The sequence below is a fragment of the Comamonas koreensis genome (assembly GCF_021026195.1).
GTDB lineage: Bacteria > Pseudomonadota > Gammaproteobacteria > Burkholderiales > Burkholderiaceae_C > Comamonas > Comamonas koreensis.
Genome location: NZ_JAJNCT010000007.1, coordinates 1 through 54,234, shown reverse-complemented (window position 1 = coordinate 54,234; position 54,234 = coordinate 1). Strand labels below are relative to the sequence as shown.

At 62.2% G+C, this 54,234-nt stretch carries 58 protein-coding genes, 1 tRNA gene, 2 pseudogenes and 1 riboswitch; of the genes and pseudogenes, 30 read left to right on the top strand and 31 right to left on the bottom strand.

The window, feature by feature from the left end; genetic code table 11:
* Positions 1-112: 112 nt before the first annotated feature.
* The gene (locus LPW39_RS07340) at positions 113-1,234 is read left to right on the top strand and encodes a VWA domain-containing protein (protein WP_230773203.1); all 1,122 of its coding nucleotides are present in this window, start codon (positions 113-115) and stop codon (positions 1,232-1,234) included.
* 75 nt (positions 1,235-1,309) lie between these two features.
* On the opposite strand, the gene LPW39_RS07335 is transcribed toward LPW39_RS07340, so the two are convergent.
* Entirely contained in the window at positions 1,310-2,044 is a 735-nt protein-coding gene (locus LPW39_RS07335; RefSeq protein WP_021027627.1) for an aspartate/glutamate racemase family protein, read from the bottom strand.
* 15 nt (positions 2,045-2,059) lie between these two features.
* Positions 2,060-3,592, bottom strand: coding sequence for an NCS1 family nucleobase:cation symporter-1 (locus tag LPW39_RS07330; protein WP_230773011.1), 1,533 nt, complete (start codon positions 3,590-3,592; stop codon positions 2,060-2,062).
* Between the two features lie 418 nt (positions 3,593-4,010).
* Positions 4,011-4,176: riboswitch (yybP-ykoY riboswitch) on the top strand.
* 19 nt (positions 4,177-4,195) lie between these two features.
* Here LPW39_RS07330 and mntP point away from each other — a divergent pair.
* The 3 genes from mntP (at position 4,196) to LPW39_RS07315 (ending at position 7,087) form a co-directional block, all read left to right on the top strand.
* Positions 4,196-4,765 (top strand): manganese efflux pump MntP, encoded by a 570-nt coding sequence (gene mntP, locus LPW39_RS07325; protein ID WP_230773010.1) that lies wholly within the window; start codon positions 4,196-4,198, stop codon positions 4,763-4,765.
* A 442-nt stretch (positions 4,766-5,207) separates the two neighbouring features.
* Positions 5,208-6,203, top strand: a complete 996-nt coding sequence (locus LPW39_RS07320; protein ID WP_230773009.1) for a DUF808 domain-containing protein — start codon at positions 5,208-5,210, stop codon at positions 6,201-6,203.
* A 272-nt stretch (positions 6,204-6,475) separates the two neighbouring features.
* Positions 6,476-7,087 (top strand): OmpW/AlkL family protein, encoded by a 612-nt coding sequence (locus tag LPW39_RS07315; protein WP_230773008.1) that lies wholly within the window; start codon positions 6,476-6,478, stop codon positions 7,085-7,087.
* Between the two features lie 98 nt (positions 7,088-7,185).
* On the opposite strand, the gene LPW39_RS07310 is transcribed toward LPW39_RS07315, so the two are convergent.
* Both LPW39_RS07310 and LPW39_RS07305 read right to left on the bottom strand, forming a co-directional pair.
* Positions 7,186-8,469 carry an O-acetylhomoserine aminocarboxypropyltransferase/cysteine synthase family protein gene (locus LPW39_RS07310; protein ID WP_230773004.1) on the bottom strand — a complete coding sequence of 428 codons (1,284 nt, stop codon included), beginning with the start codon at positions 8,467-8,469 and terminating at the stop codon, positions 7,186-7,188.
* Positions 8,470-8,566: 97 nt separating this feature from the next.
* Positions 8,567-9,676, bottom strand: a complete 1,110-nt coding sequence (locus LPW39_RS07305) for a YeiH family protein (protein ID WP_230773002.1) — start codon at positions 9,674-9,676, stop codon at positions 8,567-8,569.
* A gap of 168 nt (positions 9,677-9,844) precedes the next feature.
* On the opposite strand from LPW39_RS07305, the gene LPW39_RS07300 reads away from it, so the two are divergent.
* Complete coding sequence (locus tag LPW39_RS07300; protein WP_230773000.1) at positions 9,845-10,744, top strand: LysR family transcriptional regulator; 900 nt, start codon at positions 9,845-9,847, stop codon at positions 10,742-10,744.
* Between the two features lie 7 nt (positions 10,745-10,751).
* On the opposite strand, the gene LPW39_RS07295 is transcribed toward LPW39_RS07300, so the two are convergent.
* The 7 genes from LPW39_RS07295 to cyoA all read right to left on the bottom strand — a co-directional run bounded on the left by LPW39_RS07295 (position 10,752) and on the right by cyoA (position 17,659).
* Entirely contained in the window at positions 10,752-11,294 is a 543-nt protein-coding gene (locus LPW39_RS07295; protein WP_230772998.1) for a response regulator transcription factor, read from the bottom strand.
* A complete protein-coding gene (locus tag LPW39_RS07290; protein WP_230772997.1) occupies positions 11,257-12,615 on the bottom strand; it encodes an ATP-binding protein in 1,359 nt (452 codons plus the stop codon). The genes LPW39_RS07295 and LPW39_RS07290 overlap by 38 nt, the downstream gene beginning before the upstream one ends.
* An 81-nt stretch (positions 12,616-12,696) precedes the next feature.
* Entirely contained in the window at positions 12,697-13,452 is a 756-nt protein-coding gene (locus tag LPW39_RS07285) for an SURF1 family protein (protein WP_230772996.1), read from the bottom strand.
* A gap of 69 nt (positions 13,453-13,521) precedes the next feature.
* Entirely contained in the window at positions 13,522-13,953 is a 432-nt protein-coding gene (cyoD, locus tag LPW39_RS07280; protein WP_230772995.1) for a cytochrome o ubiquinol oxidase subunit IV, read from the bottom strand.
* The gene (gene cyoC / locus LPW39_RS07275) at positions 13,954-14,577 is read right to left on the bottom strand and encodes a cytochrome o ubiquinol oxidase subunit III (RefSeq protein WP_230772994.1); all 624 of its coding nucleotides are present in this window, start codon (positions 14,575-14,577) and stop codon (positions 13,954-13,956) included. It lies immediately after the preceding gene.
* Positions 14,570-16,573 (bottom strand): cytochrome o ubiquinol oxidase subunit I, encoded by a 2,004-nt coding sequence (gene cyoB, locus LPW39_RS07270; protein WP_269075784.1) that lies wholly within the window; start codon positions 16,571-16,573, stop codon positions 14,570-14,572. Before cyoB ends, cyoC begins: the two co-directional genes overlap by 8 nt.
* 30 nt (positions 16,574-16,603) lie before the next feature.
* A complete protein-coding gene (gene cyoA / locus LPW39_RS07265) occupies positions 16,604-17,659 on the bottom strand; it encodes a ubiquinol oxidase subunit II (RefSeq protein WP_230772993.1) in 1,056 nt (351 codons plus the stop codon).
* Positions 17,660-17,846: 187 nt separating this feature from the next.
* Between cyoA and LPW39_RS07260 the strand changes: the two genes are divergently transcribed.
* The gene (locus tag LPW39_RS07260) at positions 17,847-19,199 is read left to right on the top strand and encodes an MFS transporter (RefSeq protein ID WP_230772992.1); all 1,353 of its coding nucleotides are present in this window, start codon (positions 17,847-17,849) and stop codon (positions 19,197-19,199) included.
* Positions 19,200-19,334: 135 nt separating this feature from the next.
* Here the strand turns inward: LPW39_RS07260 and LPW39_RS07255 are convergent, their stop codons facing one another.
* Entirely contained in the window at positions 19,335-21,338 is a 2,004-nt protein-coding gene (locus LPW39_RS07255) for a peptidase U32 family protein (RefSeq protein WP_230772991.1), read from the bottom strand.
* 93 nt (positions 21,339-21,431) lie between these two features.
* Entirely contained in the window at positions 21,432-22,160 is a 729-nt protein-coding gene (locus LPW39_RS07250; protein ID WP_230772990.1) for an NUDIX hydrolase, read from the bottom strand.
* Between the two features lie 200 nt (positions 22,161-22,360).
* Here LPW39_RS07250 and LPW39_RS07245 point away from each other — a divergent pair, with 200 nt between their 5' ends.
* The 7 genes from LPW39_RS07245 to LPW39_RS07215 are packed head-to-tail and all read left to right on the top strand — an operon-like array spanning position 22,361 to position 28,124.
* A complete protein-coding gene (locus tag LPW39_RS07245) occupies positions 22,361-22,897 on the top strand; it encodes an RNA 2'-phosphotransferase (protein WP_230773197.1) in 537 nt (178 codons plus the stop codon).
* Positions 22,894-23,508, top strand: a complete 615-nt coding sequence (locus LPW39_RS07240) for an HAD family hydrolase (RefSeq protein ID WP_230772989.1) — start codon at positions 22,894-22,896, stop codon at positions 23,506-23,508. Before LPW39_RS07245 ends, LPW39_RS07240 begins: the two co-directional genes overlap by 4 nt.
* A gap of 15 nt (positions 23,509-23,523) precedes the next feature.
* Positions 23,524-24,099: an NADAR family protein gene (locus LPW39_RS07235; RefSeq protein WP_230772988.1), complete on the top strand. Its 576-nt coding sequence runs from the start codon at positions 23,524-23,526 to the stop codon at positions 24,097-24,099.
* Positions 24,099-25,034 carry an ADP-ribosylglycohydrolase family protein gene (locus LPW39_RS07230; protein ID WP_230772987.1) on the top strand — a complete coding sequence of 312 codons (936 nt, stop codon included), beginning with the start codon at positions 24,099-24,101 and terminating at the stop codon, positions 25,032-25,034. The genes LPW39_RS07235 and LPW39_RS07230 overlap by 1 nt, the downstream gene beginning before the upstream one ends.
* A 33-nt stretch (positions 25,035-25,067) precedes the next feature.
* Positions 25,068-25,313, top strand: a complete 246-nt coding sequence (locus tag LPW39_RS07225) for a hypothetical protein (RefSeq protein ID WP_230772986.1) — start codon at positions 25,068-25,070, stop codon at positions 25,311-25,313.
* Between the two features lie 5 nt (positions 25,314-25,318).
* Positions 25,319-26,824, top strand: a complete 1,506-nt coding sequence (gene tadA, locus LPW39_RS07220) for a tRNA adenosine(34) deaminase TadA (protein ID WP_230772985.1) — start codon at positions 25,319-25,321, stop codon at positions 26,822-26,824.
* Positions 26,825-26,882: 58 nt separating this feature from the next.
* Positions 26,883-28,124, top strand: coding sequence for a PLP-dependent transferase (locus LPW39_RS07215; RefSeq protein ID WP_230772984.1), 1,242 nt, complete (start codon positions 26,883-26,885; stop codon positions 28,122-28,124).
* Positions 28,125-28,175: 51 nt separating this feature from the next.
* Here the strand turns inward: LPW39_RS07215 and LPW39_RS07210 are convergent, their stop codons facing one another.
* Positions 28,176-28,790, bottom strand: coding sequence for an arylesterase (locus tag LPW39_RS07210; protein ID WP_407928805.1), 615 nt, complete (start codon positions 28,788-28,790; stop codon positions 28,176-28,178).
* A gap of 76 nt (positions 28,791-28,866) precedes the next feature.
* Between LPW39_RS07210 and LPW39_RS07205 the strand changes: the two genes are divergently transcribed.
* The 5 genes from LPW39_RS07205 to LPW39_RS07185 all read left to right on the top strand — a co-directional run bounded on the left by LPW39_RS07205 (position 28,867) and on the right by LPW39_RS07185 (position 33,556).
* Positions 28,867-29,580, top strand: coding sequence for an ABC transporter ATP-binding protein (locus LPW39_RS07205; protein WP_230772983.1), 714 nt, complete (start codon positions 28,867-28,869; stop codon positions 29,578-29,580).
* A 290-nt stretch (positions 29,581-29,870) separates the two neighbouring features.
* A complete protein-coding gene (locus LPW39_RS07200) occupies positions 29,871-30,467 on the top strand; it encodes a phosphatase PAP2 family protein (RefSeq protein ID WP_230772982.1) in 597 nt (198 codons plus the stop codon).
* A 3-nt stretch (positions 30,468-30,470) separates the two neighbouring features.
* Positions 30,471-32,096 carry an ArnT family glycosyltransferase gene (locus LPW39_RS07195; RefSeq protein ID WP_230772981.1) on the top strand — a complete coding sequence of 542 codons (1,626 nt, stop codon included), beginning with the start codon at positions 30,471-30,473 and terminating at the stop codon, positions 32,094-32,096.
* 113 nt (positions 32,097-32,209) lie between these two features.
* Complete coding sequence (locus LPW39_RS07190; protein ID WP_230772980.1) at positions 32,210-32,767, top strand: NADPH-dependent FMN reductase; 558 nt, start codon at positions 32,210-32,212, stop codon at positions 32,765-32,767.
* A 126-nt stretch (positions 32,768-32,893) separates the two neighbouring features.
* Positions 32,894-33,556, top strand: coding sequence for an alpha/beta hydrolase (locus tag LPW39_RS07185; protein WP_230772979.1), 663 nt, complete (start codon positions 32,894-32,896; stop codon positions 33,554-33,556).
* A 9-nt stretch (positions 33,557-33,565) separates the two neighbouring features.
* Here LPW39_RS07185 and LPW39_RS07180 read toward each other — a convergent pair whose 3' ends face one another.
* From LPW39_RS07180 to LPW39_RS07160, 5 genes are all read right to left on the bottom strand, one after another.
* A complete protein-coding gene (locus tag LPW39_RS07180) occupies positions 33,566-34,390 on the bottom strand; it encodes a M90 family metallopeptidase (RefSeq protein WP_230772978.1) in 825 nt (274 codons plus the stop codon).
* A 4-nt stretch (positions 34,391-34,394) separates the two neighbouring features.
* The gene (locus LPW39_RS07175; RefSeq protein ID WP_230772977.1) at positions 34,395-35,255 is read right to left on the bottom strand and encodes a UDP-2,3-diacylglucosamine diphosphatase; all 861 of its coding nucleotides are present in this window, start codon (positions 35,253-35,255) and stop codon (positions 34,395-34,397) included.
* 17 nt (positions 35,256-35,272) lie between these two features.
* On the bottom strand, positions 35,273-35,779 hold the full coding sequence (locus tag LPW39_RS07170) for a peptidylprolyl isomerase (RefSeq protein ID WP_182345356.1): 507 nt from the start codon (positions 35,777-35,779) through the stop codon (positions 35,273-35,275).
* Between the two features lie 68 nt (positions 35,780-35,847).
* Positions 35,848-36,375: a peptidylprolyl isomerase gene (locus LPW39_RS07165; protein WP_021026743.1), complete on the bottom strand. Its 528-nt coding sequence runs from the start codon at positions 36,373-36,375 to the stop codon at positions 35,848-35,850.
* Between the two features lie 208 nt (positions 36,376-36,583).
* Positions 36,584-37,186, bottom strand: coding sequence for a tetratricopeptide repeat protein (locus LPW39_RS07160; RefSeq protein WP_230772976.1), 603 nt, complete (start codon positions 37,184-37,186; stop codon positions 36,584-36,586).
* A gap of 282 nt (positions 37,187-37,468) precedes the next feature.
* Between LPW39_RS07160 and cysS the strand changes: the two genes are divergently transcribed.
* The 6 genes from cysS (at position 37,469) to LPW39_RS07130 (ending at position 43,148) form a co-directional block, all read left to right on the top strand.
* Positions 37,469-38,854: a cysteine--tRNA ligase gene (gene cysS, locus LPW39_RS07155; RefSeq protein WP_230772975.1), complete on the top strand. Its 1,386-nt coding sequence runs from the start codon at positions 37,469-37,471 to the stop codon at positions 38,852-38,854.
* Between the two features lie 57 nt (positions 38,855-38,911).
* Positions 38,912-39,562, top strand: a complete 651-nt coding sequence (locus tag LPW39_RS07150) for a DNA-3-methyladenine glycosylase family protein (RefSeq protein ID WP_230772974.1) — start codon at positions 38,912-38,914, stop codon at positions 39,560-39,562.
* Positions 39,563-39,639: 77 nt separating this feature from the next.
* A complete protein-coding gene (locus tag LPW39_RS07145; RefSeq protein WP_116925082.1) occupies positions 39,640-40,614 on the top strand; it encodes an acetyl-CoA carboxylase carboxyltransferase subunit alpha in 975 nt (324 codons plus the stop codon).
* A gap of 86 nt (positions 40,615-40,700) precedes the next feature.
* Positions 40,701-41,672, top strand: coding sequence for a tRNA lysidine(34) synthetase TilS (tilS, locus tag LPW39_RS07140; protein ID WP_230772973.1), 972 nt, complete (start codon positions 40,701-40,703; stop codon positions 41,670-41,672).
* A 77-nt stretch (positions 41,673-41,749) separates the two neighbouring features.
* A complete protein-coding gene (locus LPW39_RS07135) occupies positions 41,750-43,030 on the top strand; it encodes an aspartate kinase (RefSeq protein ID WP_230772972.1) in 1,281 nt (426 codons plus the stop codon).
* A 25-nt stretch (positions 43,031-43,055) separates the two neighbouring features.
* Positions 43,056-43,148 (top strand) — tRNA-Ser (locus tag LPW39_RS07130).
* A gap of 84 nt (positions 43,149-43,232) precedes the next feature.
* On the opposite strand, the gene LPW39_RS07125 is transcribed toward LPW39_RS07130, so the two are convergent.
* The 7 genes and pseudogenes from LPW39_RS07125 to LPW39_RS23575 all read right to left on the bottom strand — a co-directional run bounded on the left by LPW39_RS07125 (position 43,233) and on the right by LPW39_RS23575 (position 47,973).
* Positions 43,233-44,009, bottom strand: coding sequence for a tyrosine-type recombinase/integrase (locus LPW39_RS07125; protein ID WP_230773191.1), 777 nt, complete (start codon positions 44,007-44,009; stop codon positions 43,233-43,235).
* Between the two features lie 291 nt (positions 44,010-44,300).
* Positions 44,301-44,444 (bottom strand): annotated as a pseudogene (locus LPW39_RS07120) (Arm DNA-binding domain-containing protein); the annotation flags it as partial.
* Positions 44,445-44,604: 160 nt separating this feature from the next.
* The gene (locus LPW39_RS07115) at positions 44,605-45,009 is read right to left on the bottom strand and encodes a hypothetical protein (RefSeq protein WP_230772971.1); all 405 of its coding nucleotides are present in this window, start codon (positions 45,007-45,009) and stop codon (positions 44,605-44,607) included.
* Positions 45,010-45,314: 305 nt separating this feature from the next.
* A complete protein-coding gene (locus tag LPW39_RS07110; RefSeq protein ID WP_230772970.1) occupies positions 45,315-46,121 on the bottom strand; it encodes a hypothetical protein in 807 nt (268 codons plus the stop codon).
* Positions 46,118-46,915, bottom strand: coding sequence for a hypothetical protein (locus tag LPW39_RS07105; protein ID WP_230772969.1), 798 nt, complete (start codon positions 46,913-46,915; stop codon positions 46,118-46,120). Before LPW39_RS07105 ends, LPW39_RS07110 begins: the two co-directional genes overlap by 4 nt.
* Positions 46,916-46,993: 78 nt before the next feature.
* Positions 46,994-47,809 carry a BRO-N domain-containing protein gene (locus tag LPW39_RS07100; RefSeq protein ID WP_230772968.1) on the bottom strand — a complete coding sequence of 272 codons (816 nt, stop codon included), beginning with the start codon at positions 47,807-47,809 and terminating at the stop codon, positions 46,994-46,996.
* Positions 47,806-47,973 carry an Arc family DNA-binding protein gene (locus tag LPW39_RS23575; protein WP_407928804.1) on the bottom strand — a complete coding sequence of 56 codons (168 nt, stop codon included), beginning with the start codon at positions 47,971-47,973 and terminating at the stop codon, positions 47,806-47,808. Before LPW39_RS23575 ends, LPW39_RS07100 begins: the two co-directional genes overlap by 4 nt.
* An 88-nt stretch (positions 47,974-48,061) precedes the next feature.
* Between LPW39_RS23575 and LPW39_RS07095 the strand changes: the two genes are divergently transcribed.
* Positions 48,062-48,502, top strand: a complete 441-nt coding sequence (locus LPW39_RS07095) for an Arc family DNA-binding protein (protein ID WP_230772967.1) — start codon at positions 48,062-48,064, stop codon at positions 48,500-48,502.
* Between the two features lie 22 nt (positions 48,503-48,524).
* Here the strand turns inward: LPW39_RS07095 and LPW39_RS07090 are convergent, their stop codons facing one another.
* From LPW39_RS07090 to LPW39_RS07075, 4 genes are all read right to left on the bottom strand, one after another.
* A complete protein-coding gene (locus tag LPW39_RS07090; protein WP_230772966.1) occupies positions 48,525-49,124 on the bottom strand; it encodes a hypothetical protein in 600 nt (199 codons plus the stop codon).
* The gene (locus tag LPW39_RS07085) at positions 49,121-49,402 is read right to left on the bottom strand and encodes a hypothetical protein (RefSeq protein ID WP_230772965.1); all 282 of its coding nucleotides are present in this window, start codon (positions 49,400-49,402) and stop codon (positions 49,121-49,123) included. Before LPW39_RS07085 ends, LPW39_RS07090 begins: the two co-directional genes overlap by 4 nt.
* Before the next feature lie 33 nt (positions 49,403-49,435).
* Entirely contained in the window at positions 49,436-49,573 is a 138-nt protein-coding gene (locus tag LPW39_RS07080) for a hypothetical protein (protein ID WP_230772964.1), read from the bottom strand.
* Between the two features lie 1,197 nt (positions 49,574-50,770).
* Complete coding sequence (locus LPW39_RS07075; protein WP_230772963.1) at positions 50,771-51,442, bottom strand: S24 family peptidase; 672 nt, start codon at positions 51,440-51,442, stop codon at positions 50,771-50,773.
* 77 nt (positions 51,443-51,519) lie between these two features.
* Between LPW39_RS07075 and LPW39_RS07070 the strand changes: the two genes are divergently transcribed.
* Positions 51,520-51,765, top strand: a complete 246-nt coding sequence (locus tag LPW39_RS07070) for a transcriptional regulator (RefSeq protein ID WP_230772962.1) — start codon at positions 51,520-51,522, stop codon at positions 51,763-51,765.
* Here the strand turns inward: LPW39_RS07070 and LPW39_RS07065 are convergent.
* The gene (locus LPW39_RS07065; RefSeq protein WP_230772961.1) at positions 51,762-51,980 is read right to left on the bottom strand and encodes a hypothetical protein; all 219 of its coding nucleotides are present in this window, start codon (positions 51,978-51,980) and stop codon (positions 51,762-51,764) included. The two genes, LPW39_RS07070 and LPW39_RS07065, sit on opposite strands and share 4 nt — an antisense overlap.
* A 69-nt stretch (positions 51,981-52,049) precedes the next feature.
* Between LPW39_RS07065 and LPW39_RS07060 the strand changes: the two genes are divergently transcribed.
* The 4 genes and pseudogenes from LPW39_RS07060 to LPW39_RS07045 form a co-directional block, all read left to right on the top strand.
* Positions 52,050-52,565: a hypothetical protein gene (locus LPW39_RS07060; protein WP_230772960.1), complete on the top strand. Its 516-nt coding sequence runs from the start codon at positions 52,050-52,052 to the stop codon at positions 52,563-52,565.
* A 100-nt stretch (positions 52,566-52,665) separates the two neighbouring features.
* Positions 52,666-52,857 carry a hypothetical protein gene (locus LPW39_RS07055; RefSeq protein WP_230772959.1) on the top strand — a complete coding sequence of 64 codons (192 nt, stop codon included), beginning with the start codon at positions 52,666-52,668 and terminating at the stop codon, positions 52,855-52,857.
* A 2-nt stretch (positions 52,858-52,859) separates the two neighbouring features.
* Positions 52,860-53,825, top strand: a complete 966-nt coding sequence (locus LPW39_RS07050; protein ID WP_230772958.1) for a hypothetical protein — start codon at positions 52,860-52,862, stop codon at positions 53,823-53,825.
* Positions 53,822-54,234: pseudogene (locus LPW39_RS07045) on the top strand (hypothetical protein); the annotation flags it as partial. The gene LPW39_RS07050 and the pseudogene LPW39_RS07045, both read left to right, overlap by 4 nt.

The window sequence follows — 54,234 nt, the reverse complement described above, 5'->3', positions numbered from 1 at the left end:
GATGACGAATGCCACCCATCCCGCGCCAGGCACGGCGCAAGACGATAGCCAAACCCTGGCAGCCGACGCGGCAGAGGCGCTGCAGCCGACCACCCGCTTGCAGCGCTGGCGCATGGTGCTGGGCAGCCCGGCCGATGCCAGCTGCGGGACCGTGGGCGGGCGCCTGCAGGAGATGGACCAGGCGCTGGCCGCGCTCTACGAGGGCGACAGCCAGCTCGGTTCGCGCAAGGGCGGCCGGGGCAATTCTTCGCCGTCGGTGTCGCGCTGGCTGGGCGATATCCGCAAGTACTTTCCCAGCCAGGTGGTGCAGGTGATGCAGCGCGACGCGATGGAACGCCTGCAGCTGCGCGAGTTGCTGCTGCAGCCCGAGATGCTGGAGAACGTGCAGCCCGATGTGCACCTGGTGGCCAACCTGATTTCGCTGGACTCGGTCATCCCGCAAAACACCAAGGCCACCGCGCGCCTGGTGGTGCGCAAGGTGGTGGACGAGCTGATGAAAAAGCTCGAAGAGCCGATGCGCAGCGCCGTGGCCGGCGCGCTGGACCGCAGCCAGCGCAACCGCCGCCCGCGCCATGCCGAGATCGACTGGAACCGCACAATACGCGCCAACCTGCGCCACTGGCAGCCCGAATACAAGACCATCGTCCCCGAAACCTTGATCGGCTACGGTCGCAAGGCGCGCCGCCCGCAGCGCGAGGTGATTCTGTGCATCGACCAAAGCGGCTCCATGGCCAACTCGGTGGTCTATTCCAGCATCTTTGGTGCGGTCATGGCCAGCCTGCCTGCGGTCGCCACCAAGCTGGTGGTGTTTGACACGGCCGTGGTGGACTTGACGGAAAAGCTCGACGACCCGGTCGATGTGCTGTTTGGCGTGCAGCTGGGCGGCGGCACCGACATCAATGGTGCCGTGGGCTACTGCCAGAGCCTGATCAGCGAACCGCGCAACACCATCCTGGTGCTGATCTCGGACCTGTACGAGGGGGGAGTGGAGTCAGGCCTGCTGCGCCGCGCCAATGAGCTGGTGGAATCGGGCGTGCAGTTCATCACCTTGCTGGCGCTGAGCGACGAAGGCGCCCCTGCCTACGATGCTGCACTGGCCGCCAAACTGGCCGCCTTGGGCGTGCCGTCCTTTGCCTGCACGCCCGATGCCTTCCCGCAGCTGATGGCCGCTGCGATCCGCCGCGATGATGTGGCTGCCTGGGCGGCGACCCAGGGCTTCAAGACCAGCCAATAACGGCCAGCAGCGGCCAGAAAAAAGCCCTGCGGAGCAGGGCGGTTGGAGTAAACAGGGATGGGTGGTTGAAGACGTTCAGCGGCCCAGCGAATCGGGCAGCGGAAAGCCGGTAATCCGCTTGGCGCGCGGCGGTGCATAGGTGCGCACCTTGGAGGTCTTGAGGCCCAGGCGCACCAGCGATTCGGCGATCGTCACTGCGGCGGCCACGCCATCGACCACGGGCACGCCGGTGCGGCTGCGTACCTTGTCTTCGAGCTCGGCCATGCCGCCGCAGCCCAGGCAGATGACTTCGGCATGGTCCTCTTCAACAGCCTTGGCGGCCTGCTGCACGATGGCATCGACCGCGCGCTCGGGCTGGCTCTCCAGCTCCAGCACGGCCATGCCGCTGGCGCGCACCGAGGCGCAGCGCGCATCCAGCCCGGCCAGCTTGAGCCGGTCTTCGATCAGCGGCACGGCCCGGTCCAGGGTGGTGACCACGGCGTATTTGTGGCCCAGGAACATGGCGGTCGATGCCGCTGCCTCGGTGATGTCCACCACCGGCACCTCCAGCAGCTCTTGCAGGCCTTCGCGGCCATGCTCGCCGTAGCCGGCCTGGATGACGGCATCAAAGGGCTGGTCATAGCGCATCACCGCATCCATCACACCGACAGCGCAGAGGTAGCTCTCAAAATTGCCCTCCACCGATTCGGCGCCAAAGCGCGGGGTGAGGGCGACGATCTCGGTGCCCGGAGCGGCGGCCCGGCGCGCCTGGGCGCCGATGGCCTCGGTCATGCTCTCGGTGGTGTTGACGTTCACGATCAGAATGCGCATGCAAAAAACTCCGTCTCAATGTTGGGCATGGTTCACGGCAATGGCCTCGCCGTCCTGGTCTTCATAGTGCTGGCCCTTGGGGGTCAGCAGCCAGTAGAACAGGCCGCCGAGCCCGGCTGCAATGAACCACGAGAAATGGGACACCGACTCCAGCGCCGGCAGAAAGGCGAACAGCAGCGCAATCAGCGCCGAGGGCACTAGGGCCTGGATGGCGCGGCGGTTGACACCGTTTTGGTAATGGTAAGGGCCACGGTGGTCATCGCTGTACAGCGCAGGCACATGCACGCGCTCCTTGCGGATCAGCCAGTAGTCGGCCATCACGATGCCGAACAGTGGGCCCAGGAAGGAGCCCAGGCCACCGAGGAAATACAGGATCACCAGCGGCGAATCGTAGAGGTTCCAGGGCAGGATCACAAAGCCCAGGATGGCGCTGACCAGCGCGGCGCGGCGGAAGTTGAGCTGGCGCGGCAGCAGGTTGGCCAGGGCCAGCGCGGGGGCGACAAAGTTGGCCATCAGGTTGACGGCGATGGTCAGAATCAGCAGCGACAGGCTGGCCAGGATCAGCAGTGGCTTGTTGGGGATCTTTTCGACGATGTCGGTGGGGCTCAGGATCAGGGTGCCATCGATGGCCAGTTGGCCGCCGGTCAGCACGACGACGATCAGGCCGAAGATCAGCATGTTGATGGGGATGCCCCAGAAGTTGCCCTTGACCACGGCGCTGCGCGAGGTGGCGCCCCGGGTGAAGTCACAGAAATTGAGCACAAAGGTGCCGTAGATGGCGACCCACAGCGAGGCCGCACCCATGATCTGCACCCACATCGCCCCACCGGTGCTGGGCTGGGGCGCCGTCCACTGGATCCTGCCGCCCGAGCTGTACAGCACCCAGCCGGCCAGCGCGATGAAGGTCACCAGAATCACCGGGCCTGCAAAGGCCTCGTACTTGCGGATGCTCTCCATGCCCCAGCAGGCAATCATCGTCTGCACCACCCACAGCAGGCTGAAGCTGATCCAGCCCAGCACCGGCAGGCCCAGCACATGGTGCGCGAGCAGCGCCTGCAGGCTGGGGAAGAGGGTGATCAGCAGCACATCGAGCACCTTGGAGGCCAAGTAGGTCTGGATGCCGAACCAGGCAATCGCGACACCGCCCCGGATCAGCGCCGGGATCTGCGCGCCCCGGGTGCCAAAGCTGATGCGGCTCATCACCGGAAAAGGTACGCCGGTCTTGGGGCCCATGAAGCCCGACAAGGTCAGCAGCACAAACAGCAGGCCGGCGCCCATCATCAGCGCCGTCAGAATCTGCCAGCCGCCCAGGCCCAGCGCAAACAGGCCGATGGCAAAGGCGTAGTTGCCCAGGCTGTGCACATCATTGGCCCAGAGCGTGAACAGGCTGTAGGCGCCCCAGGACCGGCTGTCTTTTTTGGTGGGAGCCAGGTCCTTGTTGTAGAGCGAGGGGCATACACCGGCGGGCAAATCGGTGGTGGCTGCGGGCCGCTGCTGGGCGGGGTTGAAGGCTAAGCCTGCGTTCTGGGCTGCTGCAAGATCGGTCATTGACATCCTTGGATCGGGCGCATCCAGGTGCGCCTTAGTAACGGCCTGGCGGCCAGCATTGTCTCGTCATGTGCGCGGGTCCATGCATGGCATGTGCAGCAGCAAAGCGGGGCCTCAATGGCTATGCTTTGTGTGCACATATGCATACATTAAGTGTATACAAAGCGTCCAAAAATGAACTAGGGCCAACCCTGGGGTGCGCGCCACGGCTGTTGCGTGGGAGACGCGCCGGCCGCCGCTGTCAGAGGGCGCCCTGGCACCGCGCGTGTACATCAGCTTGCGCTTGTTTCGGCCTGTAGCTGTCTCTGGGCTGCCGTGCCAATGCTGTGCAAGAGATGGAAATACGATCTATTTCTAAAGAGCTTGGCCCCTTTGGGGCCATGCGCCCCGAAGCGCTGCGCAAGGTTTAGACTGCGGTCTCCCTTGGGGAGTAGCCTGCTTCCGCGCTGGAAGCGTCTGCGTCAACATACTCAGCATTTCGCATGCTGTGGCGCAGACATCCGTTCTTCGGTTGGCGAGACCATCGGCATGCCAGCACGACCTCGGTCGGGCAGTGGTGGCATGCCGCTGTGCTCATGCCCGACTGTCCTAGAAGAACCTCCGATGAACGCTGCTTCCATTTCCCTGTTGGCGCTTGCCATGTCTACCGATGCCTTTGCCGCGGCGATTGGCAAAGGCTCTGCCCTTGTCAAACCCCGTTGGTCCGAGGCGCTGCGCACCGGCCTGATCTTTGGTGTCATTGAGGCCATCACGCCGCTGGTGGGCTGGGCGCTGGGCTATGCCGCTGCCGATTATGTGAAGGCCTGGGACCACTGGATTGCCTTTGTGCTGCTGCTGGTGCTGGGTGGCCGCATGGTGCTGGGTGCTTTCAAAAGCGCCGATGAGCCCGAGATGGGCCGCCCGGCGCGCCATGGCTTCTGGCTGCTGGTCGCCACCGGCTTTGCCACCAGCATCGATGCAATGGCGGTGGGCGTGGGCCTGGCTTTCCTGGATGTGAACATCACCGTGGTGGCGCTGAGCATTGGCTTTGCGACCTTTGCGATGGTGACCTTGGGGGTGATGGTCGGGCGCGTGCTGGGCCATATCACCGGCCGCTGGGCAGAGGCGGTAGGCGGTGTCGTGCTGATCGCGATTGGCTCGCTGATCCTGTACGAGCACATGGTGGCGGCATAAATGCAAGCCGTCTGCGGTTGCCACGGCAGAGGGCTTTGGTGTGCGGCCCTGTAGGAGGACTGCACCAGACAAAACAAAGCCCCGCAGAGCGGGGCTAAAGTGAGAGAGATCAGTGCGCTTGCAACTGTTGCGGCTGCCGGGTTTTCAGTTCTGGCTCAACCGCTGGCAAGCTGCGCTGGTATCAGAAGCGGGCAGGAGCACGCTTACGGTCACGTTCGTCTTCAGGCCAAATTGCAAACACTTCAGTCATTTCAGTCCTTTCACCTTTCTGGTGTAGATGGGTGTACAACGGGCCGCGCGCTGAAGTGGTTGACAAGGCCTGCATAAAGTTTTGTGAACAACCTCCAACAAAACGTAGAAATCACCGTTTTACGGGGCTTGAGACGGCATTGCATTGTGAAATCGCTATGATTTGCCACCGAATTTAGACAGGGAGTGCGTAATGGCTGGTGCTGGTTTATTGATGTTGCTCGATGATATTGCGACCTTGCTTGACGATGTGGCGCTGATGACCAAGACGGCTGCGGGCAAGAGCACGGCCATCCTGGACGATGTGGCCACGCAGACCAAGGTGGCGGTGCAAAAGACGGCGGGGGTGCTGGGCGATGACCTGGCGCTGAATGCCGAGCAGGTGACGGGCGTCAAGGCCAACCGGGAGTTGCCGGTGGTCTGGGCGGTGGCCAAGGGCTCACTGAAGAACAAGGCCATTCTGGTGCCGGCAGCGTTGCTGATCAGTGCTTTTGCGCCCTGGCTGATCACGCCGCTGTTGATGATTGGCGGCGCTTTCCTGTGTTTTGAGGGGGTGGAGAAGGTGCTGAGCCTGTTCCACAAGCCCAAGCACACCCATGACGCCGTCAAGGAGTCAGAGCAGGCCGCACAAATGGGTGTGGCCCCTTCGTCGGTCAAGGCCGCCAACGAGAAGAACATGGACCCGGTGGCCTATGAAAAGGCCAAGGTGGCGGGTGCCGTGCGTACCGATTTCATTCTGTCGGCCGAGATCATGGCTATAGCGCTGGGCACCGTCGCCAGCAAGCCGATTGCCGAGCAGTTTGCGGTGCTGGTCGCTGTGGCGCTGGCGATCACCGTGTTTGTCTACGGCCTGGTGGCCGGCATTGTGCGCATGGACGACGTGGGCATGTGGCTGATGCGCAAGACCAGTGCCGCCGCAAAGGCGTTTGGCCGGGGCCTGATTGCGTTTACGCCTTGGCTGATGCGTGGTTTGTCGATTGTGGGTACGGCTGCGATGTTCATGGTGGGCGGCAGCTTGCTGGTGCACGGCATCGGCCCGATCGAGCACTGGCTGCAGAGCACCGTGACCCCGATGGGCGGCGTGGTGGCCCTGCTGGCGCCCACCCTGGTGCACGTGGTCGTCGGCGCGGCCATTGGCGGCCTGGTGGTGCTGGCGGTGGAGGCCTGGCACAAGTTGCGCGGGCACTGATCAGCAGCAGCGCTGCATCCTGGGGATGCGGCTGCAGTAAAGACCTCAAGGCGGCATCGCAACAGCGGGCCGCCTTTTTTCATGGCTTGTTTTGTCTCGTTGATCTGGGTCAGGGCCGCCTGGCACGCAGAGGAAGAAGATGCAGGGCATGGACAGCAGGCAGATCTGCCACCCACCTATCCGGCGCTTGGTGCTGGCCGGGCATGCAGATGCAGGCTTGTTTCAGCTACTTTTCAATCCATGCGAGCAAGATCGCAGCGAGGGCAATGATGATGAAAAAAATGATGTTGGCAGCGGCGGCTGTATGTGCAATGGCGTCGGGCGCCGCGATGGCGCAGGAGGCGCAAAGCCCCTGGCAAGTGCGTTTGCGTGCAGTGCACCTGGATAGCGCCAACAAGGACTCCACCGGCCTGGGTCTGTCGATCAATGACAAGACCATTCCCGAAGTGGATGTGACCTACTTCTTCACGCCCAATATCGCGGCCGAGCTGGTGCTGACCTACCCGCAAAAGCACGACCTGCGCTCCGATGGCGCCAAGATCGGCACGCTCAAGCACTTGCCGCCCAGCCTGCTGGCGCAGTACCACTTCACCAACATGGGTGCGTTCAAGCCCTATCTGGGCGCTGGTGTGAACTACACGCGCTTCTCGAACGTGAACTTCGCACCGGCTGTTGAGGCCGCGCTCGATCCATCGATCAAGAAGAACAGCTTTGGCGCCGCACTGCAGATCGGCTTTGACTACATGCTCGACAAGAACTGGTCGATCAACGTGGATGTGAAGAAGGTCTACATCAAGACCGATGTGCGCTCGGCGGGCACCAAGGTGGGGACCTTCAAGGTCGATCCTTGGCTGCTGGGTGTCGGTGTGGGCTACCGCTTCTAAACAGGTCCTCATGCCCGCTCCTGGTGATCCAGGAGCCACAGAGCACTGTGTTTGAGCCGCTTGTTGAAAGCGGCTCTTTTTTTGCGTGCGACGGCCCCTCAGACCTTGGCCAGCGCCTGCTCCAGATCGGCTAGCAGGTCATCGACATGCTCAATGCCGACGGACAGGCGCACCATGCCTTCGCTGACGCCGGCCTTCTCCAGCTCGCCACTGTCGAGCTGGCGGTGGGTGGTCGAGGCCGGGTGCGTGGCCAGTGATTTGGCATCGCCAATATTGACCAGGCGCGTGAACAGCTGCAAAGCATCCAGAAAGCGGGCGCCAGCGGCACGGCCTTGGCCATCGGCGGCCTTAAGGCTGAACGACAAAATACCCGAGGCGCGGCCGCCCGATTGCTTTTGCAGGATGGCATGGTCCGGGTGATCAGGCAGGCCCGCATAGCGCACCCAGGCCACCTTGGGGTGCTTTTGCAGGGTCTCGGCAATCTTCTGGCTGTTCTCGCAAATGCGGTCCATGCGCAGCGCCAGGGTCTCAATGCCTTGCAGGATCTGGAAGGCGTTGTGCGGCGAGATGGCCGCGCCCATATTGCGCAGTGGCACCACGCGCGCGCGGCCGATGTAGGCTGCTGGGCCAAGCGCTTCGGTGTAGACGACGCCGTGGTAGCTCACATCAGGCTCGTTGAGGCGCTTGAAGCGCGCCTTGTGCTCCGCCCAGGGGAACTTGCCGCTATCGACAATCGCACCGCCGACGCTGGTGCCATGGCCGCCGAGGTACTTGGTGAGCGAGTGCACGACGATATCGGCACCATGCTCGATAGGGCGCAGCAGGTAGGGTGAGGGCACGGTGTTGTCCACGATCAGCGGCACGCCGTGGCGGTGGGCCACATCGGCCAGCGCGCGGATGTCGGTCACATTGCCCAAGGGGTTGCCGATGGACTCGATGAACACAGCCTTGGTCCTGTCGTCGATCAAGGCGCCAAAGCTGGCCGGGTCGCGCGGATCGGCAAAGCGGACCTCGATGCCTTGCTGCGGAAAGGTGTGGGCAAACAGGTTGTAGGTGCCGCCATACAAGGTGCTGGCCGAGACGATGTTGTCGCCCGCTTCGGCCAGCGTCTGGATGGCGGCGGTGATCGCCGCCATGCCCGATGCCAGCGCCAGTGCAGCAATGCCGCCCTCCAGCGCTGCCACGCGCTTTTCCAGCACATCGGTGGTCGGGTTCATGATGCGGGTGTAGATATTGCCCGGCACCTTCAGGTCAAACAGGTCCGCGCCATGCTGCGCGCTGTCAAAGGCGTAGGCCACCGTTTGGTAGATGGGCACGGCCGCAGCCTTGGTGGTCGGGTCGGGCGAATAGCCTGCGTGAACGGCCAATGTCTCGATGCGCATGGTATTGGAATCCTTTTTGTTAGCGGAAAGATGCCTGCCCGTTGTAGCAGTTTTGCGCGGCAGACCAACGATTTTTTGGGTATGAGCTTATGAGGCCTCAGAGCGCTGAGATCCCTCCCATCCAGGTATTGATCGCCAGCCCACCCAGCACCAGCCAGATAAACAGCACCAGAGCCAGCAGCAAGGGCTTGATGCCTGCGGCCCGCACCGAGCGTACATGGGTGCTGAGCCCCAGGCCGGCCATCGCCATCGTGAGCAGCGCGTTATCCCATTGCACACCAATGGCCAGGGCCTGCGCAGGGATGACGCCCAGCGAATGGATGCCCGCGACTGCGACAAAGCCCAAGGCAAACCAGGGAATGGTGATCTGGCTGGCCTGCACGGCGCCACCGGCGGCAGGCTGCGGGACCGGTGCATCGCTGCCAGGGCCCCTGGCCAGCCACAGCGACAGCACGATCAGAAACGGGGCCAGCATCATCACCCGCACCATCTTGGCGACCACGGCGGTATCGGCCGCGTTGCTGCTGACGGCGCCGCCAGCCGCCACGACCTGGGCGACCTCGTGCACCGTCGAGCCCACCCAGAGGCCGTAGCCGGCCTCGCTCATCTGCAGGCTGGGTGCGAGCCACTGGTAGAGCACGGGATACAGAAAGGTGCCCACCGTGCCAAAGACCACCACGGTGGCAATGGCGACCGCCACATCATCGGCCCGCGCCCTGGCCACCGGTGCGGTGGCCAGCACGGCCGCCGCGCCGCAGATGGCGCTGCCCGCGCCCACCAGCATGCTGGTGCGTGCGTCCAGCCCCAGCCAGTGTTGGCCCAGCCACTGCGCCAGCACAAAGGTGCTGACAAGCATCAGCGCATCGATCAGAACGCCCGTGGCGCCCACGGCGGCGATGTCCTGGAAGGTGAGGCGCAGGCCATAGAGGATGATGCCCAGGCGCAGCAGCTGCTGCTTGGACAGGCCCACTCCCGCTGCCGCCGGGGCCTGTACCCAGCCATAGACGGTATTGCCCACCAGCATGCCGATGACGATGGCCAGGGTAAGCGCGCTCAGCCCGTGGCTGCCAAACCAGGGCAGGGCTGCCAGGGTGCTGGCCAGCCAGGCAATGGCCGCGCACAGCAGCAGGCCGGGTGCCAGGCGTTTGGCTGTATCGAGCCAGTGGACGTTGCGCAGGTTGAGGAGGGAGAGCTGGGCGAGTGACATGGGTGTTTCCAGAGGCCCCTGGCAGCGCCGAAGGCGGGCACTGTTGGGCGATATGGCGTCACTATAGAAATTATTCTTATATCTGTATAACTAGTTGTTTGATTAATATCTATCGATAAAATAGGTAGATATTGATTCATCGACCCAAGCGCCTTGGGCGCCATCACCATGCTTCATCTCAGCCTGCGCCAGTGGGAGGTTTTCTGCGCCATCGCCCACAGCGGCAGCACCGTGGCTGCAGCGCAGACCATTGGCCTGTCGCAATCAGCGGTCAGCGCCGCCTTGCAGCAGCTAGAGGCAGGTCTGGGGGCGCAGCTGTTTGCGCGCAGCGGCAAGCGCCTGGTGCTGAACGACCTGGGCCGCAGCCTCTGGCCGCAAGCACAGGCCTTGCTGGAGCTGGCTTTGCAACTGGAGCAGGCCACCCAGCAGACGGAGCCCATGGCGCCGGTGGTGCTGCGGTTGGCGGCCAGCACCACCATTGCCAACCATGTGCTGCCGGCCATCCTGGCGGACTTTATGCAGCGCTATGCCCAGGTGCAGTTTGAGGTGGTGATCGGCAATACCCGCGAGGTGGCAGAGGCGGTGAGCGAGGCCAGTGTCGACCTGGGCTTTATCGAAGGGGTGAGCCACTGGCCAGCGCTGGAGGTGCAGCCCTGGCGCGAGGATGAGCTGGTGCTGATTGCGGCACCTGGCCACGCGCTGGTGAGCACAGGGGACCAAATGCCCATCACCGCGCGGCAACTGGCTGCTTGCCGCTGGCTGCTGCGTGAGGAAGGATCGGGTACGCGCGAGGCGGTGGAGTTCAGCGTGCTGTCTCAACTCCGCGAATGGCCGATAGCGGCGGTGCTCGGCAGCTCGGAAGCCATCTGCACTGCGGTAGCGCGGGGCGCGGGTATCAGTTGCCTGTCGCGTGTCATTGCCCAGCCCTGGATCGACCGGGGCGAGCTGGCCGTGCTGCACAGCTTGTTGCCGCCAATGCGGCGCCAGTTCTCGCTGCTGCAGCGCCAGGGCAAGCAGCGCTCACCGGTATTGCAGGCGCTGGTGCAGGCCTGTGAGGACGCTGCCTGAGGGGTGCTTAACGGACGTGGTGCTTTTCCAGCTTGCGGGCCAGCGTGCGGCGGTGCATGCCCAGGCGGCGCGCGGTTTCGGAGATGTTGAAGCCGGTCTCGGCCAGGGTCTCGTGGATCTTTTCCCACTCCAGTGTCTTGATCGAGGTGGTGGTAGCGGTCAGGTCGACTTCGGTGCTGCCTTCGACCCGGCTGAAGGCCGCTTCGATATCGTCGGTGTTGGACGGTTTGGCCAGGTAGTGGCAGGCGCCGAGCTTGATGGCTTCGACTGCGGTGGCGATGCTGGCGTAGCCGGTGAGCACGACAATCAGCGCATCGGGGTTTTGCGCATGCAGCAGCTGCACGCAAGACAGGCCCGAGGCATGGCCGGCCAGCTTCAGGTCCATCACCGCGTACTGCGGGCGCTCGGTCTGCAGCAACTGGGCCACTTCGTCTGCGCTGCTGGCGTGCAGCACGCGGTAGCCCCGGCGCTCAAAGGAGCGGCGCAGGGTGCGGGCAAAAGCGGCATCGTCTTCAACCAGGAGTAACAGGCGTTCTTGGGTTTGCGTCATGGTGTGGTTCATCATCCAGGGCGATCGAGGCCAGCGGCAGGCTGATGCGTACAGCTGCACCGCCGCCCAGGTGCTGCTCGCGGTTGCGGGCCTCGACATGACCGCCCAGCGAGCGGGCCACGTTCATCACCAGAAACAGGCCCAGGCCACCGCCAGGGCGTTGTTTGGTCGACTGGTAGGGCTTGCCCAGGTGTTCCAGGATCTCGTGCTTGAAGCCCGGGCCGCTGTCGGTGACCTGCAGCACCAGCAGGGCATCGTCCTGCGCGGGGCATTCGACCACCAGCTGGACAAAGCCGGGCGAGGCCTCCAGCGCATTGTCCAGCACATTGAAAATCATCTGTTGCAACGAGGTATCCGAGATGATCGGGATATCGCGCGCCACCTGTTTGCGGTAGACAAAGTTGCCGGGCTGGCGGTGGCTTTGCCATTGCGCCGCCACGCGGTCCATGAAGGTGACCAGGGTGGTGGTCTCGGGCGCGTCGCCGCGTGTCTCGCCGGCCGACAGCAGCACGCCGGTGACAATGGATTTGCAGCGCTGCACCTGGTGCTCCATCTCACGCAGGTCCTCCATCAGCTCGCCGTCTTGCGCGATCGAGGGCATGCGCTGCCAGTCGCCCAGAATCACCGCCAGGGTCGACAGCGGTGTGCCCAGCTCATGGGCTGCGCCGCTGGCCAGCAGGCCCATGCGCACGATGTGCTCTTCCTCGGCAGCGCGCTGGCGCAGGTCGGCCAGGCGTGCGTCGCGCAGCTGCAGGTTGGACATGATGCGGTTGATGAAGGAGACCAACAGGATGGCATTGAGCCCGAAGCTGATCAGCAGGCCCAGCAGGTACAGCGCATGCATGGCACCGCTGCGGTGGCTCATGATCTGCAGCGGCTGGTAGAAAAAGGCCAACGCTACCGCGCAGCTGCCGGTGACCACCACGATGCCCCAGGCATAGAAGGGCTTGAGCAGCACCGCCCCGAGGGTGACCTGGAGCAGGAACAAGGTGATGAAGGGGTTGTTGGCGCCGCCGCTGAGGTAGAGCTGCAGGCTGAGCGCCCCCACATCGGCGAGTAGCGCCACAAAGAGATCGCTCGACGAGATGTCGTGCTGGCGCCAGCGCAGCCACCAGACGCAGATCAGGTTGGTGATGACCAGCCCGGCCAGCACGGCCAGCATCTCATACAGCGGCAGGTAGATGTCAAAGCCCCAGCGGACCAGCGAGATGGTGACCACCTGGCCCACCACGGCCAGCCAGCGCAGCTGGATGAGCAGCTGCATGTTCTGGCGGTCGGTGGTGTGGGTGACCTGAAAGGGGGAGGGGATGGACAGTGGCACCGTGCGATTGTGCCGCAGTCGGCAGGCCTTGAGCCTGCCAGTGTTACCGGCGCCGCCAGGCGCCGGTAAGTCTGAGGGTGATTAACGCGTGCGCTTGCGTTTGCGCAGCACCAGCCAGGTGGCGCCTGCCACCATCAGTGCCAGGCCGTACCAGGTCAGTGCGTAGACCAGGTGGTTGTTGACAAAGCGCACCTGCGTGAGACCGGCGCGTGGCCATGGCTGGCTTTGCAGGTCGCTGGCGCTGCTGCGCTTTTGCTCGCCCACCACTTCGGCGCTGCCATCAGGCAGGCCTTCGTCGATGAAGAACGGCGCCACCTGCGTCAGGCCCTGGGCCTGTGCAATCGCCTGCACATCGCGGGAGAACCAGCGCCCGGCTTGTGGGTCGTTGTCGCGCAGAAAACCGCCTTTGGGCTCGGTGGCGCGCAGCAGGCCGATCACCTTGACGTTACCGGTGGGCGTTGCCGCTGTCAGCTGCGGGCCGCCTGCCCAGTCACGGCGCAGGGTATCGGGCACAAAGCCGCGGTTGACCAGCACCTGGCTGCCATCGGCTTGCTGCAGCGGGGTCAGCACCCAAAAGCCGGAGCCCAGCACCGTGGTGGCCTGGGTCAGCACGGTCTTGTCGGTCAGCCACTGGCCTTGCAGGCTGCTGGGCTGGTATTCCATCGCCTTGGCATCGAGCTGGGACCAGCTGGCCAGTGCGGGCAGCGCTTGGGGCGCGCTGTGCACCCGGCGCTCCACCCGTTCGATCAGGTCCAGCTTCCACTGCAGGCGGTAGACCTGCCAGGTGCCCAAGGCGATAAGGCCCAAGAACAAGGCGATGCCCACGGTCGCGAGCATCGCCTGAAAAAGTGCGGAATGCCGGGGCTGGCCCTGCGCATTCCGTTGCGTTTCGTTGGTCAAAACAGCTTAGTGGTTGGTGTGGCCTTGTTGGGCCGCAGGTTGCTGCAGGGTCACGGCGGTCGGGTTGTGGTTGTGGCCAGGCATCATGTTGGTGTTCATGTGGTACATGACCCACAAGGTACCAGCCAAGGTCACCGCAACGAACACGATCGTGAAGATGGTGGACATCAGGGTCCAGCCGCCTTCGATCTTGCCGTTCATGTGCAGGAAGTAAACCATGTGCACGATGATCTGCACTACCGCGAAGAAGGCGATCACGACCACGGTGGTAGTGCGGTTTTCGAACACGTCACCCATCACTACGGCGAAGGGGATGGCCGTCAGGATGATCGACAGGAAGAAGCCGATCATGTAGCCCGAGAAGGTGCTGTGGGGGCCGTCGTCATGACCGTGGTGGTCGTCATGGCCGTGTGCAGCGTGGTTGTGTTGTGCGCTCATTTACAGCACTCCGATCAGATAAACGAAGGAGAAGACGCCGATCCAGACCACGTCCAAGAAGTGCCAGAACATCGACAGGCACATTAGGCGGCGGTTGTTTTCACGGGTCAGGCCGTGCTTGCCGATTTGCAGCAGCAGCACCACCAGCCATACCAGACCGAAGGTCACGTGCAGACCGTGGGTGCCTACCAGTGCAAAGAAGGCCGACATGGCGGCGCTGCTTTGCGGGCCAGCGCCCACATGGATCAGGTGGTGAAACTCATACAGTTCCACGCCCAGGAAACCAGCACCGAACAGGCCGGTGATGATCAGCCAGACCACGGTGCCCTTGACCGAGCCCTTTTGCTTGGCCAGCATGGCAAAGCCGAAGGTGATGGACGAGAACAGCAGCAAGGCGGTGTTGATGGCCACCAGGCTCAGGTCGAACAGTTCGGCACCACCGGCGCCACCTGCATAGTTGCGGCCCAGCGCGCCATAGGTGGCGAAGAGGGCAGCAAAGATCAGGCAGTCGCTCATCAGGTAGAGCCAGAAGCCCAGAGCGGTGCCATTTTCTACGTGCGGTTCTTCCTTGAGGAAGTAGTCACGGGTACCGGTCGCGCCGGCGAGGGTGTTGTGATTAGACATGGCGGGCCAACAGTTGGGTACGTTCTTCTTCGGTGGCTGCTACTTCGCTTGCAGGGATGTAGTAGTCACGCTTGTAGTTGAAGGTGTGGATGATCGAGGCCAACACGATGCCGGCAAAGCTGATGCCAGCGATCCACCACATGTGCCAGATCATGGCGAAGCCGAAGACCAGGGCGATCATCGAGATCACGAAGCCGGCGCCGGTGTTCTTGGGCATGTGGATTTCCACGAAACCGTCGAGCTTGCGCTTGAAGCCGTGCTTCTTCATGTCCCACCAGGCGTCGCTGTCATGCACGGCTGGCGTGAAGGCGAAGTTGTACTGTGGAGGAGGCGACGAGGTAGCCCATTCCAGGGTACGGCCGTTCCAGCAGTCACCGGTCACATCACGCAGCTGGTCGCGCTTGAGGTAGCTGACGAACAGTTGGATGAAGAAGCAGGCGATACCCAGAGCGATCAGCACGGCGCCGAACGCAGCGATGATGAACCAGATCTGCAGCGAGGTGTCTTCGTAATGGTTGACGCGGCGGGTCACACCCATCAGGCCCAGCACATACAGCGGGCTGAAGGCCACCCAGAAGCCGACGAACCAGAACCAGAACGATGCCTTGCCCCAGAACTCGTCGAGGCGGTAGCCGAAGGCCTTGGGGTACCAGTAGTTGATACCGGCGAACACGGCGAACACGACGCCACCAATGATCACGTTGTGGAAGTGCGCAATCAGGAACAGCGAGTTGTGCAGCACGAAGTCAGCAGGCGGCACGGCCAGCAGCACACCGGTCATACCACCGATGGTGAAGGTCAGCATGAAGCCCACGGTCCACAGCATAGGCACGGTGAACTTGATGCGGCCACGGTACATCGTGAACAGCCAGTTGAAGATCTTGGCGCCGGTCGGGATCGAGATGATCATCGTCGTGATGCCGAAGAACGAGTTCACGCTGGCACCAGACCCCATCGTGAAGAAGTGGTGCAGCCACACCAGCCAGGACAGGATGGTGATACACACGGTCGCGTACACCATCGAGGTGTAGCCGAACAGGCGCTTGCGCGAGAAGGTAGCGACGATTTCGGAGAACACGCCGAAAGCAGGCAAGATCAGGATGTAGACCTCTGGGTGGCCCCAGATCCAGATCAGGTTCACATACAGCATCGGGTTGCCGCCCAGCTCGTTGGTGAAGAAGTTGGTGCCGACGTAGCGGTCCAGGGTCATCAGAACCAGCACAGCGGTCAGGATCGGGAAGGAAGCCACGATCAGCGCGTTGGTGCACAGCGAGGTCCAGGTGAAGATAGGCATCTTCATCAGGTTCATGCCAGGTGCGCGCATCTTGATGATGGTCACGATCAGGTTGATACCGGACAAGGTCGTCCCGACCCCGGCAATCTGCAGCGCCCAGATGTAGTAATCCAGACCCACGCCCGGGTGGTACTCGCCCAGACCCGACAGTGCCAGCCAGCCCAGGGTGGAGAACTCACCGACGAACAGCGAAGCCATCACCAGCACGGCGCCGGAGGTGGTCATCCAGAAGCTGAAGTTGTTCAGGAACGGGAAGGCCACGTCACGCGCACCGATTTGCAGCGGCACCAGATAGTTCATCAGGCCGGTCACAAAAGGCATGGCCACGAAGAAGATCATGATCACGCCGTGGGCGGTGAAGATCTGGTCGTAGTGGTGCGGAGGCAGGTAACCCATCGATTCACCGGCGGCCAGCGCCTGCTGGCCACGCATCATGATCGCGTCGGCAAAGCCGCGCAGGAACATGACCAGGCCCAGGATCATGTACATGATCCCGATGTTCTTGTGGTCGATGGAACAGATCCAGTTCTTCCACAGCGGACCCCAAAGCTTGAACTTGGTGATACCAGCAACGACCACGAGGCCGCCCAGGACCACGGCGATAAAGGTCCACAACACGATGGGCTCATGCACCATCGGTATGTCATTCCATGTCAGCCGCCCGAGGAGCGGGTCATGGCTTACGTTTGTAGCTACGGACATATTGAGTCTCTTTGAAAATTCTCGATGGGGTTACTGCGCCACGGGGGTGCCAGGCGCTTGCTCGCCCAGGGAGGCGACCACGGCAGGGGCATTGGCCACCGTGCACACGTCGTCTTCAGGGATCAGCGAAACACTCTTGCCTGCAGCTGCACGGGCCTTGATGTTGGCCATCGCATCCTTGGCCATGATTTCGTCCATGCACATCTTGCCGGCTTCAACGCAGCGGTTGAGCACGGCGTGGTACAGGGTGTTGTCAACGGTGCCGAACAGACGGACCGGATCGCGCTCGCTGGGCTTTTCCAGCTTTACGTATTCAGCACGGTCCAGGGTGGCGCCTTCGGTCTTGGCCTTTTGCACCCAGGCGTCGAAGTCGCCATTGCTCAGGCCGTGGAACTTGAAGGTCATGCCGGCAAAGCCCGAGCCGCTGTAGTGCGAGCTCATGCCCTTGTACACGCCAGGTTTGTTGATCACGGCATTCAGCTGCGTCTGCATCGATGGCATGGCATAGATCATGCCGGCCAGGTCAGGCACGTAGAAGGCGTTCATCGTAGTGGTGGCCGTCAGCTTGAAGCGGATCGGACGGTCCACGGGCGCAGCCAGTTCGTTGATGGTGGCAATGCCTTGTTCGGGGTAGATAAACAGCCACTTCCAGTCCATGGCCACCACTTCGACTTCCAGCGGCTTGACGTCAGCGGCCAGAGGGCGGTTGGCGTCAATGCGGTCCAGAGGACGGTAGGGGTCGAGCTTGTGGGTGTAGATCCAGGTCAGGGCGCCCAGCGCGATGATGATCAACAGCGGTACTGACCAGATCACCAGTTCCAGCACCGTGGAGTGGTGCCATTCTGGATCGTAGTCCGCGGGCTCATTGCTTTCGCGGTACTTGAACGCGAACAAGAGGATCAGCACGATCACCGGAACGATGATGATCAGCATCAGCAAGGTGGCGATGATCACCAGATTGCCGGATTGCGCCGCCACGTCACCCGCAGGGTTGAGAACGACGGTGTTACAGCCTGCAAGGCTGGCGGCAACCAGTAACGCCGCAACGAGCCGTGAGGGCCCGTGAAGTTTTTTCAGATCAGGCATGCGAAAGGGCACGGCAAGCGCGCTTAGGTATAAACATGGATTGCAAAATCCCCCCAAATGTAAATGCTAGAGGCAGGCCTGTCGATTGGACATTTTGTCCTACGCCCTCTCAGAAAGTACCCAGCTAGGCTCCTGGTAAAGGTACGGTCTCAGCAGGCCGGTAACAGCTTGAGGAAGGAGCTTTTGTATGAGTAGTCTCGGTTACACAGCATCTCCTGTCGGCGGCACCCCCGGTGCTGATCCCCGTTCCCGTGCCCATTCTGATGAAGATGTAACACCTGGCGAGATCGCGGTCGGCGTCATTATCGGTCGTTCGTCAGAGTATTTTGATTTTTTCGTCTTTGGCATAGCGGCGGTCTTGGTCTTTCCAAGCGTCTTTTTCCCCAACTTTTCGCAGCTCAATGGCACCTTGCTGTCATTTGCCGTCTTTTCCATCGCTTTTATTGCCCGACCGGTGGGCACCGCCATTTCCATGGCCATCCAGCGCCGTTGGGGACGTGCCGCCAAAATGACAGTGGCCCTGTTTTTGCTCGGTGTTGCCACCGTCGGTATCGCATTTTTACCCGGGTATGACGTTCTGGGCCGCACGGCCATCTGGCTGCTGGCGCTGTTCCGTTTTGCCCAAGGCCTGGCACTGGGTGGTTCCTGGGATGGCCTGCCGTCGCTGCTGGCAATGAATGCGCCCAGCAACCGCCGGGGCTGGTACGCGATGATCGGCCAATTGGGCGCGCCGCTGGGCTTTGTGCTGGCCGCAGGGCTGTTTGCCTACCTGTACAGCGCCCTGTCCAAAGCCGAGTTTCTCGACTTTGGCTGGCGCTATCCGTTTTATGTGGCCTTTGCAGTGAACGTTGTGGCATTGTTTGCGCGGCTGCAGCTGGTGGTGGGGCAGACCTATGCCCAGGCGATGCAGGAGCGAGAGCTCGAGCCCGTCAGCGTCACCCGTCTGATCGACGAGGAGGGCAGCCACGTGGCTATCGGCGCCTTTGCGGCACTGGCCAGCTTTGCACTGTTCCACCTGGTCACTGTGTTCCCGCTGTCCTGGATTTCGCTGTACTCCCCACAGCCCATCGTGCATGTGCTGCTCGTACAGATCCTGGGTGCCTTCTGTGCGGCGCTGGCGATTGTGGCCTCGGGCAAGCTGGCCGATCGCTATGGCCGGCGCAACACCTTGGGCGCGATGGCGGTGCTGATTGCGCTGTTCAGCCTGGCTACGCCCAAGCTGCTGTCCAGCGGCATAACCGGTAACAACCTCTTTATTATTGTCGGCTTTGTGCTGCTGGGCCTGTCCTACGGCCAGTCGTCCGGCACGGTCACCGCCAACTTCTCGTCCCGCTTCCGTTACACCGGTGCGGCCCTGTCTACCGACATGGCCTGGCTGGTGGGCGCCGCGTTTGCGCCGCTGGTGGCGCTGGGGCTCTCGGCCAAGTTCGGGCTGATCGCTGTCTGCCTGTATCTGCTGTCGGGCGCCGTCTGTACCTTGGCGGCCCTGGGCATCAACCGAGCACTGGAGACGCGTGAAGGCGCGGAGTTAGGCGCCTGACCGGTTTTATCAAGGGACTGTCCATTGCGGGCAGCCAGGCCAAGGATTGACCTTGGTGCCTGGACCTTGGTGAAAATAAAGCTGCAGAGCGAAGCTCTTGCAGCTTTTTTTATGGACGCTGGCAAGCAGCGGCGATCAGCTGCGCACCACCGCAGGGCGGGTGCGGTAGAACTGCATCGGAAACTCCTGCATCTCCTTGGCATGCTGGTTGATCACCGAGCGCTTCATCTTGCCCACCACATGCATCTCGCAGGGCTTGCAGTCAAAGCGCAGGGTCAGTTTTTCCTTGCCATTGATCAGCTGCAGCGGCTCGGCCTTGATGGTGCCCTTGACGCCGATGACGCCCTTGGCCTGCTTGGGGCAGAGGCTCATCGAGAAGCGCACGCAGTGCTTGGTGATCATCAGCGAGACTTCGCCTTCCTCTTCCTTGCTCTCGTAGGCCGCGTCGATCACCTTGACGCCATGCTTCATATAGAAGTCATGCGCCTTCTGGTTGAACACATTGGACAGATAAGTCAGCGTGTCTTCCGGGAAGGGCGCAGGCGGCTCCACCGGCAGCGCGCGCGGCAGGCGCACAAAGCCGGCCTCGCGGGCCGCTTCCAGCGCAGCGACGGCATCGCGGCGCAGCTGGTTCAGGGCCGAAGCCGGGATGAACCAGGGCTGGTCCAGCTGCAGACTGATGTCATGCACCGAGAAAATGGTGGCGCCAAAGCGGCCCAGCTGGTCGCGCAAGGCCGCCTCGGCCCGTTCGCTGTCGGTGGCGGGCTGGTGCGGCTGCACCAGGCTGGCGCTGCCGACAAAGCCGTCGTCATCGGTCAGGGTCAGTGCAAAGCCGTCCGGGGTCTGACCGAGCTGGGCCCAGAGGCCAATGCGGCGCTCGCTGGACTTTTTGTCCAGCGTGCGCACCCAGGCCATGTCGCGGTTGCGGTTCACTTCCAGGCCCTTGCGCAGGTCCTTGAAGCCGGCAATCGGGTCCTTGGGGAACACGCGCCACAGCGATTTCTTCGCATCCACCGATTCGGCGCGGTTGATCTGCATGCCAACCAGCTCTTTTTGCAGGTCGTAGTAGCACAGGCCATCGCCGTTGTGCAGCACAGTGTCGCGGCTGGAGGCTTCGAGCTCGACAAAGTTCTCGCCCACCTTGGTGACCCAGCCAATGGCGCGGCCCGGGGTCTTGGGGGTGTCAAAGGCGCCGATATCGTCCTTGCGGCCATTGACGAAGTAGTCGGTGAACTCGCGGTTGAAGTTCTGGTCCGGATCGGGGGTGAAGCTGAAGCTGGTGCGGCCCGAGGAGGAACGCGCCAGCGGCGCATCCGAGAACTCGCGCTCTTCGATGATCTCGTCGAGCAGCTTGCGGTAGTGGGCGGTGATGTTCTTCACATAGCCCATGTCCTTGTAGCGCCCCTCGATCTTGAAGCTGCGCACACCGGCATCGATCAGCGCGCGCAGGTTGTCGCTCTGGTTGTTGTCCTTCATCGACAGCACATGCTTTTCATGCGCAATGATGCGGCCCTGGGCGTCCAGCACCTCGTAAGGCAGGCGGCAGGCCTGGTTGCAATCGCCCCGGTTGGCGCTGCGGCCGGTGTGGGCATGGGTGATGTAGCACTGGCCCGAGTAGGCCACGCACAGGGCGCCATGGACAAAGAATTCAATCGTCGTGCGGGCCGGGTCGGTCGCGGCACGCACGGCGGAAATCTGTTTCAGATCCAGCTCGCGCGCCACCACGATCTGCGACAGGCCGGCATCCTGCAGAAAGCGGGCTTTCTCGGGCGTGCGGATATCGCTCTGGGTGGAGGCATGCAGCTGGATCGGCGGCAGGTCCAGTTCCAGCAGGCCCATGTCCTGGATGATCAGCGCATCGGCGCCCGCCTCGTAGACCTGCCAGGCCATCTGGCGTGCGCCTTCGAGCTCATCATCGCGCAGGATGGTGTTGAGCGTGATGAAGATGCGGCTGCCAAAGCGGTGCGCATGGTTGATCAGGCGCTCCAGGTCGCGGATGTCATTGCCCGCCGTGGCGCGTGCGCCAAAGGCCGGACCTCCGATATAGACGGCATCGGCGCCATGGTTGATGGCTTCCATACCGATATCGGCATCACGGGCCGGGGAGAGCAGTTCGAGTTGGTGGGGCAGGAGGGACATAGGGGCCGGATTATCTCAGGTCGCTGCCGCAGGGCTGCTGCACTGGGAGATAAGCTGACTGCCGTGTCAGACCAAGCACCAGGCCGCGCCGGTTCAGCCGCGCGGGCTGAAGGTGCGCGGAAAGATCACCGGCGCACTGCGGTCGGCCAGGCGGTAGCCCATCGCCGGGCGGTTGGAGGGCCCCTCGACATGCCCGGCCTCGCGCAGAAACTGTGCCGCCAGCATGCGGGTGCGAAAGCCACTCTTGTCCACCGGCCGGCCCAGCACCGTCTCATACACCTGCTGGAGCTGGGGCAGGGTAAAGGGCTCGGGCAGCAAAAAGGCGGGCAGCGAGGTGTACTCCACCTTGCCGCGCAGGCGCTCGACCGCAGCGCGCAAGATCTCGCTGTGGTCAAAGGCGAGTTCGGGTTCATCGCCGAGCGCATCGACCTCGAACCAGGCCACATCGGCCGCATTGGCACCCTTGGCCAGGGTCAGCGGCAGGGCCGCAATCAAGGCAAAGTAGACATGGGTGGCCGACCAGCCACGCGGATCCCGGCTGCGGCCGCCCCAACTGCCCAGCTGCTCCAGGTAGGGGCTGGCGACATTGGTCTTCTCGCGCAACTTGCGGTTGGCGCAGGCCTGCAGGTCGCTGTCCTGCGCCACATCGACAAAGCCCCCGGGCAGCGCCCACAGCCCCGGAAAGGGCTCCGAGCCGGACGCCGGGCGCTGCACCAGCAAGACCTTCAAGGCCCCATCCACCACGCTGAAGATCACCACATCCACGGTGGTGTAGGGGCGTACAAAATCAATGGGTGGGTGGCTGGCAGCGCTGGAGGCCATAAAAAACCTTGACGGATAGAAAAGCTAGTTGTATTGTACAACTCATGGAAGTTGCTCAATACAACTTGCATTGCGAGAGCAGGAGCAGGCGGGAGGCCTGCGCTCTCATCGATACATAACTACAAGAAAGCTAGATGATGACTTTTGAAAAAGAAACCGAAGAAATTCAAGACGCCCATGCCGCTGACGAGTCCGCCACCATGACCCGCCGCAGCAAGCTGCTCAGCCTGGTGTTGCGGCACAGCCCGCAGACCATTGGCCTTCAGCTCGATGCCGCAGGCTGGGCGAATACGGAAGAACTGCTCGCCTGCCTGGCCCGCAGTGGCAAAGCCATGAGCCTGGCGCAATTGCAGGCGGTGGTAGCGAGCTGCACCAAGCAGCGCTTTGCCTTCAGCGAGGACAGCAGGCGCATCCGTGCCAACCAGGGGCATTCGGTCACCGTCGAGCTGCAATTGGACCCCAGCACCCCACCGGATGCGCTCTACCACGGCACGGCGACCCGCTTTCTTGACGCGATCCTGGCGCAAGGCTTGCAACGCCAAAAGCGCCACCATGTGCACCTGTCGGCCAGCGTCGAGACGGCTAGCGTGGTAGGGCGGCGCCACGGCAAGCTGGCCTTGCTGCGTGTGGATGCGGCAGCCATGGTCGCCGATGGCCATGTGTTCTATTGCTCGGACAATGGCGTCTGGTTGACCGACGCCGTGCCCGTGGCCTACCTGCAGAGGCTGGACGCATGAGCGGCCATCGCGTATTGGCGCTGGATGCCGATGGCGTGCTGCTCGACTACAACCTGGCTTATGCCGGTGCCTGGCAGCGCGCCTTCGGCCGCCGGCCTGCCTTGCGCAATCCCCATGCCTACTGGGCAGCAGACCGCTGGGATGTCGAGCGCCTGAGTGGCGAGGCACTGCACAGGTTTCGCGCAGGCTTGGATGCGCAGTTCTGGTCCGCCCTGCCTGCCGTACCCGGTGCGCTAGAGGCTTGCCAGCAACTGGACGGCGCCGGCTTTGAGCTGGTATGCCTGACCGCACTGCCACCCCTGTTTGCCCAGGCAAGGCTGGCCAACCTGCGTGACCTCGGCTTTCCGATTGAGCGGGTGATCGCTACTGGCAGCGATGTCAGCGCCGGCAGCCCCAAGGCGACAGCGCTGGCCCAACTGCAGCCGCTGGCCTTTGTGGATGACTATTTACCGAACTTTGCGGGCCTGCCAGAAGGCATCCATGGCGCCTTGGTGCTGCGCGAACCCGATGGCAGTCCCAACGGCGGGCCGGCATTGCAACAACTGCACTCCACCCATGCCAGCCTGGCCGCGTTTGCGCACTGGTGGCTGGCGGAGAGACATGAGAACTGAGATAAGAGAATTGACATGGCACCTACCAACGACACCATCCGCTCCGTGCCCGAACTGCTCGCGCAGATCCAGGCAGGCCGTCAGCCCCGCTACCTGTTTTTCTGGGGCCACCAACCCGAGGCCGATGGCCGTGTCGGCAAGGGTTGCCTGAGCCAGTGGTTTGAGGCCGGGTTCACGGTGGAGGGCGCGCACTACCGCAGCGCCGAGCACTTCATGATGGCCGAGAAGGCACGGCTGTTTGGCGATGACGAAGCGCGGGCCAAGATCTTGCAATGCGCCAGCCCGGCGCAGGCCAAGGCGCTGGGCCGCACCGTGCGGGGTTTTGACAGCGAGCGCTGGAACGCCGCCTGCTTTGACATCGTGGTGCGCGGCAATGCGGCCAAGTTTGGCCAGAACGCAGATTTGCAGGACTACCTGCTGACGACCGGGGAGCGCGTGCTGGTGGAGGCCAGCCCGGTGGATGCCATCTGGGGCATTGGCCTGGCGGCGCAGGATGCGCTGGCCCAGCAGCCTGAGCACTGGCGTGGCCTCAATCTGCTGGGCTTTGCGCTGATGGTGGCGCGCGCGCAGCTGCGCAGCGGAGGCCAGTGATGCCGCCTACCTTGGATCGCTTTCAAGGTGCCTTGCTGGGTCTGGCCTGCGGCGATGCAGTAGGCACTGCGGTCGAATTCCAATCGCGCGGCAGCTTTGTGCCGCTGACCGACATGGTGGGTGGGGGCCCGTTCTCGCTGCGCGCGGGGCAGTGGACAGACGACACCTCGATGGCGCTGTGCCTGGCCGAGAGCCTGGTCACCAAGGGCGATTGCGACCCTGCCGACCAGATGGCACGCTATGCCAACTGGTACCAGTGGGGCTACTGGAGTTCGACCGGCCATTGCTTTGACATTGGCATGGCCACACGGGAAGCTTTGCAAAGGTTCTTGCTCACCGGCAATCCGCTGGCAGGCAGCACCGACCCGCACAGCGCTGGCAATGGCTCGATCATGCGGCTGGCGCCTGTGGCGCTGCGCTTTTGCGGCGACGAGCAGCATCTGCAGGACAGGGCAGCGCTCAGCTCGCAAACCACCCACGGCGCGGCGGAGTGCCTGGATGCCTGCCGCCTGCTGGCGGTAGCCATCAACCGCGCGCTGCAGGGCCTGCCCAAAACCGAGGTGCTGGCGCTGTCCGATCTGCCGCTGGCCAGCCCCCAGCTGCAGCAGATTGCGCAAGGCCGGTACCTGGGCAAAGGCCGAGAGGACATTCAGGGCTCGGGCTATGTGGTGCGCAGCCTGGAGGCGGCCTTGTGGTGCTTTGCCCGGCATGACTGCTTTGCGGACGCGGTACTGGAGGCCGCGAATCTGGGTGACGATGCCGACACCACGGCGGCCATCACCGGCCAGATAGCCGGCGCTTTTTGGGGCGAGCAGGGCATACCGCAACACTGGCTGCAGCGCCTGCATCTGGCCGATGAGATCCGCGCGCTGGCCGTGCAGCTGTGGCAGGCCAACCAGGGCCTGCCGGCCATTGGCTGCGATGCCGCGCGATAATCAGACCCGCATACGGAATGGAGGAAGGATGCTATGCGGGCTGTATTGGGTTTGGCAGGGTTGCTGGTGGTGATGGCGATTGTGGCGCTGCTGATGAAGCAGAACATGGGCGTGACAGTGGCGCCCGCACCCGCCGCCGGGGAAGGCGTGTCCGTGCCGCAGATCGACACCAGCAAGGATGTGAATGCACAAAGCCGCCAGATCCAGCAGCAGGTGCAGGAGCAGCTGAACCAGGCGCTGCAGCAGGATGCACAGCGCCTGAAACAAGCCGAAGAGTGACAGCAATGGCTGACAGCCTCGTCCCCACCGGCACTGGCGGCCAGCTGCCCCCCCAGCCTGGTGATGCGCACTGGATGGGCGCCGCGCTGGAGCAGGCGCGCGCTGCGGCGCAGGCGGGCGAAGTGCCCGTGGGTGCCGTGGTGGTGCGCGATGGGCAGATCGTGGGCCGGGGCTTTAACCACCCAATTGGCGCCCATGACCCCAGCGCCCATGCCGAGATCGAGGCCCTGCGCAATGCGGCCAAGCGCCTGGGCAATTACCGGCTCGATGGCTGTACCTTGTATGTCACCTTGGAGCCCTGCGCGATGTGCGCCGGCGCCATCTTGCATGCGCGGCTGGACCGCGTGGTCTGGGGCGCTGCCGAGCCGCGCACCGGCGCGGGGGGATCGGTGCTGGACCTGTTTGCACAGGCCGCGCTGAACCACCACACCGCCGTGACCGCTGGCGTGTTGGAGGACGAGGCCGCAGCGCTGCTGACGGCTTTCTTCGGCCAGCGCCGCGTGCAGCAAAAGCAGCAGGCGCTGGCCAGCCACCCGCTGCGCGACGACGCACTGCGCACCCCCGATGCACTGTTTGCCCCGGCACTGGATTGCGGCTGCCCCAGCTGCTTTTACAGCGACTGGCCGGCCTTGGGCGGACTGCGCCTGCATGCCAAAGACAGCGCGGGCCAGAACCCTGCGCCATCGGACGCTGCCCGGCAATGGCTGCTGCTGCCCGGCCTGCCGGCACAGCAAGGCCTGTTCCGCGAACTGGCAGCCGGCCTGGCCGCGCGGGGTGACCGTGTTGTGGCCCCGGATTGGCTGGGCCTGGGGCGCAGCGACAAGCCCAAAAAGGACCAGCGCCTGGGCGATGCGCAGCAGCTGGCGATGCTGCAAGACCTCATCCAGCATTTGCATCTGGGTGGCGAACAGGGGCTGGTCATCGTCGCCCATGGCGATGCTGCGCGCCTGGCCCAGGCGCTTGTGTTGCAGCAGGCTGCGCTGGGCAAGCCTGTGCAAGGGCTGTGGCTGATCAACCCGCCCAACGCCGCAGCGCCCAGTGCCGACTACCGGCTCTGGCTGGAGCAGGTGGCGCGCAAGCCGGCGCTGGATATTGCCGCCGCACTGGGCCGCAGCGCTATGGGTGACGAGATGGATGCGGACCGCCAGCAATGGGCAGCGCAGTTCCCCGACAAGGGCTACCGCGCCGGCCTGCGCGCCTGGGCGCGTGATGCCTTGGCGGGGCTGGATGCCCCCGTTATGGCGCCGGCTGCATCGGCGCAAGCGCTGCCTGTTCTCGTCAGCCTGGGCGAGCAAGCCCGCTGGTGGCCAGCGCCAGCGGATGGACTTGATGCCTGGCTGGCGGCGGTCGCTACAGCGGCTGGTAGCGCCGGGCCGCTGGCTTGGCAGCGCTGCGCAGGCGGCGACTGGCTGCCTCTGCAAAACAGTGCGGCGCTGCTGCAGGCCAGCGGCTTCTTTGAGGCGGGTGCCAAGCCCGCAGCGCTGGGCTTGGTGGCGGCGGCTTTGCGCTGAGCCTATCTGCTGCACAATAGCCCGCAGCTGTTCCGTTTTCTGACCGACTTTTTTTGCTATGAGCTCCACCCCCAAAAACCAGGCACCGATCACCGGCATCATCCACCACCCTTATGCGCCAGATGCGCCTTTTGCAGCGCCGCAGCCCGGGGTGTTCAAGGCATCGAGCGTGTTCTTTCCCAACGTGGCGGCGATGCGCAGCTGGGACTGGAAGGACAAGAGCGCCTTCACCTATGGCCTGCACGGCACGCCCACCACCTACATTCTGGAAGAGCGCATTGCCACCCTGGAAGGCGGCAGCCACTGCGTGCTGGTGCCCAGCGGCCTGGCATCGATCTCGGTGATTGGCCTGGCGCTGCTCAAGAGCGGTGACCATGTGCTGCTGCCCGACAACGTCTACGGCCCGAGCAAGGGCTTTGCCGAGAGCGAGCTGCAGCGCTTTGGCGTCAGCATCGGCTACTACGACCCGATGCGGGTGGAGCACTGCGCCAGCCTGATCCAGGACAACACCCGCCTGGTCTGGCTGGAGGCCGCTGGCTCAGTCAGCATGGAGTTCCCCGATCTGGTGGGCCTTGTGCGCCTGTGCCAGCAAAAAGGCATTGCCACGGCGCTGGACAACACCTGGGGTGCCGGCCTGGCCTTCAACTGCTTTGACCTGGATGGCGATGGCAGCTACCGCACGGGCGTGGATGTGTCGGCGCATTCGCTCACCAAGTACCCCAGCGGCGGCGGTGATGTGCTGATGGGCTCGATCGTGACCCGTGATGCCGCTGTGCACCGCAAGGTGCAGGCCACGCATATGCACCTGGGCCTGGGCGTGGGGGTGAACGACATCGAGACCGTGCTGCGCAGCCTGCCCAGCCTGGCGCTGCGCTACCACGCGCAAGATGCGGCGGCCCGGCAGCTGGCCGCCTTCATGGCCGAGCAGCCCGGCGTGGTGCAACTGCTGCACCCGGCCTTTGCCGGATCGCCAGGCCATGCGCATTGGCAGCAGCTTTGCGGTGCTGGCGCGGTGGCGGGCAAGCAAGGTGCTGCCGCCGGTCTCTTCAGCGTGGTGATCGATCCGCGCTACAGCCAGCAGCAGATCGACCTGTTCTGCGAGAGCCTGCGCCTGTTCAAGCTGGCCTACAGCTGGGGCGGCCCGATCAGCCTGGTGGTGCCCTACAAGATTGGCAGCATGCGCGCGCTGACCGAGTCGCAGTTGCAGCCGGGCACGGTGGTGCGCTTCTCGATCGGGCTGGAAGATGTGAACGACCTGCAGCAGGATTTGGCGCAAGCGCTGCAAAAAGCCTTTGGCTAAGCGGTAGCGCCTAACCCATGAATGCCGCCCGCATTGCGCTGGCGGCATTTTTTATTTCATCAGCTTTTGCAGCTCGGGCCAGACATTGGCCAGCAGCTGCGGGTGGGCGCTGGCCAGCGGGTGGATGCGGTCGGCCTGGAAGTTCTTTTCAGAATCGGGTACGTCGGCCACGCCATGCAGCAAGAAGGGCACGACAGCGGTTTTCTTCTCGCGCGCCAGGGTGGTGAAGACCTGGGCAAAGTCTGTGGTGTATTTGGTGCCGTAGTTGGGAGGTACCTGCATGCCCAGCAGCAGTACCTGGGCGCCGGCCTTTTGGGCGCTGTCCACCATGGCAGCCAAGTTGGCCTGGGTGCTGGCCAACGGCAAGCCGCGCAGCGCATCATTGGCACCGAGCTCCAGCACGACGATGCCGGGCTTGTGCTGCGTCAGCAACTGGCCAAAACGGGCCCGGCCGCCGGCGGTGGTGTCGCCGCTGATGCTGGCGTTGTGCACTTGGTAATGGGCGTTTTTGCTTTGTTCGAGCTTGTCCTGCAGCAGCGCCACCCAGCCTTTTCCGCGTGCGATGCCGTATTCGGCGCTGATCGAGTCGCCCACGACCAAAATCGTGGCAGGCGCCTGTGGTGCAGCAGCCTGTGCTGTAAAACCTATAGCGATAGAGGACATCATTGACAACGCTACGATGCTGCGCAGACACCGGCGTCGCGTGACGGGTGTTCGATCATTGGAGGAAAGATTGGTTGTCATGACAGATGCAGTGCTTTCTCAATCGCAGGCGCCTGAGGCGGTGTTGGTGGCCCAGGGCCTGGGTAAATCGGTCTCGGATTCGACCGGCAGTTTGACCATTCTGCGTGATGTGGACTTTAGCATCGCCCAAGGTGAAACCGTAGCCATTGTCGGTGCATCGGGCTCGGGCAAAAGCACCTTGCTGTCGATCCTGGCCGGCCTGGACACGCCCAGCGTGGGCACGGTGCGGATTGCAGGCCAGGACCTGTTTGCGCTGAGCGAAGACGACCGGGCCGCGCTGCGTGCGCGCACGATGGGCTTTGTGTTTCAGAACTTTCAATTGATGGGCAATTTGACGGCGCTGGAGAACGTGATGCTGCCGCTGGAATTGGCCGGCCAGCGCGATGCCCGCAAGCAGGCGACCGCCATGCTCGAGCGCGTGGGCTTGGGCCAGCGCCTGTCGCACTACCCCAAGCTGCTGTCGGGTGGCGAGCAGCAACGCGTGGCACTGGCCCGCGCCTTTGTGGTGCAGCCTGCCGTGCTGCTGGCAGACGAGCCCACCGGCAGCCTGGACTTTGCCACCGGCGAAGCGGTGATGCAGCTGGTGATGGACCTGAACCGTGAAGCGGGCACCACCCTGGTCATGGTTACGCATGACCGCGCCATAGCTGCCCAGTGCCAGCGCGTCATCACCATCGCCGCCGGCGCGGTCGTGCAAGACAGCCGGATTTAAATTCGTTATCGCTTTTTCCATGCATTTAGGATCCTCTGCAAAACCCTCGCCAAGCGGGATGGACGCGGATCGGGATGAGGCGCAAGGCGTCTTTTGCAGTCGAGCCGTAGCTATTGACAAGGAAGACAACGCAGCGGATCGCCCGAGCCCGCGTTCAGACCACGGCAGGGAGTTTTGCAGAGGATCCTTAAGACATCGGTAAGCTCCGCCCGCGACAGTGCCAACCTACAGAGTGCGCTGTTGCCGGGTGAACACCCATCCAGACCGGCCTTCTGCGTGAGAGGTTTGCGATGGAAGCATTGAATCTGCAATGGTTTGCATGGATGGCCGGGGGCTTTGCACCGACGGCCTGGGTGTTGGAGTTGGCCCGATGGCTGGGCATGGACGGCGTTGCGCTGGCAGGCGCCGCGCTGCTGTGGCTGTGGTGGACGCGACCGGCGGACCGCCTGTACCTGCTGGGCAGCATGCTGTGCTGCGCCGCTGCCGTGCTGCTGGCGCATCGGCTCGCTATTGGGCTGGGGCATCCGCGCCCCTTCGTGATGGGGCTGAGCCCCGCCTATATTGACCATGCCGCCCGGGGCTCACTCCCGAGCGCACATGCCAGTGCACTGTTCACCCTGGGCTTTTGCCTGCTGTTGCTGCGGCAACTGCGCCTGGGTGGCGCCGCCATCGTGGCCGTGGCGCTGGCCGTGAGCTGGGGCCGGGTGTATTGCGGCGTGCACTTTCCGCTCGATATCGCAGCGGGCGCTGCGCTGGGCGGGGTGATTGCGCTGCTGTACGGCTGGCTGTGGCGGCATGCCGGGCCGGTGGTGCAAGACCCGGCAGAGCCCACGCTGCAAGATGCTGCAGCGCCACGCGCCTCATCGCAAGCGGCATCGCTGGAGTAGGGCATGAGCAGTCTTGCTTCTACGCGCGCGGCGCCTGCCCGCTTTGCCTGGGCAATCGAGGCCCGCATGGCGGTCTTGGTGGCAGTATGGCTGCTGGCGCTGGCCTGGGTACGGCCGCTCAGCGATCCGGATGAGGGGCGCTATGCGGTGGCGGCCTTGCAGATGCTGCGCAGCGGCGACTGGGTGACGCCGGCGCTCAACGGCCTGCCGTTTTTCCACAAGCCACCGCTCTACTACTGGCTGGCAGCCACGGGCTTCCAGGTCGCGGGCGTGCATGAATGGGCGGCGCGTCTGCCGTCGCTGCTGGGCGCATGGCTGGCGGCCATGTCCTTGTTGGTCTTGCTCAAGCGCTATGCCAGCCAGTCGGTAGCCGTCGCTGCTGTCGTGGTGCTGGTCACCATGCCCTATACCTATATGGCGGCGCAATACGCCAATATGGACATGCTGTTGGCCGGCTGCCTGACCGCCTGCATTTGCAGCGCCGCGATGGCGACCCTGGAGGCGCGCCAGGCCAACGGCCGCATCCGGGGCATGGCCTGGATGGGCTGGTTGGCTGCGGCCGGCGTCTGGGCCGGGCTGGGCTTTCTGGCCAAGGGCCTGATTGCGCTGGTGCTGCCCGGCATGGTCTGGGCCATCTGGCTGGTATGGGATCGGCGCTGGCGCCAATGGTGGCTGCCTTTGCATGCAGCGGCATGGCTTCCGGTGCTGCTGATTGCCGGCCCTTGGGTGGTCATGGCGCAGCAGCGCCACGACGGCTTTTTCCACTACTTTTTTGTGACCCAGCACTTTCAGCGTTACACCGGCAGCAGCTTCAACAACCCCCAGCCCTGGTGGTTCTATGTCGCCGTGATCGCGCTGGCCGCTTTGCCCTGGACCGGCTGGGCACTGGCTGCCGCCTGGCGCAACTGGCGCAACTGGCGGCGCAAGGCCGTTGCCGGATCGCCGGCACTGCAATCTGCACGGCCCGCTGCGCAGCCCTTGGTGCAGAGCCTGGACCGGCTGATGCTGGTCTGGTTTGCGGTCATCGTGCTGTTCTTCTCGGTGCCGCACAGCAAAATCGTGGGCTATGTGCTGCCTGCGCTGCCGCCGCTGGCCTATGCGGTGGTGCGCCTGGTGCAGGCCGCTGGCTGGCAGCGCTGGGGCCGGCACGCGGCTGCCCTGGCCGCGCTGTTGTGTGTGGCCTTAGCGATGGTGCTGGGCACGGTGGCCGTGCCTGCCAAGGCCCAGTGGCGCGCACTGCGCAGCCTGCCGGTGCAGTCGGCAGACCGGCTGGTGATGCTGGAGCACCTGTACTACGAAGTGCCTTTTTACCTGCCCGCGATGGCTGACCCGCTAGTGGTGGACGACTGGCGCAGCGAAGGCCAGCAAGCCGACAACTGGAAGAAGGAACTGAGCGATGCTGCGGAGTTTGCGCCGCAACTGGGCAATAGTCTCTTGCTGGATGCGCCGGGCTTGCAGGCCTATGCCTGCGCGCACCCGCAGCAGCAGCTGTGGGTGGTGGGCAGCAGCGATGCGGCCCAACGCCAGATGCCATCGGTGGCGGCTGCTGTACCAGCCCTGCACCTGGGCAGCACCCAGGTCTGGCAGTTGCAGGCGGGCCAGGCTTGCGGCAAGGGCGCAGCGCAGTAAGTCATAGCGCGGCCATGGCCGCGCAATTCGCCTTGGCCTACATCGGCGGTCACAAACCAGGGGTATAACCAGAGGCTTTCATCCTTTGGCATGTCCTGAAAGTGAGAATGACCGTGGCAAAACCCCAAATTGGCGTGATCGTTGGCAGCAACAGCAAGACCTCGATCAATAAGCAACTGGCGCATGGCCTGGTGAACCTGGTGCCGGACCAGGCAGACTTCGAGTTCCTGGACCTCAGCGCGCTGCCGTTCTACAACCGCGACGACGATGCGGACGCCTACCCGGCAGCGTTTAGCGCTTTCAAAGACAAAGTGCGCAGCAAGAACGGCATCCTGTTCGTGACGCCCGAGCACAACCGCTCGGTGCCGGCCTACCTGAAAAACGCGCTGGACGGCGCCAGCCGCCCTTATGGCAGCGGCGCATGGAATGGCATCCCGGCCGGCATCATCGGCACCTCGACCGGTGGCCCGGCAACGTCGATGGCCCAGCAGCATCTGCGCAATATTCTGGTGTTTCTGGACATGCCGGCGATGGCGCAGCCTGAAGGCTTTATCCGCTGGACCGATGGCCTGGTCAGCGCCGATGGCAAGGTGGCCGAGGCTAGCGAAAAGTTCTTGCGCAACTACATGGAGCGCTTTCTGGCCTGGGTGGCGCTGCACCCGAAGAAGTAAGCCATCGGCGCTGGGTACGGGGCACCAGCAACGGTGCCCCAGCCACCGCATGGCGTTTGCTGTGGTTCCCGCCATGGTTGCCAAGGCTGCGGTACGATGCAGCCAATTTTTTTGAGCAGGGCTGCCATGTTGAACCTCCCCCTTCACCACCTGTACCGCGCCGCTGCGCCGGATACCCCTGCACCCTGGCTGCTGGTGCTGATGCATGGCGTGGGCAGCAATGAGCAGGATCTGTTTGGCCTGGCGGGCATGGTGCCACCGGCTTTCCATGTGCTGAGCCTGCGCGCGCCCTATACCCTGGGCCCCAGCAGCTATGCCTGGTTCCAGTTTGGCGTGAACCCCGATGGCAGCCGCACCATCGACACCGCACAGGAAAAAGCCAGCCGCGCGCTCGTCGCCCAGACCTGTGCCCAGGCGGCCCAGGCCTTGCAGATTCCTGCCGAGCGGGTGGTGGTGGGTGGTTTCAGCCAGGGCGGCATCATGTCGCTGTCGGCGCTGCTGACCCAGCCGCAGCTGCTGCAGGCCATCATGGTGTGGCACAGCCGCCTCTTGCCCGAGATGGCCGCCGAGCAGGTAGCCCCGGCGCAGCTGGCCGGGCGCCAAGCCTGGATCAGCCATGGCACCGCCGACAATGTGATTCCGCTGGCGCAGGCCCATGCGATTCGCGCAGCGCTGCAAGCGACGCCTGTGGACCTGGCTTACCACGAGTACCCCTGCCGCCATGAGCTGCACCCGCAAGAGCTGCAGGACAGCATCGCTTGGCTGCAGGCGCTGACGCAGCGCGTCTAAGGTCGGTATTTAGCCCGCGTCTGGCCGGAACAGCCCGGCCAGCATGCGGTCGAGCTGCGGCCATTCCTGCGCGAAGTGGCTGCGGTTGACAAAGAAGGCCTCGCAGGCCACCGCAAAAAACTCGGCCGGTGCCGTGGCGCCATAGCTGTCCAGCCATGGGGCGGGCTCGCCAAAGCGCTGGGCTTTGGCAATCGCATGGCGAAAGGCATCAAAGGCCGATGCCCAGGTGCGCTCCCAGGTCTGGCGTGCTTCAGCGGCGCTGGTCAGGCCCAGAAAATGGCCGGGCAGCGACGGGTAGCCATCGGCACCGCCATTGCGCATATCGATCTTGTGGCAGAACTCGTGGATGACGACGCTGGTGCCGCGCTCGTTTTGCTGCAGCGGGTCTTGCGCGATGGCCGCCCAGCTTAGGGTGACAGGGCCATGCTGCATGGCTTCGCCTTCGAGCATCATGCGCCGGTGCGAGATAAGGCCCGCCTCGTCATGCATATCTCTGGCGGCCACCATGGTGCCAGGGTGTACAACGATGCCGACAAAATCATCGTAGAGGGCGATGGCCTGTTCTGCGTCGCCTCGGTGCAGCAGCGGCACGCAGGCCTGCGCGGAAATGGTCAGCGCCATCGCATCGCTCACCACCAGGCCATGGGCGCCAGAGAACTGCTTTTGGCGCAGAAACAGAGCGCTCAAGGCGCGCAGCTTGGCTTTTTCCTCCAGCGACAGCGCTTGCAGGAAAGGGTATTTTTGCAGCACCTGCAGCCACAGGGCGGCAGGGATTTCGGGCACGGGGCGCGCCAGTGCGCGCAGGCGTGACCAGGTGCGGTGCAGCCAGGCCATGGGATCAGCGGGCGCCGGGCTGCGGCGGCCGGGCCAGGTAGGCGTCCAGCGCGATGCGCTGCAGGCCGGCGGCATCGATGCGCAGCACTTCGGCGCGGGCGGGCTCCAGGTCGGTGTCCCAGTCGCTCAGCACCACACGCTGGTGGTCGGCATCCACGGAGTGGCTGGCAGGGCGGTGGGTGTGGCCGTGGATCAGCGTAGGCGCCTGGGCCTGCTGCAACCAGGCCAGGGCGGCCTGGGTGTCTACATCGGCGGTGATGACCTCGCGCATGCGGCGCGCCTCGCTCTGGCTGCGCATGGCGCCTGCCAGTTGGCGGCGCTGGGCCAGCGGCTGGGCCAGAATCTGCTGCTGCCAGGCGGGGCTGCGTGCCACCGCACGAAAACGCTGGTACTCGCTGTCTTCTACGCACAGCGCATCACCATGGCTGAGCAGCCAGCGTTGGCCCAGAAATTCCAGGCAACTGGGATCCGGCAGCAATTGCATGCCGCTGCGCTCGGCAAACTGCGCGCCGATGAGAAAGTCGCGGTTGCCATGCATGAAGAAGAGGGCGCGCTGGCCACTGGCCTCGCGCAGGGTCTGGGTGCAGGCCGCTTCAAAGCTGTCTGCCTCGTCGAGCGCATCGTCGCCGACCCAGGCTTCAAACAGGTCGCCCAGCATGAAGATCGCATCTGCGGTACTGGCTTGCAGGTAGCGCTGCCAGCTGTGCCAGGTCCGTGGCAGCTGGGGTTGTAGATGCAGATCGGAGATGAATTCGATGCTGCGCCAGGCGGGGGGCGCAGCGAAGGCATGGACTGCCGTGGTGGCCAACTGGGCGCGCAGCGCCTCATGGGGGTCTGCGGCACGAGGGTTGGTCGGGCTGTCCATGCAAATGGTGGCGCCTATTACAGGGCCACAGCCTTTTCGATCAGCACTTCTTCCTTAGGCACGTCTTGGTGCATGCCCTTGGAGCCGGTCTTGACGGCCTTGATCTTGTCGATCACGTCGTTGCCCTTGACCACCTTGCCGAACACGGCATAGCCCCAGCCGCTAGGCGTGGGCGAGGTGTGGTTCAGGAAGTCGTTCTTGGCGACGTTGATGAAGAACTGGGCGGTTGCCGAGTGGGGGTCGCTGGTGCGGGCCATGGCTACGGTGTACTGGTCGTTCTTCAAGCCGTTCTGGGCTTCGTTTTGAATCGGAGCCTGGGTGGACTTCTGGTCCATGCCCGATGCAAAGCCGCCGCCCTGGATCATGAAGCTGTTGATCACGCGGTGGAAGATCGTGCCGTCATAGTGGCCGCTCTTGACGTAGCTCAGGAAGTTCTCGGTGGACTTGGGGGCTTTGTCTGCGTCGAGTTCCAGCGTGATCACGCCGTAGTCTTTGATATGCAGTTCAACTTGTGGATTGCTCATGGTGTGTTTCCTGTTGAGAATGGTGGGAAGGGCGCCGCTGGCCCGGTTGAGGCTAGCGGCATAGCCATTTACTTGACGACGGTAGCCGACTTGATGATGACCGGGGTCTTGGGCACGTTCTGGTGCGGGCCGGCATTGCCGGTTTGCACCGCCTTGATCTTGTCGACCACATCATTGCCGCTGACCACCTTGCCAAACACTGCATAGCCATGGCCATCGGGGTTGGGGGCGTTCAGCGAATCGTTGTTCTGCACATTGATGAAGAACTGCGCGGTGGCCGAATCGGGCACTGCCGTGCGGGCCATCGCAATGGTGTAGGTGTTGTTCTTGAGGCCGTTGTTGGCCTCCAGCGGGATGGGCGAGCGTGCGGGCTTTTGCTGCATGTCGGGGGTGAAGCCACCGCCCTGGATCATGAAGTTGCCGATCACGCGGTGGAAGATCGTGCCGTCGTAGAACTTGTCGTTCACGTACTGCAGGAAGTTGGCCACCGTCTTGGGCGCTTTTTCTGGATTGAGTTCCACCACGATGTCGCCCATCGAGGTCGCCAGTTTCACGCGGGGCTGGTCAGCCGCCTGCGCAGCGCTGGTCAGCAACATGCCGCCGGCCAGTGCCAGGCCGCCCAGAATGGAAAGAGTGTGTCGTTTGGTAGGCATCGGTTTCCTCTGTCGTTGAATTCGGTAGATGGCCAGCACAGGGCGCTGCGGAGTCCGCGAGGCATCCTGCGCTGCGCGCAAATCATGGGCGTTGCAGGGTGTGTGTTGCACCGAGTTGAGGGCCAACGGTGCAAGATTCAAGGCAAGGCCTTTACTTTTTTGCGTCGGGCGCCGCTGCCGGGGCAGCCGGCGCGGCCGCAGCGGGTGCTGCAGCAGCTGCAGGCTGGGCCCGGGTTACCAAGAGGCGCAGGCTGCTGATCTTGGGTTGCAGCCGCGCTTGCTGGGTGGGCGCCAGGCTGCTGGCCTTGCTCAGCGATTGCTCGGCCAGGCGGATATAGATATCGCCCAGGTTCTCATAGGCGGTGGCATAGCCGGGGTTGGCCCGCACGGCATCTTGCAGTGCGCGGCTGGCCTTTTCCAGCTGGTTGTTCTGGGCGTAGAGCACGGCCAGGTTGTTGTAGGGCTCGGGCAGCTCGGGGTATTCCTGCACCAGTTTCTCGAACGTGGCCGTGGCGTCGTCGCGCTGGCCGGCATTCATCTGGGCCACACCCTGCAAAAAGCGCCATTGCGGGTCGCGCGGTTCTTGCTGGATCTTGGGCTCCAGCTGCTCCAGGGCCAATGCGGTCTGGCCGGACTGGATCAGCTTTTCCACGGCCGCGTATTCGTCCGCATAGGCGGCGCCGCAGTTCAGGGCAAGCGCCAGCAAGGCGGCGCGGGGCATCAGGGGGGAGAAAAGGCGACTGACTAACTTCATAGGGTTCGGGCGCGCTGGGCGCGTGCAAGTGGCCTGCAGGCTTATACTGCAGCGCATTGTAGCTGAGGGGGCTGGCGCCCCGGAACGACGGGCGGCCATGGTTTGCAGGGCATGGTGTCGGGCATCAGCTACCATACACGGTTCGGCGGTTCCTGCCGGGCGGCCGTGCCCGGGCAGGCGCTTTCCAACCCGTGCCCCAGCCTCTTTCCAGAGGCTGGACGCGGAACGGGGCAGGGCGCCAGGCGTCTTTCCCTCTCTCAACCACAACCACGCTAATTTTTCATGAGTTTGCGCATCTACAACACGCTTTCGCGTGCGCTGGAGTCATTTGTTCCGATTGAGCAGGGCCATGTCCGCATGTATGTATGCGGCATGACGGTCTATGACCTCTGTCATCTGGGACATGCGCGCTCGATGCTGGCGTTTGATGTGGTGCAGCGCTGGTTGCGCGTCAGCGGCCTCAAGGTGACCTATGTACGCAACGTCACCGACATTGAGGACAAGATCATCCGCCGCGCCGTGGAGAACGGCGAGACCATCCGCAGCCTGACCGACCGCATGATCGAGGCCCTGCACCAGGATGCCGATGCGCTGGGCATCGAGCGTCCCACGCATGAGCCCCGTGCGACCGAATACGTGCCGCAGATGCTGTCCATCATCTCGCAGCTGGAAGAAAAAGGCCTGGCTTACCGCACCGAAGGCGGCGATGTGAACTATGCCGTGCGCAAGTTCCCGGGCTACGGCAAGCTGTCGGGCAAGTCGCTCGATGAGCTCAATGCCGGTGAACGCGTGGCCGTGCAGGACGGCAAGGACGATCCGCTGGATTTTGTGCTGTGGAAGAGCGCCAAGCCGACCGAGCCCGACGAGGCCAAGTGGCAAAGCAGCTATGGCACGGGCCGGCCGGGCTGGCACATCGAGTGCTCGGCGATGAGCTGCGCGCTGCTGGGCGAGACTTTTGACATCCACGGCGGCGGCGCCGACCTGCAGTTCCCCCACCACGAAAACGAGATTGCCCAGAGCGAAGGCGCACACGACAAGCAGCTGGCCAAGGTGTGGATGCACAACGGCTTCATCAACGTCGACAACGAGAAGATGTCCAAGTCCCTGGGCAATTTCTTCACGATCCGTGATGTGCTCAAGCGCTACGACGCAGAAACCATCCGCTTCTTTGTGGTGCGCACCCATTACCGCAGCCCGCTCAATTACAGCGATGTGCATTTGGACGATGCCCGCAATGCCCTGAAGCGCCTCTACACGGCGCTGAGCTTGGTAGCGGCTGACCCGGTCGCCATCGACTGGAGCCACCCAAACGCAGCGCGCTTCAAGGCGGCGATGGACGAGGACTTTGGCACGCCCGAAGCGGTGGCCGTGTTGTTTGAGCTGGCTGCCGAAGTCAACCGCAGCAAATCGCCTGCGGTGGCGGGGCTGCTGAAGGCACTGGCCGCTACCCTGGGCTTGCTGCAGGCCGACCCTGCTGCCTACCTGCAAGCGGGAGCCACCGTGGATGCCGCCTATGTGGAGGCGCAGATTGCCCTGCGTGCCGCAGCCAAGGCGGCCAAGAACTACGCCGAATCCGACCGCATCCGCGCCGAGTTGCTGGCCCAAGGGGTGGAGCTCAAGGATTCTGCGCAGGGCACGACCTGGACGGTAGTGCAGGCAGGGGCCTGATGCGCGCTGTGGATGAGGTGAATCTGTCCCTGGCGTTGACGCGGTCCGTCTAGCCCGATGCCTGGTATCAGCAACAAACCGCTGTCAGCGGAAGACTGGGCCGTCGCCTGCAAACACCTGGCCCGCAAGGACCGGGTGATGCGCCGGCTCGCGCCGCTCTATGCCGGCGAGATGCTGCGCCGCGAGGCGGACGGCTTTGCGCTGCTGATGCGCTCGGTGGTCTGGCAGCAACTCTCGGACAATTCGGCGCGCCAGCTGTGGAAGCGGCTGGTGGCAGCGCTGGGCGCAGCCACGCCCAAGGCCATGCTGGCGCTGACGGACGAGGCCGCCAAGGCCATCCGCCTGCCGCAGCGCAAGCTGGGCTATCTGCGCGATCTCGCCCAGTGGTTTGTGCAGGAGCCCAAGGATGCGCTGTCCTGGGTGCATGTCGACGATGATGCCGTCATCGAGCAGCTGCTGGCGCAGCGCGGCATCGCACGCTGGGGCGCGGAGATGTTTCTGCTGTTCCATCTGGGGCGGCCCAATGTGCTGGCCATCGACGACGCAGCGCTGCTGCAGGGCATCAGCGACCATTATTTTTCGGGCGAGGCCGTCAGCCGCAGCGATGCGCGCGAGGTGGCCCAGGCCTGGCAACCCTGGGCCAGTGTGGCGGCCTGGCTGATCTGGCGATCCCAGAATGCCATGCCACTGGGGCAGGATGCAGATTGATCTGGTTTGGCCGCATGCGGTTACACTGTCGGTCGTTATGAGAAGGCTGCCTGCGGCTTTTCTCGAGGAGAATCATTTTGGCGAAAAGAACATTCCTGGATTTCGAGCAACCGATTGCGGAGCTGGAAACCAAAATTGATGAACTGCGCTATGTGCAAAGCGAAAGCGCAGTCGATATCTCTGAAGAGATCGATCAGCTCAGCAAGAAAAGCCAGCAGCTGACCAAGGACATCTACAGCGAGCTTTCCCCCTGGCAGATCACCAAGATCGCACGCCACCCCGAGCGTCCCTATACCCTGGACTATGTGAACGAGATCTTCACCGATTTCGTTGAAATGCATGGTGACCGCCACTTTGCCGATGACCTGTCCATCGTGGGCGGCCTGGCGCGCTTCAATGGCAACCCCTGCATGGTGGTGGGCCACCAAAAGGGGCGCGACACCAAGGAGCGCACCCTGCGCAACTTCGGCATGAGCAAGCCCGAGGGCTACCGCAAGGCGCTGCGCCTGATGAAGACCGCCGAGAAGTTCAAGCTGCCGGTGTTCACCTTTGTCGATACGCCCGGTGCCTACCCCGGCATTGACGCCGAAGAGCGCGGCCAGTCCGAGGCCATTGGCCGCAACATCTATGAAATGGCGCAGCTGGAAGTGCCAATCATCTCCACCATCATCGGTGAAGGTGGCTCGGGCGGCGCGCTGGGTATCTCGGTGGCCGACCAGGTGCTGATGCTGCAGTACTCGGTGTACTCCACCATCAGTCCCGAAGGCTGTGCCTCCATCCTGTGGAAGACCAGCGACAAGGCCCAGGAAGCGGCCGATGCGATGGGCATCACCGCGCACCGCCTCAAGGCCTTGGGTCTGATCGACAAGATCATCCACGAGCCCGTCGGTGGCGCCCACCGTGACCACAAGCAAATGGCGGCGCTGCTCAAGCGCGGCCTGAGCGATGCCTTCCGCCAGCTGGCTGACCTCAAGCCCGCCGAGCTGCTGGACCGCCGCTACGAGCGCCTGCAAAGCTATGGCCGTTTCTCAGACACCAAGGCTGAGCATTGATGCCTGCTGCCGGCCGCTGCTGATGCTGCGCCGCTGCTGCTGCCAAGCCTCCCGTTGCGGAGGCTTTTTGCTGTGGAGTGCATGCCATGGCTGAGCCCGCCATTGTTGCTGCGCTGAACGGCTGGCAGCCCGCGCTGCCGCTGGCCGTGGCCTACAGCGGCGGGGCTGATTCCACGGCGTTGCTCTGGGCTTGCCTGCAGCGCTTTCCCGGCCAGGTGCATGCCATCCATATCAACCACGGCCTGCAGGCGGCAGCGGCTGTGTTTGAAGCCCATTGCCGTGCCCAATGCATTGCCTGGGCAGTGCCTTTGCAGGTGGCGGCGGTGAACGCGCATGCGCAACCAGGCCAAAGCCCGGAGGATGCGGCACGCATTGCGCGCTACCGGGCGCTGACCGAGGCCGTGCTGGCTGCCGCTGATGCAGGGCAGGGCGCCATCCAGACCATGGCGCTGGCCCAGCATGCTGATGACCAGGTCGAGACCGTGGTGCTGGCACTGTCGCGCGGCGCCGGGGTGGCCGGGCTGGCAGGCATGCGCCCGCAGTGGCAGCGCGCAGGCTTGCAGTGGGCACGGCCCTATCTGGGGCTGGGCAGTGCGCAGATCCGCACTGATCTGGCTGCGCTGGGCATTGCCTGGGTGGAAGACCCCAGCAACACCGACACGCGCTACACACGCAACCGCATCCGCCAGCAGGTCATGCCCGCTCTGGTGCAGGCCTTTCCGCAGATAGCGCAAACGGTGGCACGCAGCAGCGCCCATGCGGCGCAGGCGGCCCAGTTGCTCGATGATCTGGCGCAGATCGACCTGCAGGCCACCGGCGCGCCGCCGCGCATCCGCGCGCTGCAGGCGCTGAGCGAGGCGCGCATGGCCAATGTTTTGCGTTACTGGCTGCGCACAGCCCATGGCCAGACCCCCAGTGCTGCGCAGCTGGCGCAACTGCTGCAGCAGCTGCAGCGCTGCACCACGCGGGGCCACCAAATCCATATAAAAGTGGGCAGTGGGTATATACAGCGCCACAGAGATGTCATCGATTGGTACAATCCGCCAGTTTTGGTCTGACTAATGTACGATTCCGACGGCGTGCCAAAACACTTTGCATCAACGCCGAGCTTCGTGTTTCGTCATCGTGATATTCAATGGCACTGATCGTTCATAAGTACGGCGGCACGTCGATGGGCTCTTCCGAGCGCATCCGCAATGTCGCCAAACGCGTCGCCAAGTGGGCAAGGGCTGGCCACCAGATGGTGGTGGTGCCCAGCGCCATGAGTGGCGAAACCAACCGTCTGTTGGGTCTGGCCAGTGAGCTGGCACCCAGCCGCGCAGACAAGTCCTATTACCGTGAGCTGGACATGCTGGCCGCCACTGGCGAGCAGGCCTCGTCGGCCCTGCTGGCCATTGCGCTGCAGGCCGAAGGCGTACCTTCGGTGAGCTACACCGGCTGGCAAGTGCCAGTGCGCACCGACGACAGCTACACCAAGGCGCGCATTGAATCGATCGATGACCAGCGCGTGCGGGCCGATCTGGACGCAGGCCGCGTGGTCATCGTCACCGGTTTCCAGGGCATTGACCCGAATGGCAATATCACGACTCTCGGCCGTGGCGGCTCGGACACCTCGGCTGTCGCCGTGGCTGCCGCCATGAAGGCCGCAGAATGCCTGATCTATACCGACGTCGATGGTGTCTACACCACCGACCCACGCGTGGTGTCTGCCGCACAGCGCCTCAAGACTGTGAGCTTCGAGGAAATGCTGGAGATGGCGAGCCTGGGCTCCAAGGTGCTGCAGATCCGTTCGGTGGAATTTGCCGGCAAGTACAAAGTGCCAATGCGTGTGCTGTCGAGCTTCACGCCCTGGGATATTGCATTGGATGAAGAGGCCAAATCGGGCACTCTGATCACATTTGAGGAAGACGAAAAGATGGAAAAGGCCCTCGTATCGGGCATCGCTTTCAACCGCAGCGAAGCCAAAATCTCCGTCCGTGGCGTGCCTGACACCCCCGGCATCGCTTACCAGATCCTGGGCCCGGTGGCAGAAGCCAACATCGATGTGGACGTGATCCTGCAAAACATCGGCAAGGACGGCAAGACCGACTTCAGCTTCACCGTCAACCAGGGCGACTTCAACCGCACGGTTGAGCTGCTGCGCGAAGAAGTGGTGCCCAAGCTGGGCGCTGACGAAGTCATCGGCAACCCCAACATCTGCAAGGTGAGCATCGTCGGTATCGGCATGCGCAGCCACGTGGGCGTTGCATCCACCATGTTCCGCGCACTGGCCGAAGAGGGCATCAACATCCAGATGATCTCCACCTCAGAAATCAAGACCTCGGTCGTGATCGATGAGAAGTACCTGGAACTGGCTGTTCGTGCTCTGCACACCGCTTTTGGTCTGGATTCTGCAGAAGTTTCCAAATCGGCCTGATTTTTCAGGTTAGAATAGCTGTATTGGAAACGTGACCGAGTGGCCGAAGGTGCTCCCCTGCTAAGGGAGTATGGGGTGTAGAGCCTCATCGAGGGTTCGAATCCCTCCGTTTCCGCCAATAAGATAAGCCCCAAGTGATTGATTCACTTGGGGCTTTTTCTATGCATGGGTGGTGCGCTCTCAAGTCATCCCTAATCCATCCCTAAATCGCTTCTTTTCGGGGTGTGGCCTGGGTGGTGATCGCAGCATTGACCGCTGCGAGGTTTGCGCCTCGATCTGCTGACGGAATCCACTTTGCATAGTCGCGCATCATCACCTGCACAGAGTGCCCGTGCTGCATGGCCACCCACATGGGATTCGCGCCCGCCATGAGCGCCAGGGTTACGCTGGTGTCCCGGCATTCCTTGGGCGCCCTGTATCGCACGCCAATGGCGCGCAAGGTGATGCGCCAGGCTCTGCGCTGCGACTGCTCGTCGTGATAGGGCGCTCCCGTGTTCGGGTTATAGAACACCTCCGCATTCATTGCTGCAGTCCTTGCGCGCTGGCGCTGAATCACGCTGGCGGCGCGCTGGTTAAGCTCCACCGTGCGTTCAACGTTGGTTTTGGTGCGGTCTTTTTCCATGGTCATCACCTTGGAGCGGCGAACCAGCACAGTGGACTTCCGTAAGTCCACATCCTCCCACCTCAGCGCGATATGCTCGCTTGCCCGTAACCCGGCAAAGAATGAGAATTCAAAATAATCTGTCATTACCTCCCCAAAACGCTTTTGCATTTCCTTGAGGATCAATTCAACCTCATCAGGTGCAAAAGGGTCAGGGTTGGCTTTTTGGATCTTCTGATTATCTATTCCTTCAACTGGGTTGCTTACTCGGCTTGGTGGTTTGCATATCAGGTCGAAAACACCACGCAGTGGGATCAGAATATTATTCTGTGTTTTCCGCGATAGGCCTTTCATTTTGCGTCCGGTTTCCAAGTCCATTCGGTCTTTGCTCAATGTTGCCAAGTGAGTTAATACCATTTCATGGCTTATTTTCTCTGGCCGCAGGCTTCCGAATGCAGGCACCCAATATGCATTTAGATGACGGACATAAATGGCATGCGTGGAATGCTCCAAGCTCCGAGCGGAGAGGGTGACCCATACCCTCGACCACTCTAGGAAGGTTCGCATGCCAGCCTCGCTCTCTGGCTGGTGTTGCTGTAGGTGCTTGTAGTCGGGGAAATGCGCTGAAAAGCTGAAGGTGCCGTGCTTTATTTCTTCGACTATGGTGGCTCGCACCCGAGCCGCATGTTTGAGGTTTGCGGCAGTGGGGCGAAGATCAAGCGTAGGGGAGACCTGTTTCCCATTCCAGGTGAAACGAACCTCTATGCGGTCACCTCGCGGTCTAACACCTCCTGTCGTTGCTTTGCGGCCCATTGGTTGTAACCTTCCATATCGATCAAAATATTATTGTCCGGGGCGCGGACGTATTCCTTGCCTTCAATCCAAACTCCCCGGTGAATCTTCGTCTCAACTGCGCGATCAGAGTATCCAGTCTCTGCGCAAAATTTGACAATGCGTACAAATCGTGCGGCCATCATGGCTCCTTTCTGGTTCTGATCGAAATCAATGCACCTGCAGCACCTGCAGGTTTCTCGCTCACCGGCATGGCCTGCAGGTTTTCCTCTGCCCTGCAGCCTTCGACCACGCCAGATTTCCGGTCATGCTCCAGCAAGGCCTTGCGGAGCATCTTGTGGGCCTGGCGCACGTATGCGGGAACCTGGTTGATCTTGTCGGCCTGCTGCTGCAGGATCTCGCCAGCGCGCTTGGGGGTTGCCGCCCCATGCTGTACAGACAACGCCGCGCCTTGCAAGAAGCCGCGTTGCATGTGCTCATCCAGCATGTAGGCACAGCGCAGCCAGGCCAGCAGCCGGCGCAGATGGTTCACCTGTGCCTCGGTCATCGGCATGGCCGGAATGTTTGCGTCTCCTGTGAGGAGCATGGGCACTTGCGCTCGCTTATTCATTTGACGGACCTTTCATATGCTCCCAGCTCGAACCAGGCTGCCCTGGCGCGTTGCTGTTGGTGCAGGCGTTGTCGTGGTGGGTGGCTTTGGGGCATCGCTTGTTGCCGCAATCGGGGCACAGGCTCATGCGTGAGCGCACCCCGTTGTTGGCAGCGGTATCGCAGGTTTCGCACCAGCAGGCGGGGCTGTGCTGCTTCGCCCGGCGCTCCGCAACTTCTCTGAGGATGTCGAAGGGCGAGCCAGTGCGCGGCGCCTGAGTTGGGAGTGGTGGGCTGTAGTGCCTACTCATGGAGCACCCCCAGGTCACCATCCACGATTCTTTTTGCGCTCATCAGCAAGTGGTTGACGCCATGCAGGACCTTGTCGCTGCGTTCGTCGTGGTTGACCGCGTGGAACAGGTTGATGATCTTGCTCAGGTCGGCAGAGGTGTCAGCAAGTGGCCCATCACCTGACTCCGCAGCCTTAATAGCTTCGTCAGTGCTTTCGCAATATGTGCCCAATAGGTCGCGTAGTGCGAACACCTCCTCGGAGTTGGCGTGCTCCGCATACTGGCTGATAACGCTGCTGGCGCAGTCCATGTGCACGTACGCTAGCCAGTGCAGCTCATTGCGCTGGGCTTGAGTGAAATGCTTGTGCTTGCTTTCTGATGCCGGCGCAGGTGTACGTGTGGGGCGAGGAACATCGGTGAAGATGACTTGATGAATAGCACTTCCTGTTATGGCTGCTAAACGCTCAGAAGCACAGTGGATGTTTACGGTTCGCTCTACTGACTCAGTATCGTCAGGCACAAGGCGAGCAGCGTTGATGCATGCCGCCACGTCATAAGCTGTGTTCTCTGCGTTCGTGTTCGAGTACTTACTTTTTGCGGCATCAAGCGCGATCATTGCTCCAATGCTCAGCAGACGATCTGAGTCTCCGCTGAAACCATGCGGTTCATCGGAGCCACTGGCTTGAGCCAGGAAGTCGCCCACTTCTGCGAACAGGGTTGCATCAGTAGAAGCAAGTCGAACTGGCATAGGGGCTGGTGCGGCTGGCGCCGCCTTGCGGCCGCGAGCTTTTACTGGAGGCTTTTCAAGAACTGCATTCATGCTGATGCTCCTTTGCCCGCGTCCGCAAAATTGGGTCCATAGGTCCAGCGCTCAAAGTCGCCAATAATGTCGCCGCCCAGTGCGTCGTCTGCAGCTGCGCCAATGTATTGGGTGATTGCCTGGGCGCCCCCCAGCAGCACCTGGCTGTCATGGCTGATCTTTGAGTCGGCCTGCATCTGCATAAGCAACTCATTCACGGTTCCAGCATGCTGGGCGACGAACTCAAGAACGCGGCGCTGTTGAGCATGGGTCTTGCCTGGAGGTGGTGCTTGATCAACACGCCGGATCGGCGGTGTCGGCCGGTCGCGGAAGGTCTTGATGCCTGCGAAGGTAGTCAAGGTCCGGAGATCTTCGAGGCTTGCAGGCAGGCCCGAGATTGCTGAGTGCAGCCGCTCGGCGTACTGGTCGATGTGCTCCAGCAGTGCAGCAGTGGCAGCTGCGACGGGCACTGTTGGGCCAGACGCAGCCTCAAGGCATGCGAAGGTGTTTTGCACGCACTGGCGCAACATCACGAGGCTTGCCAAGGTGCCCATCTGAGGGCTGTCCGATTCTTCCGGGTTGAGCAGGTTGAACAGCACCGTATCGCACTCAATTGCTTCTGCCTGCGCATGTGGCATGTCGCGCAGTTCAGCCTGAGACAGCTCGGTGCAGATATAGTGGAGGATCTGAAGTGCTTCAGTCTGCAGGCGCTCGGCCTCAGTTGGGCGCGTTGGCACTGGATCGCGGTGCTTCGCTTGCTGGCGCGCAGGGCTCCGCTTGGCCTCCGCTTTGGGAGGCGTCATAATCTCGGACATGATTCGTTCCTTGTGAGAAGCTTCGGATCTAGAAACCCCTGGGCAGGTCAGAGCGCCCGGGGGTTTCGCTTTGGTGGGTCAGGCTGCAGCCATCTCGGCTTTGGCGTGTGCCTTGAGGGGCTTTGGCTTCCGGCCGTCTGGCATAAGCTGAAAGCGCTTATCAATGTCGCGGTGGGACCAGAGGGTGGGCGTTTCCTGCACGCAGTCCTTCACGAACTGGGCGAATAGCCGGGTAACGTCAGCCACCGCGTAAACAACATACTGGGAGCCTCGCGCCTCTTCGTGGTGGTTGCGCACCATGGCATGCGGCTTAGGGCTGGTTGGCAGCTCGCGCATGATCCGGTGTACCACCCAATCAGGCAGGGCATAGCGCTTGTTCATCCGGTCAACGATCTTGCTGATGGGCTCGCAGTTTTGCGGGCAGTGGTCCCAAACCCGGGATTCGGCCAAGTCCTGCACTTGCCCTTCCAGGCGCGCAACATCAGCTTTGATTTCGGCCTGTTTCTGCTCGACGGCCAGCAGGGCCTGCGCGCTGGCCAGCAGCATCTCGCCGGGGGTGCGCGGGGCAATTTGGTAGCCACCGGTCTGGCGAATGCTTGGCAGCACCTCCTCAAACACCCAGCGCTCAACCCGTTCGGCGGTGGGCAGGGTGCTGTTAACGATGAGTCGCATCAGGTCCGGCTCATCGATGATCCGGGTTTCCTGCAGCCGGCCGAGCGCATCAGGGATGGGGTAGCGTTTGGCGACCCCACGGCAATGCGTATTCAGCGCGTCCGATTCATTCGCATAGCCCAACGATGCGGCTGCGTCCTTGCCGACAAAGTAGGTCTTGCCGTCGATCTGGACTGTGCGAACGGTAATGTTCTCCAGTCGATGGAGAAGGATGGTGCTCATGGCGGGGTTCCTTTCTGCGCTGCTGGCGCCTGGGGGCGGGTTGATTCAAGCCTTATCACCACCTCAGCGGAGAGACTCCTATGCTGGCTATCTGCTTGTTCTTGAAGCCATTTCTTCAACTCAAGTGGGAGACGAAGATTGGTCTGCGTGTCGCGCTGTGCCATGCGAGTTCCTTTCATGTAGCACTTTGCTTGGTTTGAATGTAGCACTCTGCTTGGTTGCGTGCAAGCACTTTGCTTGGATAATGCGGGGATGGCCTCTGAAGATGTTCAAACAAACCTCCGCTTGCCCGCTGATCTCAAAGACCGGCTGCATTCCTCTGCCGCTGAAAACAATCGATCCCTGAGCGCAGAGGTAAGTCATCGTTTGATGGATAGCTTCGAGTCAGACACTAGTCGTGAAGAAATGCTTCGTTTATCACTCCGACTTGAGCGGGATCTGTTTGCTATGGAATTAGAAGCAAGCACCTCGAAAATGTCGCTTGGTATCTTTGCGAGCAAGGTCGAGGATTTGCTTGATTTGTTGCTTCTTGAGGAGCTTTCAAACGTTCCGGAAGATCTGATCTCAGAGCTTCGAGAGAACTGTCGTGATGCGTACAAAGAGGCCCAAGACGGCTACAAAAATTCTCAACAGCAACTAGAAAAGATGAAGAGTGCGGCTGCGAAATTAGGGTCTATGCCTCAGACCAAGTAGTTGCAATCTGCTTGCTTGATCTTTACACCGCTCGTCCTGCTAAACGCTCCGTCAGCGGGGTCTCGCGGTACTCACCAAAAGCACCGTCAAAGAACTCGTTGGAAATGTCATGAATCGCCTTGTCCAATTTTTTGTTGGTCTGCATGGCGTTCATAAATGCCATCGTGTGGCACCACTTCAGCGGCCGGATCTCGATGTCATCGTCTTGGGTCGCGGAGTTTTCCAGGTCCAGGATGCAGATCAGATGGTGAGATTTATCTCCATACTTGCGCACATCCTCGGTGTCTCGGTCTGCATGGCTGGTGTTGATGGCGTCAAAAATCAGCGCCCGGGGCACCTTCTGATCCATTTCATGGCAAAGGAACATCAGGTACTTGCCAATTTCAATTTCATGGAATTCGCAGGCGAGACGGTTTTCTTCGATTGCCGCGATCAAGTGGTTTGTTAGGGTCCAGTCATAAGACCCTACGGCTGTGAGCGCCAGTTTGGCCCTGTATCCCGCCATCAGCTCACCGGATTGCCTGCGGGTTCGCACGTTTTGCCGGGCCAGCATGCGCAGCGCCACCAACTGTTTGACAAGATCGGAGGCGGTCTCTTCGCCTGTTATTGCCAGCGCTTTCAAAGCTGCACCCCTCTCGCAATTGCGCTGTGCAGCCGGCGCAGCGCGTTGCGCTCCTTGCGCTTTGCGGCTTCCTGCAGTTGGTACTCCGGATCGGTCGCAACCATCATCCGGTCCCATTCATCGCTGTCTCGTTCTATGCGATGAAAAGTACCCGTGCCGTGGGCCCAACGCACATAAGCCGCTTTGAGGTTGTCGCTGGCCTCCTTTCGGCGCTTGGTGCATTGGTGCAGCTCGACGGCAATCAATCCAATCTCTTCCAGGGTCTTCGTCTGTGCCATGTGTCGGCTCCTTCTCGGTTAAGTGGTGATGGGTTAAAGGTGTGCGCGCAATTCGGTGCGCACGTTGCGCCACACGAGGCCGAGGGCCCAGGCAGCAGCTTTGGCCCAGCTGGCGCCGGCCCAGCGGCGCATGTTGAAGAGGCGATAGGCGATGGTGATTTGTTCGGCCATAGGGGCTCCGTTGTGAATGCCCTGAAAGGCGGGGTTATCAGTGGCCGCAGGGCAGGCCTTCGCCTGGCTGGGGTTCGTGTTCAACAGGGGCGCCGCAGCTGCCGCAGCGGAAGGGAGCGGAAGAGTTGTTTTCAGACATGTTGGGCTCCAGAAATGGAAATGCCCGCTGGTGTGGCGGGCAGGGGTTGAACTTGCCCAGTCCATAAGACCGGGCATAAGGGGTAGCGTTATGACCACGCTAGCTAAGTCGCAATCGCTCTATTTAAGTGAGCGATAGTCTGTGCCTTGTTGGGTGCGAAGAAATGCAGCGAGATCCTCGCTAAGGCTGGGAATTCGCTTTCCTTTGGGAAGTTTTTTGCGTTGTCGAACGTACTTCAGATCCTTAAAGAAAACAGCTTCTACGGCACGAAGCGAGCCCATACCGAACCCTTGAAGTCGAATTAAACCCTCTGGATAGCTAGCTTTGAGTTGCTCGACAGTGGTAATGCCACCTTTTTCAAGTGCTCTAACGGTTCGAAGCGGCAGAAGGCACCGGAGAATTGACTCATCACTCACTGCGATCATTCCTTGCTTAGAAAATTAGTACATCTGGGTTGATCGACCTTAACAGTAAGCAAAAAACTATCAATAAATTTCCTGTGGTTTGTGTAGACTATTTATTAAAAACTCTTGTGATTTTTCAATTCATGGTCTATATCTATTATGACAATGCGTCAAGTTCATCGGAAAAATATTGCTGGGATTCCAACCAGGGTTGCCGTTTCTGTTCTTGGTCGCATTCACCTCACCATTTGAGCCTCGCTGGGCTACGGCTGGGCACCGCGCAGAGCAGCGGCCATGCCCGCTGGTGCAATAGGCCGGACGAATGTCCACGTAGGCGGACAAGCAACATCGGCGGCTGACTTTTTAAAGACCTGGAGGGGCTCGCTCGATCACTGGCACCCATCGCCTGGTGCAACTTCTGCTGCGCTCCCTTTGGAGCTGGACCCGCCCGCTGCGTCCTGTAGGGCTTACCGGCTTCGTATCGCTTGCCGGGGTCGTTTTGCGTTCGTCGCTGCGATGGAATGTAATGTAGCAAACGCTACTGTTTTGTGCAAGTAGCAAATGATTCTGTATGAGATATTTTTCTTTGTAAGTAGCAAATGATCATGAAAAAGCCGCCCTCCAGGGGCGGCTTTGCTGTTGGCGGTGATGAGCTTAGATCCGCTCGCTTTGCTTGTGAACAATTTCTCCGATAAGCACTACACCGCTGTGGCAGGCCTTTCTTGGATAGAGCCTCTTATCAGGGTTGTCGGATGATAGCCACCACTTGCCTTCATCGCGAATCAGTCGTTTGATGGACAACTCGCCTTCATAGTTGACAGCAAACACACATCCATCCTTGGGCTCAGTCTGGGCCGTGTTGACAACCACAGTGTCTCCGTCCCATAACCCCGGCTCCATGCTTCCATTGCGGACGCCCGTTGCAAACAATTTCTCGGGCTTAAATCCTCGTTCGTCGTACCACTCGCGCTTGAAGACAATAGGCGGAGCTTCATTGTCGAGATAGGTCACTCCAAAGCCGGACGCCCCTGCAGACAACTTGAACTGGACTCGTCGAATCGCGGGGTACTCAGGGTTGTCATCAAGATCGATACGGGTCGGTCGCTTTGAATCGTCCTCCGTATCAAACCAACCAGAGTAGCCTGGGATGCTGTGGACCGCCATCACGGTCTTTTCGGATATGACACGGTCCCCTCGCAGCATTTGGCCAACGTAGGCTCCGTCTTTGTATCCGAGGCGGCGCCCTAGCGCAGCGTTGCCGCCTTCTCGATGCGCAAGTTCTGCTAAGCGCTTGATGCGCCACTCTTGTGTTTGATGTTCGTCCATTTGCAAAACAGTAGCAGATGATTAAGAAGCAATGGCTACTCGACAACAAGTAGCAAATGCTATAGACTGGGTTGCTTATGACCCTATCCGAATACTTCGATCTCCCCAATTCTCTCTCTGTCGCTCAACTGCGCATGCAGATTGGCGCGAAGAGTGATGTCCAGATCCGGCAATGGCAGCACGGCTATGCGGGGCGTAAGCCTGGGCCTGGGTACTGCGCCGCCATCGAACGGGCTACTGGGGGTCAAGTAACACGGCAGGACCTACGCCCGGCGGACTTTTGGCGCATTTGGCCAGACCTCACCGAGCCTGCCGCAGCTTAGGCCCCGGCCTTCGCCAGCGTCACAGCGGAACCCGTAAACCTAATCAGCAGCTCGCCATGACACCAGTTGAGTTCCAGCTTGGAGGTTTGCAGCATGCAAGCCGACTTGCCATCTGCCCCGACGTTTTCAGCAATTCTCGTTTGCTGACTCATGTGGACCAGGGCACCCATCAAGGGTTGGTGGCGGGCGGTGGCGGAGGTGTTTTGCGTTTTCATGCAGCCAGTATCTGAAATCAAAGCCAGGCCCGCCAGCCTGAAATGAACTCACTTTCAAGGGATAGAAAAATGACTTGCCACCTCTCTCAAACCGACTGGCGCGATGTTGTCTACAACACGGTCCGCAGCACCTCTGGCGGCGTTGTGGATGCAGCCCGCTTCCTTGCCGAGCGCCGTGGTCGCTCGATCCATCCCGAGACCCTGCGGGCCCGTTTGCGCGGTATCGATGGCGAATTTGTCAATCTGGAAATGCTGGAGCTTCTGACCGAGTGGATGCAGGAGAGGACCGGATCCAAACCTTTGGACTGGCTCAAGGCCCTGAGTCACCGCTTTGGCATGGTCTCCATGGAGCTGCCGCCAGCTCCAGAGGGTGGCTGGGCCTGCGAGGTCAGCGCTATCAAGCAAAAGCTGCTGCAGCTGAACGTCGAGGGCGGATCGCTGACAGCGCTGGGGATGAAGGTCACTGATGACCTGTCGATCAGCCCCCGCGAAGCCGAGGAAATGTCGGCCCAGATCATGGCCGAGGTCGAGCTGCTGCTGCGCTTGCGACGCAATATCTGCCGCGCTGCAGGCCTCGAAAGCTAAAGGTTATGCCAGCGGCCAGGGTAGCTCCCGCACAGCAGATCCACCACCTGCCGGCCGCTGGCCTTCTATCTGTGGTGTTCCTTCATTCTGTGGTGGACACATGGCAATAGCAATACAGCAACAGGACGAGATTCAAGTCTCATTGGCCCAAGACGGCCAAATCGTCATCACTCAGGAGCCCTCTGACCTCCAGAGTGCCTCCAGCAATGTTTTCGTCGCGGTCACCAACGTGGACGCGCTGATTCGTGCAATCCGTGCTGCCAAGCGTCAGGCGCTGGAGGGCCGGGAGTAAATATGGTCACCGACGCTCGAATATCGACAGGCCTGCCGCATCACCCCAAGACCAAGAAGCTGATACGCCGGCTGGGCCAGGCAGCTGGCTACAACCTGCTTTGCCTGATCCTGTGGACGGCTTCCAATCGGCCTGACGGCGACCTGGCGGGCATGAGTACCGAGGACTTAGAGATCTCGGCCGACTGGTTGGGTACGGAGGGTGCATTTATTGGCGCCCTGACAGATGTGCGCTTCCTTGACGGCGAGGAGGGCGCATACCGCTTCCACGATTGGGCATACCATAACCCTTGGGCCGCTGGCGCCGAAAAGCGCTCAGAGAAAGCTACATGGGCAGCACTGTGCAAGCAGCATGGCCGCCCCGAGGCCGCGAGGATGATGCCCGAATATGCAGCGCGCTTAGACCAGGCACGCCAAGACACAGGCGGCGCACCACGCAAGGATGCTAATGCGCTGCCAGATCCAGCTATGGGCAATGCTACCGGCAAGCCAGATGCACTGCCAGATAGTGTTACTGGCACTCCTTTGGCCCTGCCAGACCCTGCTAATGGCATCCCACTAGCGCAATCTGGCTCTGCCCCGTCTCCGTCTCCGTCTCCGTCTCCGTCTCCGTCTCCAAAAGACCTTATGGGGGGTAAACCCCCCGTCCCGCTGCCGGAAGGGTTCTGCAGGTTCTGGGCTGCGTGGCCCAGCTCTAAGCGCAAGGAGGCTAAGGGCAAATGCCTGGAGCTCTGGAAGGCTAAGGGATTTGAAAACCAGGCTGACGAGATCGTTGCCCACGTTGAGCGGCATAAGGTCGATGTGGGTTGGACAAAGCAGGGCGGTGAGTTCATCCCGGCCCCCTTGGTCTATCTGAACCAAAGGCGCTGGGAAGGCGCTGAAGACCAAAAGGCAGGCCCATCCACTGCGAGTGGAGGCCGTGAAAACTTTGACGCGAGTTACTACGAAGGTGCGGAGAGCTGGGGATGATCGATACACGAAAAGAAAACTGCCCCATCCACGGGGACTACAGCGCACGCGTGAACGCTGAGACAGGCCGCTGGACTCGCTGCTGGGGGTGCGTCGAGGCGGAGATTCAGGCGCAAGAGGCGCAAGACCGCCAGCGCGAAAAAGCTGCAGAGGCTGACCAGGTGCTGGCGCAACTGCTCGACAGCAGCGGCATGGAAGGGCGCATGCTGCGCGCATCGTTCGAAAGCTACGAGGCAAGGACACCCGTTCAGGCCGCTGTGCTTGCTGCGTGCAAGACCTTTGCCGAATCCGTGGATCTGGATGGCGGCCGCAATCTGTGGCTTATCGGGCCGCCTGGCACCGGGAAGACGCACCTTGGCAGCGCAATCGTGAGTCACCTCATCCGTGAACGCGGCATCCCTGCTGCGAT

Excerpts from the sequence above, each read along its gene's own strand:
- LPW39_RS07340 (WP_230773203.1), top strand. The coding sequence starts at position 113 with ATGGTGCTGGGCAGCCCGGCCGATGCCAGCTGCGGGACCGTGGGCGGG.
- LPW39_RS07335 (WP_021027627.1), bottom strand. The coding sequence starts at position 2,044 with ATGCGCATTCTGATCGTGAACGTCAACACCACCGAGAGCATGACCGAG.
- LPW39_RS07330 (WP_230773011.1), bottom strand. The coding sequence starts at position 3,592 with ATGACCGATCTTGCAGCAGCCCAGAACGCAGGCTTAGCCTTCAACCCC.
- mntP (WP_230773010.1), top strand. The coding sequence starts at position 4,196 with ATGAACGCTGCTTCCATTTCCCTGTTGGCGCTTGCCATGTCTACCGAT.
- LPW39_RS07320 (WP_230773009.1), top strand. The coding sequence starts at position 5,208 with ATGGCTGGTGCTGGTTTATTGATGTTGCTCGATGATATTGCGACCTTG.
- LPW39_RS07315 (WP_230773008.1), top strand. The coding sequence starts at position 6,476 with ATGAAAAAAATGATGTTGGCAGCGGCGGCTGTATGTGCAATGGCGTCG.
- LPW39_RS07310 (WP_230773004.1), bottom strand. The coding sequence starts at position 8,469 with ATGCGCATCGAGACATTGGCCGTTCACGCAGGCTATTCGCCCGACCCG.
- LPW39_RS07305 (WP_230773002.1), bottom strand. The coding sequence starts at position 9,676 with ATGTCACTCGCCCAGCTCTCCCTCCTCAACCTGCGCAACGTCCACTGG.
- LPW39_RS07300 (WP_230773000.1), top strand. The coding sequence starts at position 9,845 with ATGCTTCATCTCAGCCTGCGCCAGTGGGAGGTTTTCTGCGCCATCGCC.
- LPW39_RS07295 (WP_230772998.1), bottom strand. The coding sequence starts at position 11,294 with ATGACGCAAACCCAAGAACGCCTGTTACTCCTGGTTGAAGACGATGCC.
- LPW39_RS07285 (WP_230772996.1), bottom strand. The coding sequence starts at position 13,452 with ATGCTCGCGACCGTGGGCATCGCCTTGTTCTTGGGCCTTATCGCCTTG.
- cyoD (WP_230772995.1), bottom strand. The coding sequence starts at position 13,953 with ATGAGCGCACAACACAACCACGCTGCACACGGCCATGACGACCACCAC.
- cyoC (WP_230772994.1), bottom strand. The coding sequence starts at position 14,577 with ATGTCTAATCACAACACCCTCGCCGGCGCGACCGGTACCCGTGACTAC.
- cyoB (WP_269075784.1), bottom strand. The coding sequence starts at position 16,573 with ATGTCCGTAGCTACAAACGTAAGCCATGACCCGCTCCTCGGGCGGCTG.
- cyoA (WP_230772993.1), bottom strand. The coding sequence starts at position 17,659 with ATGCCTGATCTGAAAAAACTTCACGGGCCCTCACGGCTCGTTGCGGCG.
- LPW39_RS07260 (WP_230772992.1), top strand. The coding sequence starts at position 17,847 with ATGAGTAGTCTCGGTTACACAGCATCTCCTGTCGGCGGCACCCCCGGT.
- LPW39_RS07255 (WP_230772991.1), bottom strand. The coding sequence starts at position 21,338 with ATGTCCCTCCTGCCCCACCAACTCGAACTGCTCTCCCCGGCCCGTGAT.
- LPW39_RS07250 (WP_230772990.1), bottom strand. The coding sequence starts at position 22,160 with ATGGCCTCCAGCGCTGCCAGCCACCCACCCATTGATTTTGTACGCCCC.
- LPW39_RS07245 (WP_230773197.1), top strand. The coding sequence starts at position 22,361 with ATGACCCGCCGCAGCAAGCTGCTCAGCCTGGTGTTGCGGCACAGCCCG.
- LPW39_RS07240 (WP_230772989.1), top strand. The coding sequence starts at position 22,894 with ATGAGCGGCCATCGCGTATTGGCGCTGGATGCCGATGGCGTGCTGCTC.
- LPW39_RS07235 (WP_230772988.1), top strand. The coding sequence starts at position 23,524 with ATGGCACCTACCAACGACACCATCCGCTCCGTGCCCGAACTGCTCGCG.
- LPW39_RS07230 (WP_230772987.1), top strand. The coding sequence starts at position 24,099 with ATGCCGCCTACCTTGGATCGCTTTCAAGGTGCCTTGCTGGGTCTGGCC.
- LPW39_RS07225 (WP_230772986.1), top strand. The coding sequence starts at position 25,068 with ATGCGGGCTGTATTGGGTTTGGCAGGGTTGCTGGTGGTGATGGCGATT.
- tadA (WP_230772985.1), top strand. The coding sequence starts at position 25,319 with ATGGCTGACAGCCTCGTCCCCACCGGCACTGGCGGCCAGCTGCCCCCC.
- LPW39_RS07215 (WP_230772984.1), top strand. The coding sequence starts at position 26,883 with ATGAGCTCCACCCCCAAAAACCAGGCACCGATCACCGGCATCATCCAC.
- LPW39_RS07210 (WP_407928805.1), bottom strand. The coding sequence starts at position 28,790 with ATGATGTCCTCTATCGCTATAGGTTTTACAGCACAGGCTGCTGCACCA.
- LPW39_RS07205 (WP_230772983.1), top strand. The coding sequence starts at position 28,867 with ATGACAGATGCAGTGCTTTCTCAATCGCAGGCGCCTGAGGCGGTGTTG.
- LPW39_RS07200 (WP_230772982.1), top strand. The coding sequence starts at position 29,871 with ATGGAAGCATTGAATCTGCAATGGTTTGCATGGATGGCCGGGGGCTTT.
- LPW39_RS07195 (WP_230772981.1), top strand. The coding sequence starts at position 30,471 with ATGAGCAGTCTTGCTTCTACGCGCGCGGCGCCTGCCCGCTTTGCCTGG.
- LPW39_RS07185 (WP_230772979.1), top strand. The coding sequence starts at position 32,894 with ATGTTGAACCTCCCCCTTCACCACCTGTACCGCGCCGCTGCGCCGGAT.
- LPW39_RS07180 (WP_230772978.1), bottom strand. The coding sequence starts at position 34,390 with ATGGCCTGGCTGCACCGCACCTGGTCACGCCTGCGCGCACTGGCGCGC.
- LPW39_RS07175 (WP_230772977.1), bottom strand. The coding sequence starts at position 35,255 with ATGGACAGCCCGACCAACCCTCGTGCCGCAGACCCCCATGAGGCGCTG.
- LPW39_RS07170 (WP_182345356.1), bottom strand. The coding sequence starts at position 35,779 with ATGAGCAATCCACAAGTTGAACTGCATATCAAAGACTACGGCGTGATC.
- LPW39_RS07165 (WP_021026743.1), bottom strand. The coding sequence starts at position 36,375 with ATGTTGCTGACCAGCGCTGCGCAGGCGGCTGACCAGCCCCGCGTGAAA.
- LPW39_RS07160 (WP_230772976.1), bottom strand. The coding sequence starts at position 37,186 with ATGAAGTTAGTCAGTCGCCTTTTCTCCCCCCTGATGCCCCGCGCCGCC.
- cysS (WP_230772975.1), top strand. The coding sequence starts at position 37,469 with ATGAGTTTGCGCATCTACAACACGCTTTCGCGTGCGCTGGAGTCATTT.
- LPW39_RS07150 (WP_230772974.1), top strand. The coding sequence starts at position 38,912 with ATGCCTGGTATCAGCAACAAACCGCTGTCAGCGGAAGACTGGGCCGTC.
- tilS (WP_230772973.1), top strand. The coding sequence starts at position 40,701 with ATGGCTGAGCCCGCCATTGTTGCTGCGCTGAACGGCTGGCAGCCCGCG.
- LPW39_RS07135 (WP_230772972.1), top strand. The coding sequence starts at position 41,750 with ATGGCACTGATCGTTCATAAGTACGGCGGCACGTCGATGGGCTCTTCC.
- LPW39_RS07125 (WP_230773191.1), bottom strand. The coding sequence starts at position 44,009 with ATGGACTTGGAAACCGGACGCAAAATGAAAGGCCTATCGCGGAAAACA.
- LPW39_RS07115 (WP_230772971.1), bottom strand. The coding sequence starts at position 45,009 with ATGCTCCTCACAGGAGACGCAAACATTCCGGCCATGCCGATGACCGAG.
- LPW39_RS07110 (WP_230772970.1), bottom strand. The coding sequence starts at position 46,121 with ATGAATGCAGTTCTTGAAAAGCCTCCAGTAAAAGCTCGCGGCCGCAAG.
- LPW39_RS07105 (WP_230772969.1), bottom strand. The coding sequence starts at position 46,915 with ATGTCCGAGATTATGACGCCTCCCAAAGCGGAGGCCAAGCGGAGCCCT.
- LPW39_RS07100 (WP_230772968.1), bottom strand. The coding sequence starts at position 47,809 with ATGAGCACCATCCTTCTCCATCGACTGGAGAACATTACCGTTCGCACA.
- LPW39_RS23575 (WP_407928804.1), bottom strand. The coding sequence starts at position 47,973 with ATGGCACAGCGCGACACGCAGACCAATCTTCGTCTCCCACTTGAGTTG.
- LPW39_RS07095 (WP_230772967.1), top strand. The coding sequence starts at position 48,062 with ATGGCCTCTGAAGATGTTCAAACAAACCTCCGCTTGCCCGCTGATCTC.
- LPW39_RS07085 (WP_230772965.1), bottom strand. The coding sequence starts at position 49,402 with ATGGCACAGACGAAGACCCTGGAAGAGATTGGATTGATTGCCGTCGAG.
- LPW39_RS07080 (WP_230772964.1), bottom strand. The coding sequence starts at position 49,573 with ATGGCCGAACAAATCACCATCGCCTATCGCCTCTTCAACATGCGCCGC.
- LPW39_RS07075 (WP_230772963.1), bottom strand. The coding sequence starts at position 51,442 with ATGGACGAACATCAAACACAAGAGTGGCGCATCAAGCGCTTAGCAGAA.
- LPW39_RS07070 (WP_230772962.1), top strand. The coding sequence starts at position 51,520 with ATGACCCTATCCGAATACTTCGATCTCCCCAATTCTCTCTCTGTCGCT.
- LPW39_RS07065 (WP_230772961.1), bottom strand. The coding sequence starts at position 51,980 with ATGAAAACGCAAAACACCTCCGCCACCGCCCGCCACCAACCCTTGATG.
- LPW39_RS07060 (WP_230772960.1), top strand. The coding sequence starts at position 52,050 with ATGACTTGCCACCTCTCTCAAACCGACTGGCGCGATGTTGTCTACAAC.
- LPW39_RS07055 (WP_230772959.1), top strand. The coding sequence starts at position 52,666 with ATGGCAATAGCAATACAGCAACAGGACGAGATTCAAGTCTCATTGGCC.
- LPW39_RS07050 (WP_230772958.1), top strand. The coding sequence starts at position 52,860 with ATGGTCACCGACGCTCGAATATCGACAGGCCTGCCGCATCACCCCAAG.